50 protein-coding genes and 2 riboswitches (2 of these 52 running past the window's edge) are annotated in these 57,671 nt (G+C 35.5%); of the genes, 20 read left to right on the top strand and 30 right to left on the bottom strand.

Annotated elements, in window-relative coordinates; all coding sequences use genetic code 11:
- Together BUB25_RS10015 and BUB25_RS10010 are read right to left on the bottom strand one after the other, a co-directional pair.
- Nucleotides 1–587 carry the 5' portion of a prephenate dehydratase gene (locus BUB25_RS10015; RefSeq protein ID WP_072943741.1) on the bottom strand. 241 nt of this gene lie to the left of the window's left edge, so 587 of the gene's 828 nt are visible here — the first part of the coding sequence; its start codon is at nt 585–587; its stop codon lies off the left edge, out of view.
- Between the two features lie 386 nt (nt 588–973).
- On the bottom strand, nt 974–1,897 hold the full coding sequence (locus tag BUB25_RS10010) for a M20/M25/M40 family metallo-hydrolase (protein WP_072943727.1): 924 nt from the start codon (nt 1,895–1,897) through the stop codon (nt 974–976).
- A gap of 160 nt (nt 1,898–2,057) precedes the next feature.
- On the opposite strand from BUB25_RS10010, the gene gldA reads away from it, so the two are divergent.
- Nucleotides 2,058–2,957: a gliding motility-associated ABC transporter ATP-binding subunit GldA gene (gene gldA / locus BUB25_RS10005; protein ID WP_072943724.1), complete on the top strand. Its 900-nt coding sequence runs from the start codon at nt 2,058–2,060 to the stop codon at nt 2,955–2,957.
- 98 nt (nt 2,958–3,055) lie between these two features.
- Here gldA and BUB25_RS10000 read toward each other — a convergent pair whose 3' ends face one another.
- The 20 genes from BUB25_RS10000 to BUB25_RS09905 all read right to left on the bottom strand — a co-directional run bounded on the left by BUB25_RS10000 (nt 3,056) and on the right by BUB25_RS09905 (nt 26,301).
- Nucleotides 3,056–3,541, bottom strand: a complete 486-nt coding sequence (locus BUB25_RS10000) for a hypothetical protein (protein WP_072943722.1) — start codon at nt 3,539–3,541, stop codon at nt 3,056–3,058.
- A 108-nt stretch (nt 3,542–3,649) separates the two neighbouring features.
- On the bottom strand, nt 3,650–4,606 hold the full coding sequence (gene metF / locus BUB25_RS09995; protein WP_072943720.1) for a methylenetetrahydrofolate reductase [NAD(P)H]: 957 nt from the start codon (nt 4,604–4,606) through the stop codon (nt 3,650–3,652).
- A 79-nt stretch (nt 4,607–4,685) separates the two neighbouring features.
- Complete coding sequence (gene metH, locus BUB25_RS09990; protein ID WP_072943718.1) at nt 4,686–7,367, bottom strand: methionine synthase; 2,682 nt, start codon at nt 7,365–7,367, stop codon at nt 4,686–4,688.
- Between the two features lie 183 nt (nt 7,368–7,550).
- A complete protein-coding gene (locus tag BUB25_RS09985) occupies nt 7,551–7,997 on the bottom strand; it encodes a hypothetical protein (protein WP_072943715.1) in 447 nt (148 codons plus the stop codon).
- A gap of 18 nt (nt 7,998–8,015) precedes the next feature.
- A complete protein-coding gene (locus tag BUB25_RS09980) occupies nt 8,016–9,017 on the bottom strand; it encodes a homocysteine S-methyltransferase family protein (protein ID WP_072943713.1) in 1,002 nt (333 codons plus the stop codon).
- A gap of 226 nt (nt 9,018–9,243) precedes the next feature.
- Nucleotides 9,244–9,365: riboswitch (SAM riboswitch) on the bottom strand.
- A 92-nt stretch (nt 9,366–9,457) separates the two neighbouring features.
- Nucleotides 9,458–10,510 (bottom strand): NAD(P)/FAD-dependent oxidoreductase, encoded by a 1,053-nt coding sequence (locus BUB25_RS09975; RefSeq protein ID WP_072943711.1) that lies wholly within the window; start codon nt 10,508–10,510, stop codon nt 9,458–9,460.
- A 177-nt stretch (nt 10,511–10,687) separates the two neighbouring features.
- Nucleotides 10,688–11,263, bottom strand: a complete 576-nt coding sequence (locus BUB25_RS09970; RefSeq protein ID WP_072943708.1) for a precorrin-2 dehydrogenase/sirohydrochlorin ferrochelatase family protein — start codon at nt 11,261–11,263, stop codon at nt 10,688–10,690.
- The gene (cobA, locus tag BUB25_RS09965; protein ID WP_072943706.1) at nt 11,250–12,041 is read right to left on the bottom strand and encodes a uroporphyrinogen-III C-methyltransferase; all 792 of its coding nucleotides are present in this window, start codon (nt 12,039–12,041) and stop codon (nt 11,250–11,252) included. The genes BUB25_RS09970 and cobA overlap by 14 nt, the downstream gene beginning before the upstream one ends.
- Nucleotides 12,031–14,124 carry a HEPN domain-containing protein gene (locus tag BUB25_RS09960; protein ID WP_072943703.1) on the bottom strand — a complete coding sequence of 698 codons (2,094 nt, stop codon included), beginning with the start codon at nt 14,122–14,124 and terminating at the stop codon, nt 12,031–12,033. The genes cobA and BUB25_RS09960 overlap by 11 nt, the downstream gene beginning before the upstream one ends.
- A gap of 30 nt (nt 14,125–14,154) precedes the next feature.
- On the bottom strand, nt 14,155–15,399 hold the full coding sequence (locus BUB25_RS09955) for a sulfate adenylyltransferase subunit 1 (protein ID WP_072943701.1): 1,245 nt from the start codon (nt 15,397–15,399) through the stop codon (nt 14,155–14,157).
- A 96-nt stretch (nt 15,400–15,495) separates the two neighbouring features.
- Nucleotides 15,496–16,395 (bottom strand): sulfate adenylyltransferase subunit CysD, encoded by a 900-nt coding sequence (gene cysD, locus BUB25_RS09950; RefSeq protein WP_072943699.1) that lies wholly within the window; start codon nt 16,393–16,395, stop codon nt 15,496–15,498.
- A gap of 83 nt (nt 16,396–16,478) precedes the next feature.
- The gene (locus tag BUB25_RS09945; RefSeq protein ID WP_072943698.1) at nt 16,479–17,180 is read right to left on the bottom strand and encodes a phosphoadenylyl-sulfate reductase; all 702 of its coding nucleotides are present in this window, start codon (nt 17,178–17,180) and stop codon (nt 16,479–16,481) included.
- Between the two features lie 14 nt (nt 17,181–17,194).
- On the bottom strand, nt 17,195–18,097 hold the full coding sequence (locus BUB25_RS09940; RefSeq protein ID WP_072943696.1) for a sulfite exporter TauE/SafE family protein: 903 nt from the start codon (nt 18,095–18,097) through the stop codon (nt 17,195–17,197).
- A gap of 108 nt (nt 18,098–18,205) precedes the next feature.
- On the bottom strand, nt 18,206–18,616 hold the full coding sequence (locus BUB25_RS09935) for an RrF2 family transcriptional regulator (RefSeq protein WP_072943694.1): 411 nt from the start codon (nt 18,614–18,616) through the stop codon (nt 18,206–18,208).
- Between the two features lie 133 nt (nt 18,617–18,749).
- Nucleotides 18,750–19,922 (bottom strand): trans-sulfuration enzyme family protein, encoded by a 1,173-nt coding sequence (locus BUB25_RS09930; RefSeq protein WP_072943691.1) that lies wholly within the window; start codon nt 19,920–19,922, stop codon nt 18,750–18,752.
- Nucleotides 19,923–19,945: 23 nt separating this feature from the next.
- Nucleotides 19,946–20,380: an OsmC family protein gene (locus BUB25_RS09925; RefSeq protein ID WP_072943689.1), complete on the bottom strand. Its 435-nt coding sequence runs from the start codon at nt 20,378–20,380 to the stop codon at nt 19,946–19,948.
- Between the two features lie 78 nt (nt 20,381–20,458).
- The gene (gene thrA / locus BUB25_RS09920) at nt 20,459–22,873 is read right to left on the bottom strand and encodes a bifunctional aspartate kinase/homoserine dehydrogenase I (RefSeq protein WP_072943687.1); all 2,415 of its coding nucleotides are present in this window, start codon (nt 22,871–22,873) and stop codon (nt 20,459–20,461) included.
- Between the two features lie 4 nt (nt 22,874–22,877).
- Complete coding sequence (locus tag BUB25_RS09915) at nt 22,878–23,858, bottom strand: alpha/beta fold hydrolase (RefSeq protein ID WP_244533819.1); 981 nt, start codon at nt 23,856–23,858, stop codon at nt 22,878–22,880.
- An 80-nt stretch (nt 23,859–23,938) separates the two neighbouring features.
- Nucleotides 23,939–24,045: riboswitch (SAM riboswitch) on the bottom strand.
- A gap of 177 nt (nt 24,046–24,222) precedes the next feature.
- The gene (locus tag BUB25_RS09910) at nt 24,223–24,426 is read right to left on the bottom strand and encodes a hypothetical protein (protein ID WP_072943683.1); all 204 of its coding nucleotides are present in this window, start codon (nt 24,424–24,426) and stop codon (nt 24,223–24,225) included.
- Nucleotides 24,427–25,026: 600 nt separating this feature from the next.
- Nucleotides 25,027–26,301 carry an O-acetylhomoserine aminocarboxypropyltransferase/cysteine synthase family protein gene (locus BUB25_RS09905; protein WP_072943680.1) on the bottom strand — a complete coding sequence of 425 codons (1,275 nt, stop codon included), beginning with the start codon at nt 26,299–26,301 and terminating at the stop codon, nt 25,027–25,029.
- Between the two features lie 540 nt (nt 26,302–26,841).
- Between BUB25_RS09905 and metK the strand changes: the two genes are divergently transcribed.
- Together metK and BUB25_RS09895 are read left to right on the top strand one after the other, a co-directional pair.
- Nucleotides 26,842–28,092: a methionine adenosyltransferase gene (gene metK, locus BUB25_RS09900; protein WP_072943677.1), complete on the top strand. Its 1,251-nt coding sequence runs from the start codon at nt 26,842–26,844 to the stop codon at nt 28,090–28,092.
- A 187-nt stretch (nt 28,093–28,279) separates the two neighbouring features.
- Nucleotides 28,280–28,894, top strand: coding sequence for a deoxynucleoside kinase (locus BUB25_RS09895; protein WP_072943675.1), 615 nt, complete (start codon nt 28,280–28,282; stop codon nt 28,892–28,894).
- Nucleotides 28,895–28,993: 99 nt separating this feature from the next.
- Here the strand turns inward: BUB25_RS09895 and BUB25_RS09890 are convergent, their stop codons facing one another.
- The 5 genes from BUB25_RS09890 to BUB25_RS09870 all read right to left on the bottom strand — a co-directional run bounded on the left by BUB25_RS09890 (nt 28,994) and on the right by BUB25_RS09870 (nt 36,409).
- The gene (locus BUB25_RS09890) at nt 28,994–31,456 is read right to left on the bottom strand and encodes a sodium-translocating pyrophosphatase (RefSeq protein WP_072943673.1); all 2,463 of its coding nucleotides are present in this window, start codon (nt 31,454–31,456) and stop codon (nt 28,994–28,996) included.
- Between the two features lie 108 nt (nt 31,457–31,564).
- Nucleotides 31,565–32,095 (bottom strand): inorganic diphosphatase, encoded by a 531-nt coding sequence (locus BUB25_RS09885; RefSeq protein ID WP_072943671.1) that lies wholly within the window; start codon nt 32,093–32,095, stop codon nt 31,565–31,567.
- Nucleotides 32,096–32,207: 112 nt separating this feature from the next.
- On the bottom strand, nt 32,208–32,810 hold the full coding sequence (locus BUB25_RS09880; protein WP_072943839.1) for a DNA-3-methyladenine glycosylase family protein: 603 nt from the start codon (nt 32,808–32,810) through the stop codon (nt 32,208–32,210).
- A gap of 58 nt (nt 32,811–32,868) precedes the next feature.
- Nucleotides 32,869–35,355 (bottom strand): DUF5686 and carboxypeptidase-like regulatory domain-containing protein, encoded by a 2,487-nt coding sequence (locus BUB25_RS09875; protein WP_072943668.1) that lies wholly within the window; start codon nt 35,353–35,355, stop codon nt 32,869–32,871.
- A gap of 76 nt (nt 35,356–35,431) precedes the next feature.
- A complete protein-coding gene (locus BUB25_RS09870; RefSeq protein WP_072943666.1) occupies nt 35,432–36,409 on the bottom strand; it encodes a pyruvate dehydrogenase complex E1 component subunit beta in 978 nt (325 codons plus the stop codon).
- A gap of 275 nt (nt 36,410–36,684) precedes the next feature.
- On the opposite strand from BUB25_RS09870, the gene BUB25_RS09865 reads away from it, so the two are divergent.
- The 8 genes from BUB25_RS09865 (at nt 36,685) to porT (ending at nt 43,160) form a co-directional block, all read left to right on the top strand.
- A complete protein-coding gene (locus BUB25_RS09865; protein ID WP_072943662.1) occupies nt 36,685–37,431 on the top strand; it encodes an electron transfer flavoprotein subunit beta/FixA family protein in 747 nt (248 codons plus the stop codon).
- Nucleotides 37,432–37,514: 83 nt separating this feature from the next.
- The gene (locus tag BUB25_RS09860; RefSeq protein ID WP_072943660.1) at nt 37,515–38,483 is read left to right on the top strand and encodes an electron transfer flavoprotein subunit alpha/FixB family protein; all 969 of its coding nucleotides are present in this window, start codon (nt 37,515–37,517) and stop codon (nt 38,481–38,483) included.
- Between the two features lie 115 nt (nt 38,484–38,598).
- Nucleotides 38,599–39,228 carry a bifunctional nuclease domain-containing protein gene (locus tag BUB25_RS09855; RefSeq protein ID WP_072943658.1) on the top strand — a complete coding sequence of 210 codons (630 nt, stop codon included), beginning with the start codon at nt 38,599–38,601 and terminating at the stop codon, nt 39,226–39,228.
- Nucleotides 39,229–39,297: 69 nt separating this feature from the next.
- A complete protein-coding gene (locus BUB25_RS09850) occupies nt 39,298–40,122 on the top strand; it encodes a thymidylate synthase (protein ID WP_072943656.1) in 825 nt (274 codons plus the stop codon).
- 182 nt (nt 40,123–40,304) lie between these two features.
- Nucleotides 40,305–40,652, top strand: coding sequence for a 2TM domain-containing protein (locus BUB25_RS09845; RefSeq protein ID WP_072943652.1), 348 nt, complete (start codon nt 40,305–40,307; stop codon nt 40,650–40,652).
- On the top strand, nt 40,649–41,131 hold the full coding sequence (locus tag BUB25_RS09840; protein WP_072943650.1) for a dihydrofolate reductase: 483 nt from the start codon (nt 40,649–40,651) through the stop codon (nt 41,129–41,131). The genes BUB25_RS09845 and BUB25_RS09840 overlap by 4 nt, the downstream gene beginning before the upstream one ends.
- A 593-nt stretch (nt 41,132–41,724) precedes the next feature.
- On the top strand, nt 41,725–42,459 hold the full coding sequence (gene ubiE / locus BUB25_RS09830) for a bifunctional demethylmenaquinone methyltransferase/2-methoxy-6-polyprenyl-1,4-benzoquinol methylase UbiE (RefSeq protein ID WP_072943645.1): 735 nt from the start codon (nt 41,725–41,727) through the stop codon (nt 42,457–42,459).
- Entirely contained in the window at nt 42,456–43,160 is a 705-nt protein-coding gene (porT, locus tag BUB25_RS09825) for a type IX secretion/gliding motility protein PorT/SprT (RefSeq protein ID WP_072943642.1), read from the top strand. The genes ubiE and porT overlap by 4 nt, the downstream gene beginning before the upstream one ends.
- A gap of 55 nt (nt 43,161–43,215) precedes the next feature.
- Here porT and BUB25_RS09820 read toward each other — a convergent pair whose 3' ends face one another.
- Nucleotides 43,216–43,941, bottom strand: a complete 726-nt coding sequence (locus BUB25_RS09820) for a TrmH family RNA methyltransferase (RefSeq protein WP_072943630.1) — start codon at nt 43,939–43,941, stop codon at nt 43,216–43,218.
- Between the two features lie 37 nt (nt 43,942–43,978).
- Between BUB25_RS09820 and tamL the strand changes: the two genes are divergently transcribed.
- The 3 genes from tamL to accD all read left to right on the top strand — a co-directional run bounded on the left by tamL (nt 43,979) and on the right by accD (nt 48,597).
- Nucleotides 43,979–46,534: a translocation and assembly module lipoprotein TamL gene (gene tamL / locus BUB25_RS09815; RefSeq protein ID WP_072943627.1), complete on the top strand. Its 2,556-nt coding sequence runs from the start codon at nt 43,979–43,981 to the stop codon at nt 46,532–46,534.
- 67 nt (nt 46,535–46,601) lie between these two features.
- Nucleotides 46,602–47,669, top strand: a complete 1,068-nt coding sequence (fbaA, locus tag BUB25_RS09810; protein ID WP_072943624.1) for a class II fructose-bisphosphate aldolase — start codon at nt 46,602–46,604, stop codon at nt 47,667–47,669.
- A gap of 73 nt (nt 47,670–47,742) precedes the next feature.
- Complete coding sequence (accD, locus tag BUB25_RS09805) at nt 47,743–48,597, top strand: acetyl-CoA carboxylase, carboxyltransferase subunit beta (protein WP_072943621.1); 855 nt, start codon at nt 47,743–47,745, stop codon at nt 48,595–48,597.
- Between the two features lie 59 nt (nt 48,598–48,656).
- Here the strand turns inward: accD and BUB25_RS09800 are convergent, their stop codons facing one another.
- Both BUB25_RS09800 and BUB25_RS09795 read right to left on the bottom strand, forming a co-directional pair.
- Complete coding sequence (locus BUB25_RS09800; protein ID WP_072943619.1) at nt 48,657–49,703, bottom strand: NAD(P)-dependent alcohol dehydrogenase; 1,047 nt, start codon at nt 49,701–49,703, stop codon at nt 48,657–48,659.
- Between the two features lie 113 nt (nt 49,704–49,816).
- A complete protein-coding gene (locus tag BUB25_RS09795; protein WP_072943616.1) occupies nt 49,817–51,067 on the bottom strand; it encodes an ABC transporter permease in 1,251 nt (416 codons plus the stop codon).
- A 197-nt stretch (nt 51,068–51,264) separates the two neighbouring features.
- On the opposite strand from BUB25_RS09795, the gene purH reads away from it, so the two are divergent.
- The 6 genes from purH to rodA form a co-directional block, all read left to right on the top strand.
- Entirely contained in the window at nt 51,265–52,791 is a 1,527-nt protein-coding gene (purH, locus tag BUB25_RS09790) for a bifunctional phosphoribosylaminoimidazolecarboxamide formyltransferase/IMP cyclohydrolase (RefSeq protein WP_072943614.1), read from the top strand.
- A gap of 54 nt (nt 52,792–52,845) precedes the next feature.
- Nucleotides 52,846–53,874, top strand: a complete 1,029-nt coding sequence (locus tag BUB25_RS09785; protein WP_072943612.1) for a rod shape-determining protein — start codon at nt 52,846–52,848, stop codon at nt 53,872–53,874.
- Nucleotides 53,875–53,980: 106 nt separating this feature from the next.
- Nucleotides 53,981–54,805 (top strand): rod shape-determining protein MreC, encoded by an 825-nt coding sequence (gene mreC, locus BUB25_RS09780; protein ID WP_072943610.1) that lies wholly within the window; start codon nt 53,981–53,983, stop codon nt 54,803–54,805.
- Complete coding sequence (locus tag BUB25_RS09775) at nt 54,798–55,304, top strand: rod shape-determining protein MreD (protein WP_072943607.1); 507 nt, start codon at nt 54,798–54,800, stop codon at nt 55,302–55,304. The genes mreC and BUB25_RS09775 overlap by 8 nt, the downstream gene beginning before the upstream one ends.
- Nucleotides 55,301–57,232, top strand: a complete 1,932-nt coding sequence (gene mrdA / locus BUB25_RS09770; RefSeq protein ID WP_072943605.1) for a penicillin-binding protein 2 — start codon at nt 55,301–55,303, stop codon at nt 57,230–57,232. The genes BUB25_RS09775 and mrdA overlap by 4 nt, the downstream gene beginning before the upstream one ends.
- A gap of 16 nt (nt 57,233–57,248) precedes the next feature.
- On the top strand, nt 57,249–57,671 hold the 5' end (the start) of the coding sequence (gene rodA, locus BUB25_RS09765; protein ID WP_072943603.1) for a rod shape-determining protein RodA. 813 nt of this gene lie beyond the right edge of the window; only the first 423 of its 1,236 coding nucleotides appear in the window; the start codon lies at nt 57,249–57,251; its stop codon lies beyond the right edge, outside the window.

Here is a 57,671-nt window from a genome sequence, read left to right as displayed (position 1 = left end):
ATAGAAGCTCTTCTAATTTCATTTTCCGGTACAAACGAATTTTCCTTTTTTATAATAACAAAACGCGTCATGTTATTTTTAATGGTTTGGATTTCCGGAGCCAAAATCTCTAAATCATACATTTCAGCAGCCGTTTTACTGGCAATTGCAGCAATTCCTTTTAGTTGTTTTTCCTGAATTCTTCGAGCCGTTTCAGCTGTATCTTTATCTTCAACTAATTTTATATTTGGATACTGTTTCAAGAAATCCATACATTGCAAAATAGCCATAGGATGCGAATGTACTTCCTGAATATCTTCTATTTTCTGACCTTTTAAGGCCATCAAATTTTGGTGAATTCTCAAATAATGCTCTCCTATTATGTGTAAATTATTTTTGTCAATCAAAGCATAATTTGGAATAATTGGTCCCGCAATAGAATTTTCTATCGCCATAACCGCCTGATCTGATTTGCCTGAAAGTAAGCTATCTACCAACTCCTCAAAAGACAAACATTCGTCTACTATTACATTTTGATCGTAATATTCTTGTGCCACCTGATGATGAAAAGATCCTTTTATTCCTTGTATTGCAACTTTATTATTCATTTTGTAAAAAATTAGGCAAAAAAAAATCCCGATTTGCATCGGGATTGTATATTTATAATTATCAATTTAATTTTTGAATTAAATAACCATACGACAATCCCTACCCTGTTCCCAGAAGAAATAATAAGAATTGCTAAAATAAAATCGGTTATCTAACATTTTGTTTTGTGTTTTTTGCATTAAATTCTATGCGAATGTATAAATTATTTCCAGCTCACCAAAAAAAAATTTGCATTTTATCAAACAAAAAAAGAATTCTCGATAAAACTAGTTTTAAATTATACAATCATTAAAAATTTACTGATAAAATATCATATAATCAGGGGCTTAATAAGGACTTTCAGAACTAAAAAATAATTCTTCTTCTTTTACAACGACAATTTTTTCTATTTTTTTACTCTTGAAGGAGTATCTTGCCCGCTAATGATAGTTTGCGAACTGATGGCAATTGCCGTTATAATTTCGGTCATATTATCCAGGTCTAAAGTCGATACCTCATCGCTCAATTTATGATAATTAGCCTCTACATCCATTTTGGAAGTTGAAATAGTATGTGCAGGAACTCCTTGAGCAGCCAATCGTGCGTTATCTGAACGATAAAAAAGTTGCTCTTTTGGATACGGATCAGCATAAAAATTAAAATCAGTAGCTTCTAAATTTTTCTGTAAAATAGTTCCAAAATCAGTTTTCTCAAATCCAGTTATGTAGGCTGAATTTTTGCCCCATTTACTTTCTGTTCCAATCATTTCGATATTAAACATGGCGACCACTTTTGCGGGATCCATCTTTTCTGAGAAAAATTTAGAGCCAAAACCGCCTATTTCTTCTGCTGTAAAAGCTACAAAAATAATAGTTCTCTCGTTTTGGTTCAACTCTTTGAAGTATTTTGCCAAGGCAATTACAGCCGTTGTTCCCGAAGCATCATCATTGGCTCCATTATAAATTCTATCCGCTCCTTCTTTTACCATTCCCAAATGATCATAATGTGCCGAAAAAATGACATACTCATCCGGTTTGGATTTACCGGGCAATATTCCAATTACATTATTGGCCGGCTTCCCTTTTACATCAAATTCCTGGCGATAATTAGTCAAATTACCAAAATAGGAAAGATCAATATTCTTAAATTCCTTTTCAATAAAAGCAGAGGCCAACTCAATTCCAGGCGTGAAAGTGGCTCTTCCTTCCATTCCATCCGAAGCAAGTTCGGTTTCGATCCTCACAACCTCACGGTTATCAATCATTAATTTTTCCTGAGCTTGAACTAAAAGTCCAAGAAAAAGAAATAATAAAATACTTTTGTTCTTCATAATCTCTATAGTTTAGTTTATTGGTTACAAAATAAATAAAAACAATCGCTTAGAATTACTTCCTATTTTGACTATTTATTTTAGAAATTCCTTAATTGGCAAACAAAGAAACAACAAATCAATCCTTTTTCTGTTTACTTTTGCAACAAATAATTCACCCATGTCAATAGAAGTAAATAGCATATCCAAAAGTTATGGCAGCCAACGTGCCTTAGATAGTATTTCATTTTCCGTAAATAAAGGAGAAATTGTTGGTTTCTTGGGTCCAAATGGAGCCGGAAAGTCTACTCTAATGAAAATATTGACCACTTATATCCATGCCGACGAAGGTAAAGCTGTGGTTAATGGACATGATGTGAATTCAGAACCGAAAGCGGTTCAGCTTTCCATTGGCTATTTGCCGGAACACAATCCGCTGTATCTGGATTTATACGTAAGGGAATATTTGGCCTTTAATGCCGATGTTTATAAAGTACCCAAGTCCCGAATCGAAGAAGTAATCGAGCTCACCGGCTTAACGAGTGAAAGCCACAAAAAAATAGGCCAATTATCCAAAGGTTATCGCCAGCGTGTGGGACTTGCCAATGCTTTATTGCACAATCCCGATGTTTTGATTCTGGATGAACCTACAACCGGATTAGATCCAAATCAATTGATAGAAATACGCAATGTGATTAAAAATGCCGGTAAAGACAAAACTGTTTTTCTTTCTACGCATATCATGCAGGAAGTCGAAGCGATTTGCGACCGCGTAATCATTATCAATAATGGCAGAATAGTAGCCGATAAAAAACTCGACAAACTAATCTCTGCCGACAAAGAACAAGTAATTGAAGTAGAATTTGACTATAAAATTGAAGAGCAGGCTATAGCCAAAATAGAAAATCTTACTTCTTATAAAAACACCCACGACATGATTTGGGAATTAACTTTCCTGGCTGACAAAGACATGCGTCCTGTAGTATTTGATTTTGCTAATGCCAATGGATTAAAAACCCTTCAGCTGAATCAAAAAAATAAAAATCTGGAAGCGGTTTTTAGAGAAATCACAAAAAAATAGTTTCCAGAAATTCAATTTCACATCAAAAAGAAAAGCTCATTTACATTCCATATAATTGGAGTAAATGAGCTTTTTTATTTTAGTTTAAAACTATCTTATTAGCTTTTTGGCAAAGGAGCACCCACGGCTATATCACATCGATGTCCATCTTTGCCGTGCGGCGGATTCATGCCTTCCGGAGTTTCGGTATCAGCTGTGCTTGTAGACAATAAAGCCGGTACGGGCTGTTGTACATTAATCTGTTGTGAAACCTGACCCGTTGTAGCTGCGGCAGCCGGACTTGCGGCAGTTGGCGTTGCAGCTTTGGAATTCAATGGCGCTCCAACAGGGATGTCACATCGATGTCCTGGTTGACCATGAGCCGGATTCATTCCCTTAGCTACAGAAACTGGAGCTGTTGCAGTCGTAGTACTTACACCTTGCTGATTAGCGGTTGTTGTTGCAACTTGATTGTCAACCGGTGTCACATTCTGATAAAAGGGCACCACATTTGTCGAACTATTATTAACCTCTTTTTTGCTTTCCTCTTTACAAGAAGTCAATGCAATAAAAGAAGCAAAAATGAAGTAAAAATTAGATCTCATAGCTACATTTATTTTTTATTGAATTCAAATATAAGCCTTTAAAATACCTATCCAAAATAAAATTTATATTTAATGCAATCGATCCTTTGGCAACAACCTACTATTTTCTTAAAAAACCCTAGAAGCTATTTGGCGGATATTCTCTGATTTCCCCATAGAATAATAATGCAAAACAGGAACTCCGGCAGCCTTTAACTCCAGCGACTGCTGAATTGCCCATTCTATACCCACTTGTCTGATTTCAGTATTATTCTTGCATTGGTCTACCGCATGAATTAAATCTTCAGGTAAATCAATGCGAAAAATTTGTGGCAATATCTGCAAATGCCTTTGTACTGCTAGAGGTTTTATTCCCGGAATAATAGGAACTGTGATGCCCATTTCTCTGGCTTTGGCAACAAACTGAAAATACTTCTCGTTGTCAAAAAACATTTGAGTTACCACATAATCCGCTCCCGCATCGACTTTCTCTTTCAGCCTTTTCAAGTCGGAAAGCAAAGATGGTGATTCCAAATGTTTCTCGGGATAACCCGCAACACCAATACAAAAATCAGCCTTGTTATCTACATGCATTACATCGTGCAAATATTTCCCATCATTCAACTTGTTAATTTGTTGAACCAAATCAATAGCAAAGTTATTCCCGCCTTCTTTAGCAACGAAAGATTGCTCATCTTTCATCGCATCACCGCGCAATGCCATAACATTATTAATCCCTAAATAATGACAATCTACCAATAAATACTCGGTTTCTTCTTTTGTAAAACCACCACAAAGTACATGAGGAACAGTGTCTACATTGTACTTATGTTTTATCGAAGCACAAATTCCCAAGGTTCCAGGACGCATTCTGGTTAATTTTTTATCTAATAATCCATTGCCTTTTTCAACATAAATATACTCTTCACGCGAAGTAGTCACATCAATAAATGGTGGCTTGAACTCCATCAAAGGATCAATATTATCGTATAATTCCTGAATGCTTTTTCCTTTTTGTGGCGGAATAATTTCGAAAGAAAATAAGGTCTCTCCCTTGGCATTTTCTATATGTTCTGTTACTTTCATTATAAAGTCTTAAAGTTTGAAAGTCGAAGGTCGAAAGTCATGTCCTTTTGACTTTATGACTTTTGACTTTACGACTAATTTAGTCTGCAATATTTGGATTTAACCATTTCATGGCCTTATCTGTAGAAATACTTCTACGTTTGGCGTAATCAATCACTTGGTCTTCTTTAATTTTTCCAAGTCCGAAATACTTACTCTCTGGGTTTCCAAAATAATATCCAGAAACTGACGAAGCCGGCCACATCGCCATACTTTCAGTCAAGGTTACTCCAATTTCTTGTTCAACATTTAATAATTTCCAAATCGTTGGTTTTTCTAAATGATCCGGACAAGCTGGATATCCCGGCGCGGGACGAATCCCTTTATAGGTTTCGGAAATTAAATCCTCGGTGCTCAAAACCTCATCGGCGGCATAACCCCAAATTTCTTTTCTTATTCTTTCATGCAAATATTCAGCGAAAGCTTCTGCAAATCGATCTGCCAATGCTTTGACCATAATCGAATTATAATCGTCTAAATCCTTCTCAAATTCTGCAGCCCATTCGTCAACCCCAAAACCGGTAGTGACACAGAATGCGCCCATATAATCGGTTTTACCGCTGTCTTTTGGCGCAATAAAATCAGACAAAGCGATATTTGGCGCTCCTTTCGTTTTTTGTGATTGCTGACGCAAAGTCAAGAATTTTTCCAATACTTTTCCGTTTTCATCTGTCAATTCAATATCATCATCGTTGACTTGATTCGCCGGAAAAATCCCATAAATTCCTTTGGCTGAAAGTTTCTTTTCTCTCAAAATCACTTCCAACATTTCCTGCGCATCGGCAAAAACAGAGGTTGCTTGTTCGCCAACAACTTCATCAGTTAAAATAGCAGGATATTTCCCAAATAATTCCCAAGTTCTGAAAAATGGCGTCCAATCGATATAAGGAACCAAAGTTTCCAAATCGACTTCAATTACTTTTGTACCAATAAAATTAGGTTTGATTGGACTGTAATTTTCCCAATCCAATTGCAATTTATTCTTTCTTGCCTGTTCAATAGTCAAGAAATTTTTATCTCGTGAACGATTCAAAAAGGTCTCTCTAAAGGCATCATATTCTTCACGGATGGAAGCCGCATATATTTTTTTATCCCCATTCAATAAGCTACCTGCTACCGTTACGGCTCTAGAAGCATCATTTACGTGAATTACAGTCGATTTATATTGTGGGGCTATTTTTACGGCAGTATGCGCTCGTGAAGTCGTTGCTCCACCTATCATTACAGGAATCTGTATGTTTCTTTTGTCTAACTCCTTGGCTAAATAAACCATTTCATCAAGCGAAGGAGTAATCAATCCGCTTAAACCAATGATATCAACGTTGTGTTCTATAGCCGCTGCAATAATTTTCTCAGGTGCCACCATAACACCTAAATCTACAATCTCATAATTATTACAAGCCAAAACTACTGACACAATATTTTTTCCAATGTCGTGTACATCCCCTTTTACGGTTGCCATCAGGATTTTACCGTTGCCTTGTTTATCTCCTACTTGCTTACTTGCTTCGATAAAAGGCAATAGATAAGCCACCGCTTTTTTCATTACTCGGGCTGATTTTACCACCTGAGGCAAGAACATTTTTCCGGAACCAAATAAATCTCCCACAACATTCATTCCCGCCATCAAATTGATTTCGATAACTTCAATTGGTTTTGTTGCCGCCAATCGAGCTTCTTCGACATCAATTTCTATAAACGCATCGATTCCTTTTACCAAGGAATGCGTAATTCTTTCCTGAACTGTTCCCGAACGCCATTCTTGGATCGCTTTTTCATTGTTTTTGCTATCTCCTTTTACATTTTCGGCAAAGTCCAATAACCTTTCGGTTGCATCATCGCGTCTATTCAGGATTACATCTTCAACGTGTTCCAATAAATCTTTCGGAATTTCGTCATAAATAGAAAGCATTTCCGGATTCACGATTCCCATCGTCATCCCATTTTGGATCGCGTGATATAAGAATACCGAGTGCATTGCTTCACGTACCGTATCATTCCCTCTAAAAGAAAACGAAACATTACTTACCCCACCACTAATATGCGCGTGTGGCAGATTTTCTCGAACCCATTTAGTTCCTCTAAAGAAATCCAATGCATTAAGACGGTGTTCTTCCATTCCTGTTGCTACCGGAAATATATTCAAATCGAAGATGATGTCTTGTGGTGGAAAACCAACTTTGTTGACCAAAATATCATAAGAACGCTGGCAAATTTCCACTCGACGTTCATAATTATCGGCCTGACCTACCTCATCAAATGCCATGATAATGGCAGCGGCTCCGTAGCGTTTGATTAATTTGGCATGATGAATAAATTGCTCTTCTCCCTCTTTTAAAGAAATAGAATTTACCACACATTTCCCTTGCGCCACTTTTAAACCCGCTTCGATAATATGCCATTTAGAGCTGTCAATCATAATGGGCACACGAGAAATATCCGGCTCAGCAGCAATCAGGTTCAGGAATTTTGTCATGGCATATTCGCCATCGAGCATTCCTTCGTCCATATTAATGTCGATGATTTGTGCGCCTCCTTCTACTTGCTCTTTAGCAATGCTAAGTGCTTCTTCGTATTTTTCTTCCTTTATTAATCGAAGGAATTTTCTAGAGCCTGTTACATTGGTTCTCTCACCAACATTTACAAATACGCTATCTGGCGTAATGATTAAAGGCTCTAATCCTGATAATACAAGGTTTCTTCTCTTTTCTGCTTGTGCCATTTTTTTATTTTTTTATTTACAACAACGGAATAAATTCCGTTGCTACAAAATGGGTCGTTCCTATGGAACTCTCATGTTGCTAGCGCGAGCATCCCGCTCGTGCGTATTTATTTTTTTTAATATTTTACCCGCCGTTGTTTGTTGACTCGAGTGGGACACTCACGCTAACTGGTAGCTACAAAATTATTTCCATTTTGACTTTTCTATATATTTACAGCTCACACCAGCATCATATATATAATATTTCGATTTAGTAAAACCGGCTTTAACAAGAGTAATTGAATCTGGTTTTAATTCTTCATTTAAAATAATATAGTTTGCTCTTGGGTTCTTTAAATCATATTTAACTTTGTAATATTTTTTTAGAATTAAATTATTGTTCCCAGTTACTTTCATCGATGATAAAATTTTTCCATCCTTATAAAAATAATATTTTATATAAGTAGACTTAGGAAAATGCTTATACCTTGTTGCAAACCCAATCGTTTCTCCTTTAAATGTTTTTCTATAATCATCGTATTTATGATCGTCCCAATATCTAAGAAGTAATAAAAAAAGTACCGCTGCACAAAATATAATAATAGCCCAAGGATTAGTTTTGCTTTTTTCCGGCTTGCTTTCTTCTATCATCTAACTAATATCAAAATTTTACATCACTGCCGTTGAAACTCTCGGTTTATAATCCTTTGCGATATCAGCAATCAACTTGATATGCTCAGGGGTTGTTCCGCAACAACCGCCTATGATATTTACTAAATTATCGTCTAAATATTCTTTGATAAAAGCCTGCATTTGCTCAGGAGTTTCATCGTATTCACCAAAGGCGTTTGGCAATCCTGCATTAGGATGTGCCGAAACGTTGAAAGAAGTATTTTGTGATAAAGTCTGTAAATACGGTTTCAATAAATCAGCACCAAGGGCACAATTAAATCCTACACTCAACAAGGGAATATGTGAAACCGAAATCAAAAATGCTTCTACCGTTTGACCTGAGAGTGTTCTTCCGGAAGCATCGGTAATTGTTCCTGAAACCATAATAGGAATATCGATATTGCGCTCGTCTTTTACTTCTTCGATGGCAAAAAGCGCTGCTTTGGCATTTAAAGTATCAAAAATAGTTTCCACCAATAATAAATCAGCACCACCATCCATTAAGGCTTCGACCTGTTGCTTGTAAGCGATGCGCAAATCATCAAAGGTTACTGCTCTATATCCAGGATCGTTTACGTCCGGCGACATACTCGCTGTACGGTTTGTTGGTCCTATCGAACCCGCTACAAAACGAGGTTTGTCAGGATTTTTAGCTGTCCATTCATCGGCTACTTCACGGGCTAATTTTGCTGATTCGTAGTTCAATTCATAAACCAAATCTTCCAAATGGTAGTCGGCCATTCCTATGGTAGTTCCAGAGAAAGTATTGGTTTCAACAATATCGGCTCCAGCTTCAAAATAGGCAGCATGAACTGCTTTTATGGCTTGTGGTTGGGTTAACGACAACAAATCGTTGTTTCCTTTTAGAGAATGCGGAAAGTCTTTGAAACGCTCGCCACGAAAATCTTCTTCGGAGAAATTATAGCGTTGCAACATGGTTCCCATGGCTCCATCGAGTATGAGTATGTTTTTTTTAATTGCTTCTTGAATTGATGCCATTTCTTATTTTTTATAAATTAAAATGTTCACTATAACCCCTCTTTAGCCCTGATGGAAGCGACATCCTTTTATTCTGGTGTTCAGAATAAAAGATATAGCGCACAGCAGGAAGGATGTCGGCCGAAAAAAGGCCAAACATTCGCTCTTCTTACTGTTGAAAATCAGTAAGCTAAATATCGGTAAGGTTGTCAAGAAAAGTTTTGAGAAATACTGTAGAAGTATTCTTGTGTTATCTATCTTTAATTTCTGAAATAAATTCAGAATAAAGTAGAATGTAGCACCTTCTTTAAAAGATAAAGGGTTGCTAAGGTTTCATTGGGTCTTTCCCTCCGCCTTTCGTGATAACTTTCAATAAATATAGGAACGGTGCAAAACTAAGAAATAGCGTTACTACTTGCAAGTAATAACGCTATATTTTTTAACTAGTTTGTACTAAGTTGTTAAACTATGGCTTTAACGACTGCTTTTGGAGCTTCTTTACGAGTTCCATCAAATCCATCAACACCAGAAACGGTAGTATATTTCATCACATATTTTTTACCTGGATTGATAATCTGGTAGGCTGCCTGACACATTAATGTCGCTTCATGAAAACCACACAGAATTAATTTTAATTTTCCTGGGTAGGTATTCACGTCACCAATGGCAAAAATCCCAGGAATATTGGTTTGATAATCCAACGCATTATTTACTTTGATGGCATTCTTTTCTATTTCCAATCCCCAGTCTCCGATAGGACCTAATTTTGGTGTCAATCCAAAAAGAGGAATGAAATAATCTGTAGGGATGGTTCTTTGCGCTCCGTTTTCTTCGACTACAACCGATTCTAAATGTTCCGCACCATTTAGGCCAACGACTTCTCCCGGCGTAATCATTTTTATTTTACCTGATGTTTTCAATTCCTGAACTTTTTCAACAGAGTCCAAAGCTCCTCTAAATTCGTTTCTTCTGTGAATCAAAGTTACCTCAGAAGCTACATTAGACAAGAAAATACTCCAGTCCAAGGCAGAATCTCCTCCGCCGGCAATTACCACTCTTTTATCTCTGAATTTTTCAGGATTTTTGATAAAGTATTTTATCCCTTTGTCTTCATAAAACTCAATGTCCTCGATAAGTGGTTTTCTTGGCTCAAAACTTCCTAATCCGCCGGCAATGGCCACAACCGGAGCGTGAAATTTTTTGCCTTTATTTGAAGTCACAATAAAACTTCCGTCCTCTTGTTTCTCTATGGTTTCAGCACGTTCTCCAAGTGTAAATCCAGGTTCAAACTGCTTGATTTGTTCCATCAAATTATCAACTAAATCACCCGCTAAAACTTCTGGAAAACCCGGTATGTCGTAGATTGGTTTTTTAGGATATAACTCTGATAATTGTCCGCCTGCTTGTGGCAATGCATCTAATATATGACATTTTAATTTTAATAATCCTGCTTCAAAAACGGCAAATAAACCAGTTGGCCCGGCTCCTATTATAAGGATATCTGTTTTAATCATTTCTTTTATTAATTAGTCCCCTATTCCCGAAAAGGGGAAATTACAGGGAAATGTTATTTCTATTTTATCTATTCTATAATTTGTATGCAAATTAACGATCGATTTTTATTGAATTAAATGACAATTATCATTCGATCATTCTCTTTATTCTATTGTCTTTATTCTAAAATCTGAAGATTACTTCTTCAAGGCTTGGGTAATCTCGTTCATCTTTTGAACTTTCTCTTCAAAATTTCCCTTCAAAGTTTTGCGATATTCGTTCAAGTTTTCGACCATTTTATTGATGTCTTCGGGAATTACTTCTTCAAAAAACTCTCGTAATCTCTTGGCCGTTGTAGGCGATTTGCCGTTGGTTGAAATCGCAATTTTCACATTCCCTTTGGTTACAATTCCGCCCAAATAATAGTCACATAAATCGGGTGTGTCGGCAATATTACAAATCAAATATCTTTTTCTGGACAGATCATAAATCCTTTTATTCACTTTTAAATCATCCGTACAAGCAATAACCAGATGTCGTTTCTTCAACATTTTTTTCTTGAACTTTGCCTCAGTCAATATCACCGAAGGGTGTTTTGAAACCAATTCTACTAATTCCGGCAAAAACTTTGGCGCAACCACCTCAACATTGGCATTGGGACTGGATTTCAATAAGAAAGTCAGTTTTTCCAAGCCTACATTCCCTCCGCCTACAATGAGTACGCTGAGTTGGTGTACTTTTAAAAATATGGGATACAACTCATTCCTTTCCATACGCCAGTACCTTATGGTTTGATTTTAACTCTTTATAAAAATCAATTCTTTTCTTACTGTCTCCAACTACTTCTCCAATAACGATAATTGCCGGAGAACTTAAATTTTTCTCTGCTACCACTTTTTGGATGTTATTAATAGTTCCAATTCCTACTTTCTCTTCCGGTGTTGTTCCGTTTTGAATGATCGCCACAGGTACATCTCCTTTGGATTCGTTTTGGAATAAAGCCACAATTTGGTCCAGTTTACTCATCCCCATCAGGATTACCACTGTTGCCGTAGACTGAGCCGCCAAAGCGACATCTGTAGACAATTTTCTAGCAGAAGTGGTTCCCGTAATTACCCAAAAACTCTCCGAAATCCCTCTTTTGGTCAATGAAATCCCCTGCGATGCCGGAACAGCTATCGACGAAGAAATTCCAGGAACTACAAATGTAGGAATTCCAAAACTTTCTACGAATTCTATTTCTTCACTTCCTCTTCCAAAAATAAACGGATCTCCACCTTTCAATCGAACGACATGCCCATAAGTAAGGGCATTGTCTACGATCAATTGGTTTATTTCATCTTGTGTATACGCATGACAGCCTTTTCGCTTTCCAACAAAAATTTTCAATGCCTTCTTAGGAGCAAAAGATAATAATTCATCATTAGCCAAAGCGTCATACAAAACCACATTAGCTTCTGCCAATGCTTTTGCCCCTTTGATGGTAAGCAAATCCGGATCTCCCGGACCAGCACCTACTAAAGTAACTTGAGGTTCTATTTTATTTTTCATCTTTTAGGTCTTTGGCTCTGAATGCTTCTATGGTATCAAAAAAAGCGATGGCTTCTTGAATATACTTGGCAGCGAATTCCTGAGAGGGTTCGTTTTTATTAATTTGGAATACTAAATCCTTTAATGTGGATTCTAATGGAATTTTATTGGTTGCTACAAAAACCGTATCAAACAAATCGATGATTCCTGCTTGATGGTTTGTTTTTTGGTTTTCGGAAAGCAATAAAGCTTTGGCACCATTTACAAAACCAGCATAGGCATGATAAATTGCATCAGACCATTTTTTATCTTCGAAGGCTTCCTGCGCAAAAGTCAATTTATCTTTGGCTTCCAATAATAAGGTGGCGACCAAATCAATTACAACACCCGCACATTCTCCTACTCCAACTGCTTTTACATAGTTATCGGCATTTCCCCAATCGACAAAATCAGCTTCGGTAAGATTGGTCACATCGGCCAGAGGTTTCAAAAACTCATAGAAATATTTCTCGCCTTTGGCATCGTAATAATCCAAAAAGGATTGTCCGTTTGCATTTGCTTCGAAATCATTTAAGATAAAACGCAAAGCGTCCGGTCCTCTGCGGCTTGGAATTTTGATTACTTTATCTGAAAATCGGCCTGAACCGTTTCCTAAATTTCCGCCACCCAACAATACTTGAAGTGCTGGAGCAACCAATTTTCCGGCATTGATAGACATACCCTGAAAACCTATTTCGGCCATATTATGCTGACCGCAGGCATTCATACAACCACTGATTTTAATCGTGATTTCTTTATTATTGCTATATTTCGGATATTCTGTTTCTAAAACTCTTTCCAATTCCTCGGCAATTCCGGTGCTGCTTGCAATTCCTAAGTTACAAGTATCTGTTCCCGGACAAGCCGTAATGTCAGCAATAGTGTTATAACCCAAAGTGACAAAATCTAATTTGGCCAATTCCTGGTAGAAAAACTCCAAATTTTCTTCTTTCACATTGCGAATCAAAATGTCTTGTCTAAGTGTAAAACGCAATTCATTTGCCGCATAGTTTTTTATCAAATCGGCTAATAATCTTGCTTTATCCGTATAGAAATCGCCTAATAAAACTTTAATTCCAATCGCTACATAACCGGCTTGTTTTTGAGCCAAAACATTTGATTTTTTCCATGCTTCAAATGCCACTCTATCTTCGATTGTTACTTTTGGAGCTACCAATAAAGGTTCTGGAATTGCTACTTCAAAAGCTGTAGTATCTATTTCAACTGTTTGGTGAGACAAGGCTTTTTTCTCTTCATCAACCAATTTTAAAAATTCATCACGCCCAATATCTTTGATTAAGAATTTCATACGTGCTTTCAACCTTTTGGCTCTTTCGCCATAGCGGTCAAATATTCTCAAAACGCCTTCGGTAGTTGGAATAATTTGGTTTGCCGGAATAAATTCAGAAAGCAACTCAGCATGACTGGGTTGAGAACCTAATCCTCCGCCAAGCATTACTTTAAACCCTCTTTCGCCATTTACAATTTTTGGAATAAAACCTAAATCGTGTAAATAACTCAGCGCCGTATCTTTATCCGAAGAAGAAAATGATATTTTGAATTTACGCCCCATTTCCTGACAAACCGGATTTCTCAGGAAAAACTGAAACATCGCATGCGCATAAGGAGAAACATCAAATGGCTCGTCTACGTCAATACCCGCAGTTTCACTGGCGGTAATATTTCGTACCGTGTTACCACAAGCTTCTCTTAAGGTAATATCGTCTTTCTCTAAATTAGCCCATAATTCTGGCGTTCTGTCCAGACTTACATAGTGAATCTGGATATCCTGACGCGTCGTGATATGCAGTCGTCCGGTAGAATATTCATCAGAAACCTTAGTAATTCGGTGCAATTGCTCGCTGGTCACTTTACCAAAAGGCAACTTGATACGAATCATCTGTACCCCTTCCTGGCGCTGACCGTAAACTCCTCTAGCCAAACGCAGGCTTCGGAAGCGCTCGTCATCGATTTTTCCGTCACGGAATAAAGCAATTTTTCTTTCTAAATCGATGATGTCTTTTTCAACAATCGGGTTTTCTATTTCGGTTCTAAAACTTTGCATCTGTAGTTCGTTTTTTGGCAAAAATTAGTTTTATTTTATAAAACCAACTCCTGCAGTTGTATTGGTTGCGGCATCAATTAAAATAAAAGCTCCGTTAGATTTGTTGTCATTGTAAGCGTCAAAATAAATGGCTTTGCTCAATTTAATGCTGACTTCGCCAATTTCATTAATGGCTAACTGAGTGGCCGGTGTTGTACCCGAATAATCCGTAGCGATTACATTTTTCACACTGTCAATTTTGGCCAAAACTCTATTAGTATTGTGTTGCACAAAATATTTGGCACCTGCGACTAATTTTTTGCTGTCCATCCAACAAACTGTTGTTGTAATGTCTTTTTCAATTCTTGGAAGCTCATTAGATTTTACAATCATATCGCCACGAGTCACATTAATATCATTCTCCAATTCGATAGTTATCGAAGATCCTGCGGTAGCTTCATCAAATTGCTTGTCAAAAAAGTGAATATTGGTCACTGTAGATTCCGTCAACGAAGGAAGAACCGTTACCGCATCGCCCACTTTGATATTGTTCCCGTATAATTTTCCGGCATATCCTCTAAAATCGTGATATTCTTCCGTTTTTGGTCTAATCACCGTTTGAACAGGAAAACGTGCAATTCCATTTTCATAAATATCATTTGGCTCTAAAGATTCCAAATGTTCCAAGACCGTTTGTCCGGTATACCAAGGCATATTCTCCGATCTGTCAGCTACATTCCCACCGTTAATTGCACTTAGCGGAATATAACTCACGTTTTGTTCTTTGAAAGCACTTTTTGCATTTAAAGCTTGAAAATCAGCTTTGATTTTATTGTATACTTCTTCCGAATAATCAACCAAATCCATTTTGTTTACAGCAACAATAACATCTTTTACTCTCAATAAATTATTGATAAAAAAGTGACGGTACGTTTGCTCAATCACTCCTTTACGAGCATCAATCAAAATAATTGAAACCTGCGAAGTCGAAGCTCCAGTTACCATGTTACGAGTATATTCTACGTGACCTGGAGTATCGGCAATGATGTAACTTTTCTTAGCTGTCGAAAAATAAATATGTGCCACATCAATTGTAATTCCTTGTTCTCTCTCAGCAACCAAACCATCGGTAGCCAATGAGAAATCCAAGTAATCGTATCCTTTTTGCTTGCTGCTTTTTTCTATCGCTTCAATCTTATCTGTAGTCAACGATTTGGTATCGTATAATAATCTTCCGATTAATGTGCTCTTTCCGTCATCTACACTTCCTGCTGTTGCTATTTTTAAAACTTCCATTATATATCTTTGTTTCAGGTTTAAAGTTTCAAGTTTTAAAAACTCCTTACCTTAAATCTTTTAATTTTTAAATCCTTAAATCTTTCAATTGGCATTCTAAAAGTACCCTTGTTGTTTTCTTTTTTCCATCGCGGCTTCAGAACGTTTGTCATCGATTCTGGCTCCTCTCTCAGAGATAGTCGAAGATCTAATTTCACCAACCACTTCTGATATTGTAGCTGCATAAGAATCTACAGCAGCAGTACAACTCATATCTCCGACGGTTCTAAAACGAACAATTCGCTCTTCAATTTCTTCGTTTTCTTCTTGGTAAACAAAAGGAGAATGTGACCAAATCATTCCGTCTCTCAAAAAAACTTTGCGTTTGTGTGAAAAATAAATCGATGGAATTTCGATTTGCTCTTCTTCTATATAACTCCAAACATCCAATTCTGTCCAGTTCGAAATTGGAAAAACACGAACGTTTTGTCCATTTTCAATTTTTCCGTTCAATAAATCAAACAATTCCGGTCTTTGATTTTTTTCGTCCCATTGACCAAAATCATCACGCACTGAGAAAATACGTTCTTTGGCTCTGGCTTTTTCTTCATCTCTACGCGCACCACCAATACAAGCATCAAATTTGAACTCTTCAATAGCATCCAAAAGTGTAGTGGTTTGCAAGCTATTTCTACTAGAATATTTACCCGTTTCTTCTACTACTTTTCCTTCATCAATAGCGTCCTGAACATTACGAACAATTAATTCGAGTCCCAATTCTTTAACCAATCGATCTCTAAATTCAATAGTCTCCGGAAAATTATGTCCTGTATCCACATGTAAAAGTGGAAACGGAATTTTGGCAGGAAAAAATGCTTTTTGTGCCAAACGCACTAATGTAATCGAATCTTTTCCACCAGAGAAAAGTAAAACCGGCTTGTCAAATTGAGAAATAACTTCTCTAAATATGTATATCGCTTCGCTTTCTAAAGCGTTTGTTTTTAATATTGAACTCATTGTATTTTATTTAAAGATTTAAATGATTGAAAAAATTTAAAGATTTCAACAATCATTTATAATTTATAATTCATAATTTAAAATTACTTCTGGTGTAAACCACATTCTTTATGGCTCGCTTCCCATGACCATCTTCCCGCTCTAATATCCTCGCCTTCAACAATAGCTCTGGTGCAAGGTGCACATCCAATACTTACAAATCCTTTTTTGTGTAATGCATTTTGCGGCACATTATTTTTCTCTAAATAATCTTCCACTTCTTTCAAGGACCACTTTAACAATGGATTGAATTTGATTATTTCGAACTTGGCATCGTATTCAAAAAGATCTAAATCATTTCTGTTTTCAGACTGTTCCGCTCTTAAACCGGTAATCCAAATCGAGTTCCCTTTTAAAGCTTTGGTCAAGGGAGCTACTTTCCTAATAAAACAACATTCCTTTCTATTTTCCACCGATTCATAAAAACTGTTTGGTCCTTTAGTATTTAATAATTCTTCGACCGCTGCAGCTTCCGGGAAATAGGTTTTAATGTCTATTTTATACTTTTTGATTGTCTTATGAAAAACATCATAGGTTTCTTGAAACATTCGACCTGTATCTAAAGTAAAAATATTGATTGGCAACTCATTCTTTGTGATAAGCGCGGTAATCACTTGGTCTTCCTGCCCAAAAGAAGTCGAAAAAACTACTTTATCTTTATATTCATTTGCCAAAAAAGAAAAAATTTCCTCGATGGTAAAGTCTTTTGTTTTTTCTAATAAAGTATTGGTTATTGCTATGCTCATAGTTTCGTTTCTCTTTATAATAATTTAGACAGTGTTTTTAAACTCAAAACAATAATTAAAATCCCTACCAAAATCATCATAGGTTTTCTCTTTATTTTATTGACCAAAAGCGCCGCAATTGGTGCTGCAATTACTCCTCCTAAAATTAATCCTATAATTACCTGCCATCCGTGAATTCCTCCAAAAAGCATGAAGGTAATTCCGCTGGCAAAAGAAACTGCAAACTCCGCTGCATTCACTGAACCAATAGTATAGCGAGGATTTCTTCCTCTACCTAACAATGTTGAAGTTACAATTGGCCCCCATCCGCCTCCACCTATAGCATCCATAAATCCTCCAAAAGAAGCCAAAATATTGAGACGCTTGGTTTTCTTTTTCAAAATATTCTTTTGCATTGACTTCCTGATGATCAAACAAGCCAAAACAATCATATAAACCGCAATAAAGGGTTTTATTACATCACCATCAATCACATCCGAAAGCAAATAAGCTCCAGTAATTGATCCCAAAACACCTGGAATTACCAAATGCTTCACTAATTTTTTATTAATATTTCCAAAATGGTGATGCGAAATTGCCGATGCCCCAGTAGTAAACATTTCGGCTACATGCACTCCGGTACTGCTGATAACTGGAGGAATTCCATAAGCCAATAAGAAAGAAGTTGACGTCGCTCCGTATCCCATTCCCAAAGTACCATCAACTAATTGTGCAAAAACACCAATTGCAAAAAATACCAAAAACTCTTGATTAAAACCCGAAACAAAACCGTCCCATGTAAACTCAGCATGATGGCTATAAACCAAAGTACAGATTAAGCCAATCAACAAAACTATAGGCACAACAACCCATAAGCGTTCTTTGAAAGTAACTTCCTGTTTTACTGTAATACTATCTCCATTTAATTCTGAATTCATCTTCAATTATTTTTTATTAAATCTATTATCCCATCGACTTAGTAGATTAAAAAGCAAAAGTAATACTTTAAATTAAATTTCAAACTTTTTTTTTAAATAATTTGTAGATTAAAAAGCAATATCTGCGAGCGTATTATTCTCCAGTATCATCAAGGTATTGTCTCGTACTTCGGTCATTAGCTTTCGAACGGCGCAAGTAGCTTCATCTGTACAGTCCTCACACTTTTCATAAAAGTTATGACTAGCGCAAGGCAACAAGGCAATTGGCCCTTCCAGTATTCGGTAGACATGGGCCATATTAATTTCTTTGGGATCTTTTATTAAATAATAACCTCCACCTTTACCTTTCTTGGCCCCCAGAAAGCCTGAATGACGCAATAATAATAAGATGCTTTCTAAAAATTTAATCGAAATATTTTCACTTTTTGCAATTTCTGCAATTTGTACCGGCGTATTATCTTCTTGGCGTGCCAAAAAAGTCAATGCCTTTATTCCGTATTTTGTTTTTTTAGAAAGCATCTTTTAAGATTTATGATTTTAGAATGAGGATTTTAGCTTTTAGATTTCAAAAAAAATCACGCTTTGTTTTCTTACAATTTTTAGTAACAAGACCAAATCTACAATCAAAAATCGTCAATCCCAAATCTAAAATTTATGATAGCGCTTGCTCTAAATCAGCAATTACATCTTTTACGGTTTCCAATCCTACTGAAACTCGCACTAAACCATCTGAAATACTTACCGCTAACCTTTCTTCAACAGATAACTTACTATGTGTTGTAGAGGCTGGATGCGTCACAATTGTTCTGGTATCGCCTAAATTAGCCGAAAGCGAACACAATTGAATTTTATTCAAAAAAGCTCTTCCTGCTTCGATTCCCCCTTTGATTTCAAAAGCAACAATATTTCCTCCCAAACGCATTTGCTTTTTGGCGATTTCGTATTGTGGATGTGATTTCAAAAATGGATATTTTACGCTGTTTACATTCGGATGATTTTCTAAAAACTCGGCAACTTTAAGTGCATTTTCACAATGTTTTTCGACACGAACCGCCAATGTTTCCAAGCTTTTAGACAAAATCCAAGCATTGAATGGGGACAAAGCAGGTCCAGTATTTCTGGAGAACAAATAAATTTTTCTAATTAAATCTTCGCTACCCACGGTCACACCGCCTAAAACCCTTCCTTGACCGTCTATCAATTTAGTCGCTGAATGCACCACTAAATGCGCTCCAAATTGTATTGGATTCTGAATATAAGGCGTTGCAAAACAATTGTCAATAATCAATATCAAATTGTGTTTTTTGGCAATATCTCCCAACAATTGCAAATCAATAATATCAACCGCAGGATTTGTTGGTGATTCTGCATAAAGAATCTTAGTGTTGGGTTTGATAAAACCTTCGATTGTTTCCGGTTTATTGATATCAAAATAAGAAGTTTCGATATTCCATTTTGGAAAATAAGTGTGGAACAAAGCATGGGTTGAACCAAAAACACTACTCGCAGAAACAATATGATCACCCGCATTCAACAAAGCTGCAAAAGTAGAATAAACCGCAGCCATTCCAGTTGCAAATGCATAACCGGCTTCGGCACCTTCCATTTTGCAGATTTTCTCTACAAACTCGGTCGTGTTTGGGTTACTAAAACGGCTGTAAATATTTCGTTCTTTCTCTTCTGTAAAAGAAGCACGCATGTCTTCAGCATCTTCAAACACAAAACTGGATGATAAATACAACGGAACTGAATGCTCCAGATATTGCGATCTTTCTAATTGGGTGCGTATGGCTTGGGTTTCAAAACCAAAATCTGATTCGCTCATTTTTATTTTATTTTTTTTATTTATTATTTTTTTGCCAATTCAACTCCATTCAAAACTACCTTATAATGTATGGTTGCCGTAGGCTCCAATGTTTTGGAAACTGAACAGTATTTTTCAAAAGAAAGTTGAGCTGATCTAGCCGCTTTTTCTTCATTAATGTTCCCTTCCAAATGAAATACCACATGAATATCCTTGAATGGTTTTGCCTCGCCCACTTGCACTCTTTCACCATCTACCTCAGCCTTAAAAGAAGTAATTTCCTGACGTTGTTTCTTTAGAATCGAAATCATATCAATCGCACTACAACCGGCCACGCCCATCAATACTAACTCCATCGGGCTTGGCCCTTGATCATCGCCTCCAAATTCCGGTCGGCTATCTACATTTACTAAATGTCCACGTTCGTTTTTTAATTCGAAATGGAAGTTGTCGTTTACTCTGTTTAATGTTATTTTCATAATACTATTTATTTATAGAACGCGGATTTTAATTTTATTTTAATGAATACTTGAAACTGATCACTGAACACTTAAAATTTATCCCTTATCTGACAATCTCAAAATATCTCCAAAAACTCCTCTCGCCGTTACTGCTGATCCGGCTCCTGCACCTTGAATCACAATTGGACGGTCTCCATAGGATTCGGTGTAAATTTCGAAGAAAGAATCCGATCCTTTCAAACCTCCCAAAGCAGTATCCGAAGGTACTGAAACTAATTTTACTTCAAGAATTCCTTTGTCGTTTTGTAAGTCTCCGGATAATTCGCCAATGTATCTCAGAACATGATTAGGCTGTTGTTCTTTTTTAATTTTGTTATAAATCGGATCAAACTCAGTCAATTTATTTAAAAAATCAGAAACATCTCCTTCGCGCAAATGCTCCGGAATCAGGTTTTGAATTTCAATTTCTTCAAATTCATTTTGCAAATCCAATTCTCTTGCCAAAATCAATAATTTACGCCCCACATCATTCCCACATAAATCTTCCCTTGGATCCGGTTCCGTATATCCATTATCAATTGCCTCTTTCAATATTTCACTAAAAGGAGCATCCTTGGCAGAGAAATTATTGAATAAATAACTCAATGTTCCTGAAAACACGCCTTTGATTTTAGTGATGTTTTCGCCTGAAAGATGCAATAATTTTATCGTATCAATTAATGGTAATCCGGCACCCACATTTGTCTCATACAAATAATTTTTCTGATTGTCAGCCAATGCTTTTCTCAGCTCTTTATAAAAACCATAACTCAATGTATTGGCCACTTTATTCGAAGAAATTAAATCAAAACTACTTTCAACCAATGGAATATAATTTTCTACAAATGCTGCGCTGGCCGTATTGTCTATTGCAATTAAATTCTCCAGATGATGCTCATTTGCATAAGCAATCACATCATCAATTGTATAAGAGAATCCGTTATTTTGTATTTCGTTTTTCCAATTTGGAGACACTCCATTTTTATTCAAAAGAATATTTTTTGAATTCGCAATCGCAAAAACATTCAATTTAATATCCTTTCTTTTCTCGATTGCTTCCGCCGATTCCAGGATTTGATTAATTAGCGTTCCACCGACTAATCCATGTCCAAAAATGGCAATATTGATTTTCTTTGAAACCCCGAAAATCTCTCCGTGAATAACGTTCAACGCTTTGTTCAATTGGTGTTTATAAACAACCAAACTCACATTCTTGCCCGTCACCGTATTATTGAAAAGTATTGGAACAATTTTATTCTTAATCAAAGCTGTATAAGGCTTGTGAAACGTGCTTAAATCCTGCCCTATAATTGAAATTACCGAAACATTATCGGTTACCGTAATTTTATTGACATCCTTAGAATAAAAATCATTTTCAAATTCTTTTTCGAGTTCAATCATCGCTTTAGTAGCTTTATCAGCGGCAACCACTAATCCGATTCCTCTTTCGGATGATCCTTGCGATATAATACTTACGCTAATATCATTATCTCCCATCACCCTGAAAATTCGGGCATCAACGCCCGTTTTCCCTAACAATCCGCGTCCTTCTAGATTTACCAGAGCCACATTCTCTAATACCGAAAGTGTTTTGATTCCTTCTTTGTTAGAATTAGAAGTGATTAGCGTTCCTTTATTTTCGTGATTGAAAGTATTCAAAATACGAAGCGGAATATTTTTTTCCAATAAAGGAATAATCGTTTTGGCATGTAATATTGTCGCACCAAAATTGGCCAACTCATTAGCTTCATTAAAAGTCAAATGGTCAATTTTCTTGGCATCCAAAACCAAATCCGGATTGGCAGTGTAAATTCCATCCACATGGGTATAATTCTGAAGTTCTTCGGCATCCAAATAATTTGCCAACAAAGAAGCTGTGTAATTACTACCATTTCTTCCTAAAGTTGTCGTATCATTATTATTATTTGAACCAATAAAACCCGTGACAATATTCACTGTTGTCCCATTGTTTTCCTTAAAGTGTTGGATCACATTTTTCTTCGAAAGTTGCTCTAAAGGTTGAGCATCTCCAAATTTAGAATCTGTTTTCAGCAAAACTCTAGAGTCTGTGAAATGTGCCTTTATACCTTTTGAAACTAAGATTGCGGTCAATAATTTTGCCGAAATTAATTCTCCCTTAGAAAGAACCTGATCTTTTATTTTAGTGCTATAATCTCCAATCAGGCTAATTCCTTCAAAAAGTTTTTCCAATTGTTGAAATTCTTCTGATAAATCAACTTCTTGATAATCTCCATTTTGATATTTTTTAAACTCTTCAAATAATGGTTTGTAATCCCCGTTTTTAGAAGCCACTTTTAAAATCTCTTCTAATTCGTCAGTTGCGTTACCGCGAGCCGATACTACGACTGCAATTTGCTCTCCTTGATTTACTTTATCGACTATTATAGAAACAACTTTACTGATCCCTTCACCATTTGACAGTGATTTTCCTCCAAATTTTAATATTTTCATTTTACTATATTTTATTATTGCCCTTAAAAATATCGGCAAGCAAATTATTTAATTGTTCGTATTCAATCAAAAAGGCGTCGTGCCCGTGTACTGATTTAATTTCCTGATAAGAAACCTTGACATGGAGTTTTTTTAATTCCTGATAAGTTTCTTTATTTTCTTTAGCTGTAAAAAACAAATCTGAATCGATCCCGATGATGTGAATCTCCGCTTCAATTTTGGAAGCCAAAACTTCAAATGACTCACTATTTCTGGTAATATCTATGGTTTTAAGCAACTGGTTCATCATTTTATAAGATGACAATTGAAATCTTTTTTGCAGCTTTTGTCCATGATGAAGCAACCAACTTTCGACATTAAAAATGGCCAATTCTTCGTTTCTGGTTCTTTGGAATTTTTGCTTAAAAGATTCCGGAGTGCGATAACACAACATGGCATGGGCTCTGGCATCTTCGATAGGTCTTGACGAATTATTGAGTATTTGCTCCTGCAAAAAACAATTGGCTATCAACCAATCTGTTGATTTCCAATCTGTAGCGATAGGAATCAAATGCTGGGTGATTTTAGGTTCTAAAGCAAGCATTTCCCAAGCAATTCCGCCTCCCACTGAGCCACCTATTAATGCATACAATTGGTCAATTTCTAAAAACTGAATCCCTTGAATAAATAACTGAGCAATATCTCTGGTCTTAAAATCTGTATAATTGTCTATTGTAGTTTTATCATAGCCATTCCCCGGTATGTTAAAAGCAATTACAGTATATTTATTAGTATCAATGGTTTTATTGTCCCCAATTAAATCATTCCACCAGCCATCTATCCCCACAACTCGGGAATTTCCGGTTAAAGCATGATTGACCAGAACGACAGGAGCTGTATGCAAAGCCGGTCCAAAAACTTCAAAAGTTAAGTTTAAGACAGGACAAACAACGCCACTTTCGGTGGTGAAATTTTTTATGGTAATAGGATTGAGTTTATTTTCCAATTTCAAATCTTTTTAAAATTTTGATCTGTGTCTGGAAATATTAGAAAGAAAAAGCTAGAAATAAACTAGGAGAATTCTTGTTGTTATCTTTCCACTTTAGTGTGGTAGAATGCAGCACCTTCTTCGATTTCTCGAAGGGTTGCTAAGGCTTCATTGGGTCTAATCCCTCTGCCTTTCTTTATAACATTTCAGTACGTTTGTGAACTTATAGGTGCAAATTAACTACATTTTTTGTTAATATACAAACTTAACTGCTTAGATTTTATTCTAAAATAGAGGTAACACAAAAACGCAAGGCAACACTGAACAATACTGTCCAGAAATTACTTGCGGTTAAGTTCCTATCAAAAAAAGGGGGACCCCGTTATATGAAAAGGGTATCATTCTCTTTTGAATACATTAAAACCTGTAATAAATTAGACTGTTTTTTAAAGCCTTTTTCATCCGTTGTATCCATTCCAACTCTTGAATTAACTAAGTCGTTATTTGATAAATTAATTTTATTTCTATTTGGCCATAAATTCCTGAAGAAATTAAATCTTTCTCTAAATGTGTTTTTTGTGCTCATCTTGTTAGTTGTTTAGGTTCCTATTTTATTTTTAATGTTACTCTTTGTTGATGTTTTTAAATTGTTTGTCTCCTGAAATAAAAAAACCCTTTTGGACAAAATACCAAAAGGGTTAAAGTAATATATACTTACACTTTTGGGAATCAATATTCCTTTGCAAAAAACTTTGCAGTTAGCGATTTAATGTTTTTAATAATGTATTTATTCATTCTTCGTTTATTTGAAACTGTATAAATCAAAAGAGCCTACCAAATACTATTTGGTAGGCTCTTGCTATAGCTATATTAATTAAAAGCAATGACTACCCGGCAGATTGTTCCGAAATATTTTTAATCTTTTTACAAATCTTGAAATTCATTTTCTGTTTTTTTTTCGACTTAACAAATATGGCAATTTTCTGTTAGTTTTCCAAATGATTTAGGACATTTTAACGTTCTTTTATTAGAAAAAATACTTTTTACTCATCTAATTAACAGACCTATAACAAATGCTTAACATCTAGACCAACAAATCCTAAATTGGACTTTTAATTTCAAGTCTTATTTTACAAGAAACGGTTCCTGACATCACTTCAATTATTTAAAATCGATTCGGCTTTTACTATAAACTCTCAAATACGGTTTTCAAATCTGCTTTTAAATCCTCGATATCTTCCAGCCCCACTGATAAACGAATCAAATCTTGACTAACACCAGAAGCAATTTGTTGATCTGCGGATAATTGCTGATGCGTTGTACTGGCAGGATGTATAATTAAGGATTTCGTGTCTCCAATATTAGCCAAAAGTGAAAACAACTTAGTTTCATCAGCCACTTTCTTGGCAGCTTCAAAACCGCCTTTTAAACCAAAAGTCAGCAAACCGTTTTGTCCTTTTGGCAAATAGGTTTGTGCCAAATCATAATATTTACTCGATTTCAATCCCGGATAATTTACCCAAGCCACCGCTTCTTGATTTTCTAACCATTGGGCCAAAGCCAAACCGTTCTCGCTGTGTTTCTGAACACGAAGCGGTAAAGTTTCTAAACCTTGGATAATTTGAAATGCATTAAAAGGACTCAAAGCAGCTCCATAATCACGTAAACCCTCAATTCTCACTCTAGCAATAAAGGCCGCAGCTCCTAAAGCTTCATGATAAACCAAACCATGATAACCTGCATTAGGCTCCGTAAACTCGGGGAAACGACCACTACTCCAGTCAAAAGTTCCCGCATCAATAATAGCGCCTCCTAGTGAAGTTCCGTTTCCGGCGATATATTTTGTCAAAGAATGAATAACAATATTCGCTCCGTGTTCAATAGGATTTAATAGATAAGGCGACGCAACCGTGTTATCTACAATAAAAGGTACTTTCAATGCTTTTGCCTCTATAGAAATTGCTTTCAAGTCCAATACATCTAACTTAGGATTCCCTAAAGATTCAGCAAAAAATACCTTTGTGTTATCCTGAGCGGCTTTAGTAAAATTAGCCGGATCTGAAGGATCTACAAAAGTGGTTGTGATTCCTAATCTCGGCAAAGTAACGCTTAGCAAATTATAAGTTCCACCATACAAGCTATTAGAAGCTACAATATGATCGCCAGTTCTCAGCAAAACAAGTAAGGCAGTAGTTATAGCTGCTGTTCCCGAAGCGGTAACTACCGCACCAATTCCTCCCTCTAAAGCCGCCAAACGTTGCTCCAGAATATCATTGGTTGGATTATTTAATCTCGTATAAATATAACCTGCCTCTGCTAGGCCAAATAAATTAGCTGCGTGCTCTGAATTATTAAAAACATAAGAAGATGTCTGATAGATAGGTACTGCTCTTGTTCCTCCGTGCTGTGTAACATCATGCCCCGCATGTAAAGCTTTGGTTGCAAAATTTTGTGTGCTCATTGTTTTTTAGTGTTATTTAGTTAATAGTTCATTTTATAAAATGGGATTTTGAATCTAATCCAAAAAAAAAGCCCCCCAATGAATCGGGAGGCTTTGCTGAATCTTATTTATTTTAGTTTAAGCAATAGAATACCCGCAGGAATTTTCCTGAAACATCATGGCCATCATACACTTTATAACTCTCATTTTTTTTGTATTTGAAATCCAAAATTGCAAACTAAATTCCAAATAAACAAATGATCATAAGATAATTAACATTTTTCAAGCTATTTGTTGTTTTTAGCCAAAAAGCAGTTATTTTCAGCTTCTTAATTTTTTAATTTAAAAAACAGTTAAGTTTAATTTGCAATTCAAAATGGTTTCATACATTTGCACCCGAATACAAGAGGAAAAATTTGAACTGATTGCAACCTCTTCATAATGAAACAAATTCATTATGAATACTGAAGATTTTTCAGTAGAAAAAATGCTAAAGCAGAAACTCTTCTTTAGCATTTTTTAGCAACTTTTTTCCTCGATTAATTTTAAACAATAATTATTATGGCCTATTTATTTACGTCAGAATCTGTGAGTGAGGGACATCCAGACAAAATTGCAGATCAAATTTCGGACGCATTAATTGACAATTTTTTAGCATTTGATCCGGAATCAAAAGTGGCTTGCGAGACTCTGGTTACTACTGGACAGGTAATATTGGCTGGAGAAGTAAAATCGAATACTTATTTAGACGTACAACAAATCGCTCGTGAAGTAATCAAAAAAATTGGTTATACCAAAAGTGAATATATGTTTGAAGCTAATTCTTGTGGAATACTTTCTGCTATTCACGAGCAATCAGCCGATATAAATCAAGGTGTTGACAGGCCTAATCCTGAAGAGCAAGGTGCTGGTGACCAAGGAATGATGTTTGGTTACGCCACTAATGAAACCGAAAATTACATGCCTTTGGCACTTGATTTATCTCATAAATTATTACAGGAATTAGCGATTTTAAGACGCGAAAACAAGGAAATCACTTATTTACGCCCTGACGCTAAGTCTCAGGTAACTTTAGAATACAGCGACGACAACAAACCAACGCGTATTGATGCGATTGTAATTTCAACCCAACACGATGATTTTGATGAAGAAGCTGCAATGCTTGCAAAAATCAAAAAGGACATTATCGACATTTTGATTCCAAGAATCATTGCCAAAAATCCTAACCAAGCGCATTTATTCAATGATAAAATCCAATACCACATCAACCCAACGGGTAAATTTGTAATTGGAGGACCACACGGAGATACTGGTTTGACAGGAAGAAAAATTATTGTAGACACCTATGGCGGAAAAGGAGCCCATGGTGGTGGTGCTTTCTCAGGAAAAGACCCTTCTAAAGTGGATAGAAGTGCGGCTTATGCTACACGTCATATCGCTAAAAACTTAGTTGCTGCTGGAATTGCTGATGAAATTTTGGTTCAGGTTTCTTACGCCATTGGTGTTGCAAAACCTATGGGGATCTTTATTGACACTTATGGAACATCAAAAGTAAACTTAACCAATGGAGAAATTGCCAAAAAAGTAGAAGCTATCTTTGATATGCGTCCTTACTTTATTGAGCAACGACTAAAACTAAGAAATCCAATCTATAGCGAAACTGCTGCTTACGGACACATGGGACGTACACCAGAAACGGTTACCAAAACATTCTCGGCTCCTGGAGGTTTGACTAAAACAATTGATGTTGAGTTATTCACTTGGGAAAAATTAGATTTTGTTGACCAAGTTAAAGCCGCTTTTGGATTGTAAACTATAATCCATATATCCTATTCACAACAAATAACCCGGCACCATCGCTGGGTTATTGCTTTTACAAATTATTCCATTAAGAAAATTAAAATTTCAAAAAAACGTTTGTAAAATTCCACTTCTAAGCCCAAATTTTATCTATTTTTACAATTGAAGAAATTATGAATTATAAAATCACAACAGTGTAATGCACATAGCAGTAGCAGGAAATATAGGTTCAGGTAAAACAACTTTAACGCGTTTATTAGCAAAACACTTCAAATGGGAACCTCATTTTGAAGACGTAGTGGACAACCCTTATTTAGATGATTTCTATCACCAAATGGAACGTTGGTCATTTAATTTACAAATCTATTTCTTGAATAGTCGTTTTCGTCAGGTGATTCAAATTCGCGAAAGCGGTAAGAAAATCATTCAGGACAGAACTATTTATGAAGATGCGCATATTTTCGCTCCTAATCTTTACTCAATGGGTTTAATGACCAATCGTGATTTTCAGAATTATTCTTCCCTTTTTGAACTGATGGAATCAACAGTTAAAGCACCTGATTTATTAATCTATTTAAGAAGTTCTATCCCGAATCTTGTTGGACAAATTCACAAACGAGGACGCGAGTATGAATCTTCGATTTCAATTGATTACTTGAGTCGTCTTAACGAACGTTACGAAGCTTGGATTCACACTTACGATAGAGGAAAATTGCTTATTATTGATGTAGACAACATCAACTTTGTTGATAAACCTGAAGATTTAGGAAACATCATCAATAGAATAGATGCCGAGATAAACGGATTGTTTTAATCTTTTCCAAAAGAGATAAAGCCAAAACTAGATTAAAATTATTTTATAAAACAAAAAAAATGCCTCAGAAAATGAGGCATTTTTTAGTATAAATAAACATTATTTCAAAGCATCAATTTTTGCCTGAACCTCAGCGTCTGTTCCCTCAAAAACTTGAACCTCTGATTTTCCATTTGTGCTTGTTTTGATGGTCGCCTTCACTTTGCCGTTGACATTTATTTTTTCTATAGAAATCTCCTTAGAAATCGTTTCAGCAGGCATTGCAGCTGCATTCATATGCACACATGACTTATTAGTACAGCCTTTGGCTACACATTCTTCTTCAGACATAGACGTACAGACTCCAGTTGCAATGCAGCAAGAGGCTTTATCAGAAATAGTATGGCTTCCGTTTCCTAAAATTGGCGCGATCACTAATCCAATCAAACAAGTCAATTTTATTAAAATATTCATCGATGGCCCTGAAGTATCCTTGAATGGATCACCAACGGTATCGCCTGTAACAGCAGCTTTATGCGCATCCGACCCTTTATAAGTCATTTCGCCGTTAATCATAACACCTGCTTCAAATGATTTCTTGGCATTATCCCAAGCACCTCCGGCATTGTTTTGAAAAACAGCCCAAAGCACTCCCGAAACAGTAACTCCTGCCATATAACCTCCTAACATTTCGGCAATCAATTGATTGTTATCACCATAAACTAATTTTCCCAAAAGCACAATCGCAATTGGGAAACCAATGGTCAATATTCCCGGCAACATCATTTCTCGCAAGGCTGCTTTAGTCGAGATTTCCACACATTTTCCGTATTCCGGTTTTCCGGTTCCTTCCATAATTCCCGGAATTTCCCTGAATTGGCGACGTACTTCATACACCATATCCATCGCTGCTTTCCCTACTGAATTCATAGCCAAAGCAGAAAAAACAACAGGAATCATTCCTCCCACAAATAACATTGCCAGAACTGGTGCTTTAAAAATATTGATTCCGTCAATTCCTGTAAAAGTTACATAGGCTGCAAATAAAGCCAATGAAGTCAATGCAGCCGAAGCTATAGCAAATCCTTTTCCGGTTGCTGCTGTGGTATTCCCTACTGAATCCAAAATATCGGTTCTTGTTCTAACTTCTTTAGGCAATTCACTCATTTCAGCAATTCCACCCGCATTATCAGAAATTGGTCCGAAAGCATCAATAGCCAATTGCATTGCTGTTGTTGCCATCATTGCCGAAGCCGCTAAAGCCACACCATAAAATCCTGCAAATGCATAAGAGGTCCAAATTGCAGCGGCAAACAATAAAACTGTTGGAAAAGTCGAAATCATTCCTGTCGCCAAACCTGCGATAACATTAGTTCCTGCTCCAGTACTCGATTTTTGGACAATTGCCATAACTGGTTTTGTACCTAAACCTGTATAATATTCAGTAACTGATGATATTACTCCACCCACAACTAAACCTACGATGGTGGCATAAAAAACTCTCATCGATGAAATCTCTTGGCTTCCTTCTCCGAAAAACTCCATTTTCATTGTTGAAGGCAACATATACTGTACTAAGAAGAAACAAGCAATTGCCGTTAAAACTATAGAAACCCAATTGCCTATATTTAATGCCTTTTGAACCTGTGCTTCTTTTGCATTTTCGTCAGTAATCTTTACCAGCATCGTTCCTATGATTGAAAATAAAATTCCAAAACCGGCAATAGCCATCGGTAATAAAATAGGACCAATTCCGCCAAAGGCATCTTGAATATTTCCTCCCATATCTTTAATAACATAATTCCCCAAGACCATAGCAGCCAAGACTGTCGCCACATAAGATCCAAACAAATCGGCTCCCATTCCGGCCACATCACCAACATTATCACCAACATTATCAGCAATAGTAGCTGGATTACGAGGATCATCCTCCGGAATTCCGGCCTCAACTTTCCCTACTAAATCGGCACCAACATCGGCGGCTTTTGTATAAATTCCTCCACCAACGCGCGCAAACAAGGCAATAGATTCCGCTCCAAGAGAAAAACCAGCTAATGTTTCCAATACGATAGTCATGTCTTCGGTAGAAGTCCAAGTTCCATTCATAAAAAAATGGAAGAAGAAAATAAAGAAAGAAGTCAACCCCAAAACGGCCAAACCGGCAACTCCTAATCCCATCACCGTACCTCCACCAAAAGAGACTTTTAATGCCTGTGGCAAACTCGTACGGGCAGCCTGGGTTGTTCTAACATTGGTTTTGGTTGCTATCTTCATCCCCATATTTCCGGCAAGTGCCGAGAAAAAGGCTCCAAAAATAAAAGCAATCACTATCAATAGATGTGTTTTAACTCCTTCAATAAATGTAATCCCTGCTAAAACCATACTGGCTAAAAGTACAAAAACGGCTAACAATCTATATTCGGCCTTTAGGAAAGCAAGCGCCCCTTCATAGATGTAATCTGAAATCTCTTTCATCTTTCCATCACCGGCATCTTGTTTTAAAACCCAAGTTCGTTTAACCCACATAAAAAGAAGCCCTACAATTGCCATGACTATTGGCAAATAAATCATCATTGTATTCATAAATTCGTTTTGGTTTTTGGTTAATAATCAATAGTATAGAAAACGAATTTAAACAAAAAAAGCAATATTCTTACAGAATATTGCTTTTTTTAAGATATTTTAAAAAGATTATTTAATGCTAAATAAACCTTCTGGTCTGTTTTCTATTTGCTCGAAACGCTCCGTACATGCTTTCAAAATTGCATAGGCTTCGTCTCTATCTCCCCAACCACCTACATCGACAGTTTTGTTTTCAAGATCTTTATATACTTGGAAGAAATGTTCGATTTCTTTCAATAAATGCGGATTCATATCAGATAGATTTTCCAATTTATTCCAGATTGGATCAGAAACCGGTACACAGATTACTTTTTCATCTGGTCCTTTATCATCTGCCATATGGAAAACTCCAATAGGTTTTACTTCCATTACACATCCAGGAAAAGTAGGTTCATTCACTAAAACCAATACATCCAAAGGATCTCCATCTAAGGCAAGAGTTTCCGGGATAAATCCGTAATCAGCCGGATACATCATTGAAGAGAATAACATTCTATCGAAACGCATTCTTTTAATTTCAAAATCGTATTCGTATTTATTTCTACTCCCTCTTGGGATTTCGATTAATACATCGAAAGTTTTTAATTTGTCTGCAGTCATTTTATCGTATGTCTTAAATTCTATTTATGCGAGTGCAAAAGTAGTTTAAAAACCCATTCACCACAAGAATAATCCGTCATAAAACACAAGAAAACAAAAGCTTCGGTATTTATTAGTACGAAATCGTTCTCCCTCTTTTTTTTAGATAATAATGCCACAAAAGGAAAGCAGCAGTCGAGCGATAAGGACTCCAGCTTTGGACATACACTTCCATGGCTTCTTTCTCGTGAATATCAAATAATTCTTTGATGGTATTACTTATGGCAATGTCTCCCAACGGAAGCAAATCGGGATCTTGAAGGCAAAACATCAAATAAATATCAATGGTCCAGTTGCCAATTCCTTTTATCCTGATGAGTTCTTCTCTAACCTGTTGAGCTGATTTATTAGCCAAACTTGCTAAATCGATCTCTTTATCCACAACCGCCACGGCCAATGCTTTAATATAAGATGTTTTCTGTCGGCTTACGCCAAGAGCCCTAAATTCTTCGTCGGATAAATCCAAAATCGGCAGTGGTTCCACTGTTTTGATTCTTGCTTTCAACTTTAAAAAAGTAGCCTTGGCAGAATCAATGGAAACTTGCTGTTCCAGAATTAATAAAACTAAAGTTTCAAAACCTTGGGATCTTTTGGGAATTTCAGGCAAACCATATTTTTCAATTATCAGCTGGAAAGCGGCTTCCTTTTGGGAAAGATATTGGATAATTTCTTGCATAATTTTTCTTTTAGCCCAGATGGACACGAGCGAAGCGAACTGACGAAGTAAATAGCTCCTAAAAATAAAACCCAAAAGACCCTTTTATAGAAAAGCGCTGCGTATCTGGCGTGTTTAAATAATTCCCTCTCCAAGCAAAATCAATTCGCAAGACCTTGAAAATATTGCCAATTCCTGCGCTGTATTCCCAATACACATCTTCGGGTGCGTTGTAGATCAAGCCAGATGCATTAATCGCTCTATTAGCATCAGATATGGTTCCGTAAACTGCCTTTACTCCTATAATTTCTCGCCAATTGAGTTTTCTCATAAATGGAATTCTTGACAACAAACGTCCTCCGAAATTATGATCCCACTGTAGCATCGCATATTGGTCGGTTACAAACTCGTAAAAATTAAGATTGCTAAAAGTGTTCTCAATTGTAAAATAAGTCTGATTTCCCGGAATAACATTCATTAAGCCCAAAGGAATTGTACCAAAGGTTTTACCTACTTCCATGATAACATTAGAACGTCCCAAAGGCCCAATAATTATGGGTTGTTTATAATACAATTGTATTTTTTCATATTTAAAATCACTATCCAATAAACCTTTGAATCCATGACTGTAATTAATATAAAATCGACTAAAAGGACTGTCTACATTATTTCGCTCTACGCCATATCCGATGGTTTTTCTGTTAGGAGTATATTCAACCTGAAAATTAATTTCTGATTGTTTCACATCGCTTTTGGTCGTTGTGTAGGTGTTATCAGTGTAATAATCCAAACTGAATGTATTCGAGGCTGATTCTAAAGTTCGATACGAAAATCCGGTTTGAAAAGTCAAGTTCTTGATTGGCTCAATTTCAACGCCCAAATTACTCAGATTAATATTGGTCAGTTTTCCATTACTTCCTGTAGAGAAGAGCGACGAAGAAGCAAAACTTCTACCCAGAACATCATTTGTAGTGGTGAGACTTGCGCCTATTTGTTCTATATCACGCCTGTTCCCTCCTGAAATTATAATCCTATTTTTTTTGTCGATCATCCATTTTCCTGAAAGTCCGTATTTGAATTTGTCATCGCCAAATCCATAAGCGGTATATCCTTGCAATCTCCAAGGATCATTTGGACCAAAATAAGTTCTTCCTCCTACTCTGATTCGTATTGCCTCGACTTCATTGTAGCCGAAAGTAGAAAAAATAGGGCCATAATCGAAATGTCCGAATTGAACATAACCGCTCCCTAAAATAGAAACTAAATTGTATAAATTCTGGAATTTCTTGACGGTCTGTAGCGTATCCAGCATTTTATAAACCCCTTTTTCATCTTTATTTAGATTTTCAAAACGGTTTTCATCCCAGTATTCTTCTGACTTATTATAGACTTCATTATCGATATAATTGACTTCCTCCTTATAAAAAGAAGCCGGTTTTTCGATATTGAATTTATGATTTTGATACAAAGAAGTCCGTTTTCCATAAACGCCTTTAGACTCTTCTTTTTTATTCAAAGCAAAATCAGACATCATATAATCACGAGTCAACAGAAAAACAGAATCGTTTTGAACTTCAAATTCTTGTTCTATATATATGTCTTTTACCCAGTTAATATTGGCACTTTTAGTCACGGCCATATTAATTTTCTTAATAGCAAATGTGGTATCGTTGACCCAAAAATCGCCTTTAAAAGTTAACTCGTTTTTACGTCTTGGATAAAACAGAATATTATAGCACCATTTTTTATCAATATAAGCACTATCCCTTAGGACATAATTATAAACGTCTATCCCCGTTTTTGACAACGGACTCGTGAAACTTTTGTCAAAAAAAGTTAAGTGATTGTTGTAAATATCGTAATCTGAATACAAATCTTTTACAAAAGATAAAATTTGTTGATTATCACTGAATCCCGAGTTTTTATTGGCCTTTAGCTTCTCCTTTACTTTTTTCAACTTATTATTTCCATAAACATCCGATAAAGATTCGTTTATAAAAATAGGCAAATACGTTTTCCCGGTAACACTCGAAGTATCAATATGTTTGAATACAAATTCCATTCCTTTGAAAAGCTTCTTCTTCATAAAAGCACTATCAATACTATTCATATCAAACTCTACTTTCTCATACTTTTCCATCTGGTATTGATCAAACTGATACAATCCGTTTTTGCGTTTTCTTTCCCAAATTTTTCGAAGAATATCCAGCGCAGGATTGTTCTTTTTAGACGTTTTACCTGTAAAAATAACAACTTCATTTAAAGATTCCGCTTCGTTCAATCGGATTCTTAAATTATAGTTGACGGCTTTTTCCAAAGCAATTTCCCGGTCTGAAAAACCAACCGAAGTGATCACTATAGCAGTATATGTTTTTTTGGATTCGAGATAAAAATGACCATCTTCATTAGCAACTATACCTTCGTTAGAATCCTTAAATACCACATTGGCAAAAGGAACCGGCTGATTCAATTTATCCACAATAACACCACTGACTTTTGTTTGCCCAAAAAGGTTGCCCCCGATTGTCCATAAAAAAAACAGACTCAATAATAGACTCTTATTCATAATTCATAATTAAAAAAAAAAGCTTCATCAAACTAACGTAAGATGAAGCCTTAATAGTGTTGGCAAATGTATATAATTATTTATACATTACTTTTTTTACCGCTTTTATTACGTCAGCTGCGTTTGGCAACCATTCTTTCAACAATACTGGTGAATATGGTGCTGGTGTATCAGCAGTGGTAATTCTTTGTATTGGAGCGTCAAGAAAATCAAAAGCGCGTTCTTGAACAATATAGGTAATCTCTGAAGCAACACTTGCAAAAGGCCAAGCCTCTTCAAGAATCACTAATCTGTTTGTCTTTTTAACTGAGGTTAAAATCGTTTCGTGATCCATAGGACGAACGGTTCTTAAGTCGATAATTTCACATGAAATTCCTTCTTTAGCCAATTCATCAGCCGCAATATGAGCCTCTTTTATAATCTTACCAAAAGATACGATGGTTACATCTGTTCCTTCACGTTTGATATCAGCAACTCCAAGTGGAATGATGTATTCGCCATCTGGCACTTCTCCTTTATCACCATACATTTGCTCTGATTCCATGAAAATAACCGGATCATTATCACGAATAGCTGCTTTCAAAAGTCCTTTTGCATCATAAACAGTAGAAGGAACTACTACTTTAAGACCTGGCGTATTAGCAAACCAGTTTTCCAAAGCCTGAGAGTGCGTTGCTCCTAATTGTCCTGCCGAAGCCGTTGGCCCACGAAAAACGATAGGCACATTAAATTGTCCTCCCGACATCTGACGCATCTTTGCAGCGTTATTTATAATCTGGTCGATACCAACCAAACAGAAGTTGAAAGTCATATATTCTACAATCGGTCTACAACCATTCATTGCTGATCCTACCGCAATACCGGTAAAACCAAGCTCTGCAATTGGAGTATCAATTACTCTTTTTTCACCAAACTCGGCAAGCATCCCTTTAGACGCTTTGTAAGCACCATTATATTCAGCAACTTCTTCACCCATTAAATATATGGACTCATCATGGCGCATTTCTTCACTCATCGCTTCGCAAATGGCCTCTCTAAATTGTATCGTTCTCATATTTGATTATTGTATCTGTATAATTTTCGAAAAGCAAAAATAAATATTTTAAATCACTTAAAGCATAAATTAGGTTAAAATAATCAGGAGCCACATTCAAGTCTGTACTATATCTCACTGTCAGTAAAGATACCACTAGAAGCTTATCAGCACTATGAAAGTCACGAAAACGTAATAGTTTTATAAAAAATATTATGCATGCATAGTAAATTATTGAAATTAATATTATATTTTTGTGTCAGCATTTTAAGAAAATCAAAAAAAAAAATAAACCTATGAAAATATTAGTTTGCATCAGTCATGTTCCTGATACTACTTCAAAAATTAATTTTACCAATGGTGATTCTGAATTCGATACCAACGGTGTACAATATGTGATAAATCCTAATGACGAATTTGGTTTGACTCGTGCTATTTGGTTCCAAGAACAACAAGGAGCAACTGTAACTGTTGTTAATGTTGGAGGACCTGAAACAGAGCCTACCTTAAGAAAAGCATTGGCCATTGGAGCAAATGAAGCCATTCGCGTCAACGCAAATCCAGCTGACGGTTTTTTCGTGGCAAAACAACTTGCCGAAGTAATAAAAAACGGAAGTTATGATCTGGTAATCGCCGGAAAAGAATCATTAGACTATAATGGAGGAATGGTTCCTGGAATGATTGCCGGAATCCTGGGTTATAATTTCTTAAATTCATGTACCGCTATCACCGTAGAAGGAACAGCGGTAAAAGCCGTTCGTGAGATTGACGGTGGTAAAGAAACTGTTGCTACCACATTGCCATTAATTATTGGTGGTCAAAAAGGATTAGTTGAAGAAAAAGATTTGCGTATCCCTAACATGAGAGGAATCATGACCGCAAGAACTAAGGTATTGACGGTAGTAGAACCAGTTGAAACTTCGATAAATACAAAAGCGGTAAAATTTGAAAAACCAGCACCTAAATCGGCAGTAAAATTAATTTCTCCAGATAATTTAGATGAATTAATCAACTTATTACACAACGAAGCAAAAGTAATATAATTTTAAATTATGAAGTTTAAATTGTGAATTCACGTTCTCAAATACATTTAAAATTTATAATTCAACATTTAAAATAAAAAATCATGTCAATATTAATATATGCAGAATATGCTGAAGGAAAATTCAAGAAAGTAGCTTTTGAATTGGCTTCCTATGCAAAAAAAGTAGCAGAAACACTAGGCACAACCGTAACAGCCGTAACAATTAATGCGGGAGACGTTTCAGAACTATCAAAATACGGTGTTGATAAAGTGCTGAAAGTAACCAACGATAAATTATCCGGATTTACAGCCAAAGCCTATGCCGATGTTATTAAACAAGCAGCTCAAAAAGAAAACGCTAAATTAGTTCTACTTTCTTCATCGACTGATAGTATTTACCTTTCTTCTCTTGTAGCTGTAGCTCTAGAAGCCGGTTATGCCTCAAACGTGGTGGGATTACCCGTAAGCACTTCCCCGTTTCAAGTAAAAAGAAATGCTTTTTCAAACAAAGCTTTCAATATTACCGAAATCAACACTGATATTAAAATCCTTGGCCTTGCCAAAAACTCTTATGGTGTTTTTGAAAACGCTTCCACATTAACCCAAGAAGATTTTAATCCAACGATTGGAGAAAATGATTTTGGTGTAAAAGTAGAATCTGTTGAAAAAGTATCTGGAAAAGTATCTATCGCAGATGCTGATATCGTAGTATCCGGAGGACGTGGATTAAAAGGTCCAGAAAATTGGGGAATGATCGAAGAATTAGCCTCAGTACTTGGCGCGGCAACTGCCTGTTCTAAACCGGTATCTGATCTTGGCTGGAGACCACATTCTGAGCACGTGGGACAAACAGGAAAACCTGTTGCCACTAATCTATACATTGCCATTGGAATCTCTGGTGCCATCCAGCATATTGCAGGAATCAGTTCATCAAAAGTAAAAGTGGTTATTAATAGCGATCCAGAAGCTCCTTTCTTTAAGGTAGCCGATTATGGAATTGTAGGAGATGCTTTTGAAATTGTACCAAAATTGATTGAGAAATTTAAAGCCTTCAAAGCACAACACTCATAATTCAATAAAACTATTGAAATTGCTGCCTAAAAAAAAGATATTTGTATCTTTGCTTTTAGGCAGCAATTTTTTTTAATCCAATTTAAGTACAAAGTACTTTAGCATATCAACAACTATGAGCTTAGTTAAACTATCCATAAAAGGAATTTCATACAGTCAAACCCAAAACGGAGCTTATGCCTTGATTTTAAATGAAGTTGACGGTGAAAGAAAATTACCTATAGTTATAGGCGCCTTTGAGGCACAATCGATAGCGATAGCCTTAGAAAAAGAAATTAAACCTCCGCGTCCCCTGACTCATGATCTATTTAAAAATTTTGCTGAACGGTTTGACATAACCATCAAGCAAGTCATTATCCACAAGCTTGTTGATGGCGTTTTCTATTCCAGTATTATTTGCGAAAGAGATAAAATCGAAGAAATAATAGATGCCAGAACATCAGATGCAATCGCATTGGCTTTGCGTTTCAACGCTCCTATTTTTACTTACAAAAACATCTTAGATAAAGCAGGTATCTTTTTAAAGGCGAACCCGCAAGACACTGATAAAGGCTCTCAGGAAATTGACGACATCTTGTCTAACCCTGAAACTTTTGGCAATGAAGAAGACAACAGTCAGCCTTCCAGAGCTTACATCAAAAACAGCCTACAGGAACTAAATGAATTACTCGAACAGGCGATTCAAATAGAAGACTATGAGAAAGCTGCCAAAATTAGAGACGAAATTTCAAGAAGAGAATCTTAATACTTATTTCTTAATTTGGTTATTTAATGACCAATCAAAACATTCTCGAATTAGCAAATAAAAATTTTAATGAAGCAATATTTAGATTTAGTGCAACACGTTTTGGAAAATGGTTGCCAAAAAGGAGATCGAACTGGAACCGGAACAAAAAGTGTTTTTGGTCATCAAATGCGCTTTGATTTAAGCGAAGGTTTTCCAATGGTTACCACTAAAAAACTTCACTTCAAATCTATTGTTTACGAATTACTTTGGTTTTTAAAAGGAGATACAAATATAAAATATCTTCAAGAAAATGGGGTAAAAATATGGGATGCCTGGGCCGATGAAAATGGCGATTTGGGTCCTGTATACGGACATCAATGGCGCAACTGGAACAGCGAAGAAATTGATCAAATATCCGACTTAATTCAGGAATTAAAAACCAACCCAAACAGCCGCAGAATGCTTGTTTCAGCTTGGAATCCATCGGTGCTTCCTGACAACAGCAAATCATTTGGAGAGAACGTAGCCAACAATAAAGCTGCCTTACCTCCCTGTCACGCCTTTTTTCAATTTTATGTTGCTGACGGAAAATTATCCTGTCAATTATACCAGCGTAGTGCCGATATATTTCTGGGAGTTCCATTCAACATTGCCTCTTACGCACTGTTAACCATGATGATTGCTCAAGTTTGTGATCTTGAAGCAGGTGAATTTATCCACACTTTTGGTGACGCACACATTTACAACAATCATATTGAACAACTTGAATTACAACTATCAAGAGAGCCTAAATCACTACCGAAAATGATTTTAAATCCAAAGATCAAAAATATTTTCGACTTTAATTTCGAAGATTTTACACTCGAAGGATATGAACCTCATGCCCTCATAAAAGGCAGTGTTGCGGTATAAGCAACAAATACTATTTTAAAATCAGTAAATAAATTAGCTGCAATCTTAATCCTACAAAATAGGCCTTTCCAGCAACACACAAATAACCTAAACCTCAAACAGATCGCTATAAAAATAATCCAGATCTCAAATAGCAACTTTTATAAATTAAATTTTATCTTTATAAAATAAAATTTAGACTAATGGAAAGAGACCAACACGAATTATACGAAACCGCCAGAAGAAGAATAAGACAAAAAAAAAGACTTTATTACCACTTCGTTTTATTGACACTTGGTAGTTTATTTCTCTTTATATCAACCAAAATTTTCAATACAACCATAAATACAAGTTGGTATATCTGGATAATTACTTTGTGGGTTTTTATTTTTATTTTACATTTTATAAAAGTTTTTATCACGGATCGTTTCATGAATAAGAACTGGGAAAGAGACCAAATAGATCGTCTAGTTGCTTTGCAGCAGAAAAAAATAGCCGAATTACAGTCAAAAACAGCCGAGGACTTACCTAATAAACTTGAAACGGAATGATTATAATGATTGCGGCAGTAGCCGAAAACAATGCACTTGGAAAAAACAACGAATTAGTTTGGCACCTGCCCAATGACTTTAAGAGATTTAAAAATCTGACTTCGGGGCATCACATCATTATGGGCCGAAAAACTTTTGAAAGCTTCCCTAAACCATTACCTAACAGAACCCATATTGTAATAAGTCGTCAGGAAAACTACAAGCCCGAAGGTTGTATTGTGGCAAACAGCATTGAAGAAGCAATAAAAATATGTCCTGAAAATGAAATATCTTATATCATTGGAGGAGGAGAAATATACGAATTGGGAATGATTCACTCTGATAAAATAGAACTTACTCTGGTGCATCACAGTTTTGAAGCAGATGCTTTTTTTCCGGAAATCAACATGGATGATTGGAAAATAATTCATTCTGAATTTCAAGCTAAAGATGAAAAACATCTTTTTGACTACACCTACCAGACTTACATTAGAAAATAAAAAACACCTCATTACGAGGTGTTTTTTTTATCAATGACTAGGAAAAAAAGATTTATGCCTGGAACAAGATCTGATAAGATAACATAAAAATCACAAACGTTAACAATACTCCTGAAATACAAGTGATAACATTTGATGTTTTATGAGAATACATCTCAAAAAAGCCTTTAATACCAAATACCACGAAGGTACTAAAGACAAAAAAAATAAAAATTTCCAAAAACAAATTTAATCCTAAGAACGTATGTTGCGCTAAAAGTACACTACCGTTTTTTAAAACGGCACCATCAAAACAGCTCACAAGAACAAGTGACAAAATTAGCGCAAGAAGCAGCCACTTGATTTGAATCATTAATTCCCTGTTAATCATTGAAAATAAAATGTTGTCATTTATATTTTGTAAAATTCGGCATTAATATCCTTGCTTACAATACCCACTTTTAGTGATATTTAGAATAAATTTGACCTAGCGTTCATTTAAATTTTGATCAAAAAAAAGAAAGACTATATATTTAGCCTATTATTTCTCACTATTTAAAAAACTAGAATACAGTTCAAAATAGATTGTATTATATTTGTGAAAATTTAAAAAAATGTCAAAAAACATAACTCCATATAAAGATTCCTCCTTAGGCAAAAAAGAACAAGTCGCAAAAATGTTTGACACCATCTCTGGAAATTACGATAACTTGAATCGTGTCATCTCATTTGGGATAGATGTAAAGTGGCGCAAAAAGGTTTTAGGAATTGTAGCTAAGTCCAATCCTGAGACCATTCTTGATATTGCAACAGGAACGGGAGATTTAGCTATTTTAATGGCCAATACAAATGCTAAAAAGATTATTGGTCTGGATATCTCAGCCGGTATGCTCGAAGTAGGCGTAAAAAAAATTGCAGATAAAAACTTATCCAATACTATCGAAATGGTTTTGGGAGACTCTGAAAACATTCCCTTTGACGACAATTATTTTGATGCTATAACGGTTGCTTTTGGAGTTCGAAACTTTGAAAATCTCGAAAAAGGACTAGCTGAAATTTTGAGAGTTCTAAAACCAAACGGAACATTTGTAATTTTGGAAACTTCGGTTCCAGACAAAACTCCGTACAAACAAGGCTATAATTTTTACAGTAAAAACATCCTTCCCATTATTGGAAAATTGTTTTCAAAAGACAATGTGGCTTATGGTTATCTATCTGAATCAGCGGCAGCTTTTCCTTATGGTGAAGCTCTAAACAATATTTTAAGGAAAATTGGGTTTATAGATGTTGTGGCGTTGCCGCAAACATTTGGCGTTGCCACCATTTATTCTGCATCAAAAAAAATATGAAAAAAATTGCCGTCATAGTTTTACTTGCCTTATCCCTTGAAGGATACTCGCAAGGTCAAAATAGAATATTCGGAAAAGATCCGATCATCAATTTGGAAAACTTCCAAAAGCAAAGACTCTATTTTGGGTTTTATTTGGGCTTTAACTCTTTTGATTTCAAAATAGACTACAAAACAGACGGTCCAGACATACTAGTAAAAAAAACAACAGGATTTAACGTAGGACTAGTGAGCGATTTAAAACTGCAAGAATACATAAACTTACGTTTTGAACCGGGTTTGTATTACACTAAAAGAGAACTGAATTTTCCGGGTTTTACGAGAGAAATAGACGCCTTAAGAGAAGTGAACAGTACTTATATCCATTTCCCTTTACTGTTAAAATTTTCATCTCTCAGAACCGGAAACGTCAGACCTTATTTATTGGGCGGGGTATCTACTACTTTGAATTTATCCAGTAATTCGAAATCAAAAGATGATAACTCTGCTCAAAAATTCAGAGTACAACCTTGGACTAAAAACTATGAAATAGGATTTGGAATAGACATTTTCTCTGAATACTTCATATTTTCCCCTTCTATAAGAGGGGTTTTTGGACTTTCGGATGAGCTAATACGTGACAATGATCCTAACAGTCCTTGGACCAGTAATATTGAATCAATGAAAAACAGGGCTGTTTTTATTAATTTTACATTCCATTAAAATTAAGATTCTTTTGTGCTTTTCAGCCAACAACTCTGATTAGTTAATACTTGAATTATCCTCTTCTAAACTCACTAAGAATAATAGCCGTAGCGGTAGCCACATTTAAACTTTCTGTTTTTTGAATATCACCAAAACGCGGAATTGTAAGTCTGTTATTGATGCTCTTTTCTAGCTCCTGAGAAATTCCATTAGCCTCATTGCCCATAATAACTATTCCTTCTTCTGGTAAATCTGTTTTATAAATATTCTCTCCATCCATAAAAGTGCCAAAAACAGCTAATTTACTTTGAGAAATAAACACATTCAAATCTATATAATTGACATTAACCCTAGCAATAGATCCCATAGTGGCTTGCACCACTTTTGGATTGTATATATCAACCGCATCTTTAGAACACAGCAATTGCTTTATCCCAAACCAATCACATAATCGTAATATGGTTCCTAAATTTCCGGGATCGCGAACCGAGTCTAAAGCAAGGATCAATCCTGATTCGATGATTTTTTTCTCTGCAGGGATTTTAAAAACCGCCAAACAAGTATTAGGTGTAGCCAAAGCGCTAATTTTCTTTAAATCGGCTTCACTAATCAAAGTTCTTTTTGAAGCCTCAACCTCTTCAAAATCATTTTGAATAGTATACAAATGCTCGAGTTCAAAATTTGATTGCAATAATTCTTGAATTACTTTTACACCTTCGGCAAAAAACAATTGATTAGCAACTCTATACTTTTTTTGTTGTAAACTCGATATAAGTTTTATTTGGTTTTTACTAACCATAAAAATATGTACTTTTGAATTAAATATTTTAGAACACTTGAAAAAAATTTCAACAAAAATATCATTATTTATTCTAATAGGGATAATTATATCTGCCTGTAACGCTGAAAAAAGAGTTCCAGAGGGAAAACAACTCCTTATAAAAAATCAAATTACAGTAAACGAGAAAAATACCAAAGATGAAAACACCTTTAATCAGTTGTACCAAAAACCAAACGGTACTTTATTAGGGAATCGTTTTCGTTTGAACTTATACAATTTAGCTAACCTTAATCCTGACTCAACCTATCAGGCTAAATTTACCAATAATCCAAAAAAATACGAGAGAAAAGTAAAATGGTTGTCTGCTAAACAAGTAGACCGTCTTGGAAAATCTTTTTGGTACAAAGGAATTAATGATTTCCTGAAGAAAACCGGAGAACCACCCGTAATAATTGACTCCTCTAAAACAGAAAAATCGCTATTGCGTCTGAAATACCATTATTTTAACAAAGGTTTTTTTAATGTAAAAACTGCGTATAAACTGGACAGCGTAGCTCCTAAAAGAGGAAAATTAAAATATACCATAACTACAGGTGAAGGTTATTTATTGGATTCCATAAAAACGACTATTTCGACACCGGCATTAGACTCTTTGTATGAGTCGCACAAATCACATACTTTCCTTAAATCAGGCAAACAATATCAGACAGTAGATTTTGAAGATGAGAAAAACCGCATTTCAACACTCTTTAGAAATAATGGCGTTTATTATTTCCAGCCCACTTATGTTACCTATGACATAGATACAATTAACAAGAAAAATGCAGCCAATGTAAATTTAATTATAAACGATTATTCTTATATCGAAAAAGATTCGACAAGGACAGAACCTTTTAAAATGTATAAAATAAGTGATGTAAATATTTATACTGATTATTCAGCAAATAGCGATAGTTCCATAATTAAAGACAGTACTTCTTACAAGAATTTCAATTTGTACAGTCATGAAAAATTAAAATACAAGCCTCGTGCTATAACGGACGCCATTTTTATAACTAAAGGAGGTCTTTTTGCCGATAACAAAACGATACTTACGACCCGTTATTTGAACAATTTAAAAATCTTTAGCTACCCCAGCATACAATATGAAGTAGATAAAAGAGATTCTACAGCTAATTCACTGATTGCAAAAATATATTTAACCCCAAGAAAAAAATATAGTTTTGGCGCCTCGGTAGATCTAACTCACTCCAATATCCAGGATTTTGGTATTTCGTTTAGCCCTTCACTTTCGATAAGAAATGTATTTAACAGAGCTGAAACTTTAGAAATTTCGGCTAGAGGAAATGTGGGTTCCTCTAAAGATTTAGCAAATCCAAAAAACCAGTTATTAAATGTCTCCGAATATGGTGTCGACTTAAAATTAAATTTCCCGAGAATCCTCATACCTTTCTCTACCGAAAAAATAATCCCAAAAAGTATGATTCCTTCCACGCTCATAGCGGTGGGATTTGCAAGACAGACAAACATTGGTCTAGACAAAGAAAATTTTACCGGATTATTTTCTTACAACTGGACTCCAAAGAAAAACAATACCGCTCGTTTTGACTTATTCAACATACAATTTGTTCGAAACCTAAATCCTAAAAACTATTTCAATGTGTATGGTTCTTCTTATAATGCCTTAAATAACATTGGTAAAATATACAATACAAAACCGGAATATTTCGACAATCCAGACGACAAGAATTTAATAATTGAAGAAGGTACAAAAGGATTTACGAATGACGTACTAACAGGCGGTATCACCTTGCCCGAAAAAGATTATGCCACCATAAAAAGTATCGAAGAAAGAAGAATGAGACTTATAGAAAATGACTTTATTCTAGCCACCAGTTTCACTTTTTCCAAAACGACAAAAACAGATTTACTTGACAATACCTTTTATCTTTTTAAAACCAAAATTGAATCTGCAGGCACCCTTTTATCTCTGATTTCCAATGCCACAAAAAAAACTGTAAATGAAAAAGGAAATTATGATATTCTCAATTTAGAATATTCTGAATACCTAAAAACCGAATTCGATTATATCAAGCACTGGGATTTATCTAGGGAAAAAGTACTTGCAGTGAGAAGCTTTTTCGGGATTGCAGTACCTTTTGGAAACTCGGACAACATTCCTTTTTCAAGAAGTTATTTTTCTGGAGGTTCAAATGATAACAGAGCTTGGCAACCTTATAGTTTAGGTCCCGGAAGTAGTGGCGCCACAAATGACTTTAATGAAGCCAACCTGAAAATTGCCGTGAGCGGAGAGTTTAGATTTAAAGTTTTAGGCCAATTAAAAGGGGCTTTCTTTGCAGATGCAGGAAACATCTGGAATGTTTTTGACAATGTAGAAGATGAAAAATCTACTTTCACAGGACTTAAGAGTCTAAAAGACCTGGCGCTGGGCACTGGATTTGGTCTTCGCTATGATTTAAGCTTTTTTGTTGTCCGTTTCGATTTAGGTTTTAAAACCTATAATCCAGCCAATGAAGAGGGCAAAAAATGGTTTCATGAATACAATTTTGGACACTCTGTTTTAAATTTTGGAATTAATTACCCTTTCTAATGCTAATTAATTCTTATTTTTGCAGACTTAAACTAAAAACTAGAGAAACCAACTAAAAAAAATTACAATGGCACATAACATCAAATCAGGCGTAGCTACAGGAGATCAAGTACAAGAAATATTCAATTATGCAAAGGAAAAAGGCTTTGCTCTTCCTGCAGTAAATGTTACTGGTTCAAACTCAATAAATGGTGTTCTTGAGACTGCAGCAAAATTAAATGCTCCTGTTATTATTCAATTTTCTAACGGAGGTGCACAATTTAATGCTGGGAAAGGGCTTTCAAATGCAAATGAAAAAGCAGCAATCTTAGGTGGAATAGCTGGTGCAAAACACATCCACACCCTTGCTGAAGCTTATGGAGCTACAGTAATTTTGCATACTGATCACTGCGCTAAAAAATTATTGCCTTGGATTGACGGATTATTGGACGCTTCAGAAGAGCATTTTGCAGCAACTGGAAAACCATTATTCAGTTCTCACATGATTGACTTATCTGAAGAACCAATCGAAGAAAATATCGAAATCTGCAAAGGTTACCTAGAGAGAATGAGCAAAATGGGAATGACATTAGAAATCGAACTTGGAATCACAGGTGGAGAAGAAGACGGTGTTGACAACTCTGATGTTGACAGCTCTAAATTATATACTCAACCAGAAGAAGTGGCTTATGCTTACGAGGAATTATCTAAAATAAGCCCTAAATTTACAATTGCAGCTGCTTTTGGAAATGTACACGGAGTTTACAAACCAGGTAATGTAAAATTGACTCCAAAAATTTTGAAAAACTCTCAAGATTTTGTTCAAAACAAATTCAACACTGGACACAATCCAGTAGATTTTGTTTTCCACGGAGGATCTGGATCAACATTAGAAGAAATCAGAGAAGGAATCAGCTATGGTGTAGTTAAAATGAACATTGATACTGATTTACAATTTGCTTTTACAGAAGGGTCTCGTGACTATATGACTAAAAACATTGAATATTTGAGAACTCAAATTGGTAACCCTGAAGGTGCTGATGTTCCTAATAAAAAATATTACGATCCAAGAAGATGGTTGCGTGAAAGCGAAGTAACTTTCAACACGAGATTAGAGCAAGCATTTGCTGACTTAAATAATGTGAATACACTATAAAATTACGATATAAGAATTATGACATGCGATTTTAAATCGTATATCGTATATCGTAAATCTTAAATTAATAAATATGGCTTGGTTTAAAAGAAAAGAAAAAGGAATTACAACGGCTACCGAAGACAAAATGGATGTCCCAAAAGGACTTTGGTACAAGTCACCTACCGGAAAAATCATTGATGCCGAAGAGCTGGAACGCAATTTATTTGTAAGTCCGGAAGATGGTTTTCACGTTAGAATTGGTAGTGCTACCTATTTTGAAATTTTATTTGACGACAATAAATTTGTTGAATTAGATAAAAACTTAACTTCCAAAGACCCTTTACACTTTGTTGACACAAAGAAATATGCTGATCGTCTTAAAGATGTAATGGAAAAAACCAAACTAAAGGACGCTGTACGTACAGCTGTTGGAAAATCAAAAGGCAAAGATTTAGTGATTTGCTGTATGGATTTTGCCTTTATTGGCGGTTCCATGGGAGCTGTTGTAGGTGAAAAAATAGCAAGAGGAATTGATCATTCGATCAAGAACAACATTCCTTTTTTGATGATTTCTAAATCAGGTGGAGCCCGTATGATGGAAGCAGCTTATTCATTGATGCAATTAGCTAAAACATCTGTAAAACTTGCCCAACTTGCCGAAGCAAAAATTCCTTATATTTCGCTATGTACGGATCCTACAACCGGAGGAACAACAGCTTCCTACGCCATGTTAGGAGACATCAACATTGCCGAACCTGGTGCCTTAATTGGATTTGCAGGACCTCGAGTTGTAAAAGACACTACCGGTAAAGATTTACCAGAAGGTTTTCAAACTTCTGAGTTCTTATTGGAGCATGGTTTCTTAGATTTTATTACACCAAGAAAAGAATTGAAAGACAAAATCAATCTTTATATTGATTTGATTCAGAACAATGAAATCAGATAAATAAAAAAATCCCGAATTAAATTCGGGATTTTTTTTGCTTAAAAAGTACAGCGTTACTTTTACTTCAAACTCGCCATATCGATCACAAAACGATACTTAACATCACTTTTGTTCATTCGCTCATAAGCTTCATTAATATAAGACATATCAATCACTTCAACATCTGAAGTTATATTGTGTTCGGCGCAATAATCTAACATCTCCTGAGTTTCAGCAATTCCACCTATTAGGCTACCCATAATCTTTCTGCGCTTCAAGATTAATGTAATGGCAGGTATTTCGGCAGGTGCTGTAGGAACTCCTACAATTATCATGGTTCCATTTGTATTTAATAAATTCAAATAGGCATTATAATCATGTTTTGCCGAAACGGTATTTAAAATAAAATCAAACTTATTTGCTAGAGAGTCCATTGTTGCGGCATCAGATGTTAGAGCAAAATGATGCGCTCCTAATTTTTTTGCATCAGCTTCTTTAGAAGGCGAATGGCTTAACATTGTCACTTCTGCACCAAAAGAAACTGCAAATTTCACGGCCATATGACCCAATCCTCCTAAACCTAATACACCTACTTTATGTCCTTTTCCTACCTTCAAATAGCGTAATGGAGAATAAGTTGTAATACCTGCGCAAAGCAAAGGAGCCACAGCCGAAAGTTCTAACTTATCCGAAATATGCAAAGTATAATCTTCATCAACGGTAATACTGGTTGAATATCCGCCATAAGTAGGTATTTTAGTTCCTCTTTCATAGCTATTATAAGTACCTGTCATGCCTTCTTCACAAAACTGTTCTTCTCCTGACTTACAACTAGGACAAGTTCTACATGAATCTACAAAACAACCCACGCCCGCTAATTCTCCAATCTTGAATTTAGTCACTTCGCTCCCAACGGCTGTAATCCTTCCTACAATTTCATGACCCGGTACTAATGGATAAATCGCAGGTCCCCAATCTCCTTTAGCAGTATGAATATCAGAATGACAAACACCACTATAAAGTATCTCTATCTGAACTTGTTTAGCGCCAAGTTCTTTTCTATCAAATGAATACGGCCTCAATGGGGTTTCTGCATCGTAGGCCGCATAAGCTTTAATTGTTGTCATATTGTAAATTTTAGATGAGGGTTAAAAGTACAAAAAAACAAAGCCCAAAAACACGAACAATACAATAAATCGACTTAAAAAAACTTATGAGAATCACTTTTCTTTCTAAAACATTACATCCCTGTTCTAATTGCTTCTACAGGATCTAATTTGGAAGCTGTTATCGCTGGAACAATTCCGGATATAAGTCCAATTAGAGCAGCCAGACCAGTTCCTAGAACAACATTTCCCATTCCCAGAACGAATTCGAAGTCCAAAACTTTTGTGAGTACTACAGAAATAATCCAGACTAAAACCAGTCCTATAATCCCACCAATCACAGAAAGGATGACCGCTTCAAATAAAAACTGAAATAAAATAAATCTGTTTTTAGCGCCTAAAGATTTTTGTATTCCTATTAAATTTGTGCGTTCCTTTACCGAAACAAACATGATATTAGCAATTCCAAAACCGCCAACCAGCAGTGAGAATCCACTAATTATCCAGCCGACAAAATTCATTTGACCAATAATTCCGTCAATTAGATCCGTAAATCCTGAAAGAACATTAATAAAAAAATTATTGTCTTCATCAGCTTTCATCCCTCTAATGGTTCTCAATTTTTGCACAACTTCAGCTTTATAAGCATCCATATCGATTCCTTTTTGCGGCTTAATCAATATCACGGGCGTCATAGAACTGTTATTATCCCCATACATGCGTCTCAAAAAATTAACCGGTAAAAAAACCGAAGTATCATTATCATCGCCAAACAAACCCGCGCCCTGCTTCTTTAAAACTCCAATAACCGTAAAACGCTGTCCATATAATCGAATATTTTTTCCGATGGGCTCACTTTCTTCAAATAAATTTTTAGCGATTTCATAGCCCAAAACAATAACAGCAGTCCCTGAATTAGATTCGGATTCATTGTAAAATCTTCCTTTTTCAAACTCAAGCCCTTGAATATCTATAAACTCATAAGAAACCGGAACCACATTTACATCACTGACTGTTTTTGATTCGTATTTAATGCTCTCGCGTTTCACAAAAAACTGATAAGCGATTTGTTCCGTATTATTTAAAGATGCTTTCAAAGAAGTATATTCATCATATTTCACATCAGGAAACTGCTCTCTTTTCCATTGCGGAATTTCTGACGGACCAAAAGAAAAACGCATTAAATAAATGGTGTTTTTATCTAAGCTACTCAAATCTTTAGTGATTTTTCTATCCAAAGAATCTACTGCTGCAAGAACCGCAATAATCGAAAAAATTCCAATGGTCACTCCCAGCAAAGAAAGCAAAGTTCGTAACTTATTGTTGCGCAAAGCATTCATAGCAAAAGTGAAACTTTCTTTCAATAATCGAAGATAAACTAGCATAATATCATTTTTGTGTTACAGTAAAATTCTATAAATATTATTCAAAAACCTAGAAAAACAAATGCTCATTGTAGCCCCATCTTTACATTTTACCGTCAATAGTAAATTAATGGAATAATTTCGAAATTATCTCATTTTCAAATAGTCTAATTTTCACATTAAAAAACTATTTTTGCACTTTATAATTATAACTACACATGAACACAACAAAAACAATTCAATCTGCATTAATTTCAGTTTTTTCGAAAGAAGGTCTTGAACCAATTGTAAGACTCTTAAACAGTCAAAATGTTACACTTTATTCTACAGGAGGAACTGAAGATTTTATAAAAAACTTAGGAATTCCCGTAGTTCCTGTTGAAGACGTTACTTCTTACCCATCCATTTTAGGAGGAAGAGTTAAGACTTTACACCCAAAAGTTTTTGGTGGAATTTTAAATCGTCAAGATAACGAAAGTGACGTGCAGCAAATGGAGGAATTTAACATCCCTCAAATTGACTTGGTGATTGTTGATTTATATCCTTTTGAAAAAACCGTTGCTTCAGGAGCGAGCGAAGCGGATATCATTGAAAAAATAGATATTGGTGGAATTTCTTTGATTCGCGCTGCCGCAAAAAATTTCAAAGACACCGTAATTGTTGCCTCTGTTGATGAATATAGCACACTTTTGGATTTGATTACAACTCAAAACGGAGCAACTACTCTTGCTGACAGAAAACTATTGGCTACAAAAGCATTTCATGTTTCTTCTCACTACGACACTGCTATTTTTAATTATTTCAACACTGATGAAACTTTTTATAAAGAAAGCATCGCCAATGGTCAAGTCTTGAGATACGGTGAAAATCCACATCAGAAAGGATTCTTCTTTGGTGATTTTGACGCCATGTTCCAAAAATTACACGGAAAAGAATTGTCTTACAATAACTTATTAGACGTAGACGCTGCCGTAAATTTAATTTATGAATTCAAAACTGACGGACCTACTTTTGCTATCCTAAAACACAATAATGCTTGCGGTTTAGCTACAAGAACAACCATCAGCGAAGCGTATAACGCTGCATTGGCCTGCGATCCTACATCTGCTTTTGGCGGTGTATTAATTTCTAATACAAAAATTGACGTGGCAACAGCTACGGAAATTAACAAATTATTCTGTGAAGTAGTTATCGCTCCAGAGTATGATACTGAAGCCATTAGCATTTTACAAGAGAAGAAAAACCGAATTATACTAGTTCAAAATGAGGTTGAATTGCCTAACAAACAAGTTAGAACTTGCCTAAACGGGCTTTTAATTCAAGAAAGAAACAACATCACTGACAATAAAGACGACTTAAGAACCGTTACCATAACAGCTCCTACAGCGCAGGAAATCGAAGATTTAATATTTGCTTCTAAAATTTGTAAAAACACCAAATCGAATACGATTGTTTTTGCAAAAAACGGAACTCTTATTTCATCAGGAACTGGACAAACTTCACGAGTTGACGCTTTATTACAAGCAATTGAAAAAGCAAAAACATTTGGTTTTGACTTAAAAGGTGCCTCAATGGCGAGTGATGCCTTTTTCCCTTTTCCAGATTGTGTCGCTCTTGCAAAAGAAGCCGGCATAACGGCTGTTATCCAGCCTGGAGGATCTATAAAAGACGAATTAAGCATTGACTATTGCAACGAAAATAATCTTGCAATGGTATTTACTGGAACACGTCATTTCAAACATTAATTTGTTTAACTTTGCAAGCTATTATTTATTATAACTTTTAACCCTAAATAATTTATGGGATTTTTTGATTTCATGACCGAGGATATTGCGATAGACCTTGGTACCGCTAATACTTTAATCATACATAATGACAAAGTAGTTATTGACAGTCCATCGATTGTTGCCCGTGACAGGATCTCTGGTAAAATCATCGCTGTTGGTAAAGAAGCCAACCTGATGCAAGGTAAAACACATGAAAACATTAAGACAATAAGACCTTTGAAAGATGGTGTAATTGCTGATTTTGATGCTTCAGAAAAAATGATCAGTATGTTTATAAAAAGCATACCGGCATTAAAAAAGAAAATGTTCACTCCGGCCTTAAGAATGGTGGTTTGTATCCCTTCTGGAATTACTGAAGTTGAGATGAGAGCCGTTAAGGAATCTTGTGAAAGAGTAAATGGTAAAGAAGTATATCTAATACACGAACCTATGGCTGCGGCCATAGGTATCGGCATCGATATTATGCAACCAAAAGGAAACATGATTGTAGACATAGGTGGTGGTACAACCGAAATTGCTGTTATAGCATTAGGCGGAATTGTATGCGACAAATCAGTAAAAATTGCTGGAGATGTATTTACAAATGACATCGTGTATTATATGCGTACTCAACATAATCTTTTTGTTGGAGAAAGTACTGCTGAAAAAATAAAAATACAAATTGGAGCAGCAATTGAAGACTTAGAAACTCCTCCAGAAGACATGTCAGTACAAGGAAGAGATTTACTTACCGGTAAACCAAAACAAGTAGACGTTTCTTATAGAGAGATTGCTAAGGCTTTAGACAAATCCATCCAAAGAATTGAAGATGCAGTTATGGAAACTTTATCTCAAACACCTCCTGAATTAGCAGCTGATATCTACAACACCGGTATCTATCTTGCAGGTGGAGGATCCATGTTAAGAGGATTAGACAAAAGAATTTCTCAAAAAACAGATTTACCTGTTTACATAGCCGAAGACCCATTGAGAGCTGTAGTTAGAGGAACAGGAATGGCTCTTAAAAATATTTCGAAATTCAAAAGCATCTTAATAAAATAAGATGTTTATAAATTGATACCTGAGTATCAATTCATAATACAAACTTAAAAGTTCAAAGTAATCAGACACTTAAGCTCATACTGAAACAAAATAATCAAATAAGAGAATGCAGCAAATATTTAATTTTATATTCAAAAACAGTAACAGACTACTGTTTTTGCTGTTATTATGCGTTTCGCTTTTGCTTACCATACAATCTCATTCCTTTCACAAAAGCAGGATCATAAGCTCCGCCAATTTTTTAAGTGGCGGTGTCTATGAGAGAATAAACAATATAAGCGAGTATCTGAATTTAAAAACCGAGAACGAAGCATTAGCCCTTGAAAACGCAAGGCTAAAAAGTATTGTATTCAATACTAAAGATACACTCGCCTTACAAAAATTCGAAAAAATCAAAGGTGTTGACCCAAAAGACATTGTTGTATCTAAAGTCATTCATAACTCATACAACGTTCATGAAAATTTCATTACCTTAAACTCTGGCTCTTTACAAGGTATAAAACCTGACATGGGAGTAATTAATAGTCTTGGAATCATTGGAATTGTTGACAAAACTTCTCCAAAATATTCAACCGTTGTAAGTATCTTGAATGTAAAATCCCAAATAAATGCCAAAATTAAGAAATCAAATCATTTTGGTTCTTTGATTTGGAATGGAAAAAGCACCGGTTTTGTTCAATTAGTAGACGTACCTAGATTAGCTTCGGTTAGAAAAGGAGACACCATAGTAACTGGCGGTCAATCTGTTATTTTTCCTGAGAATATTAATATAGGAACAATCCATAAAGTATATATTGATAATAAAACCAACTATTATACATTAGACATAAAACTCTTTAATGACATGACTAATCTAGGTCATGTTTACATCATAAAAAGTGAAGATCGAGAAGAGCTTAATAACTTAGAAAAAAGAACCAAAGATGAATAGCACTTTATTAACCAATATTTTGAGGTTCGTTTTGTTGTTGGCCGTCCAAATTCTTATATTCAATAACATGACTTTTTTGGGATTTATCATCCCATTGCCTTATCTTTTGTTCATTATCTTATTTCCAGTAAACGGCAATAAATCAGGATTGCTGGTTGCCAGTTTTCTACTTGGCATAATTATGGATGTGTTTTCAAACTCAGGAGGGATTCATGCTACTGCTTGTTTAACTTTAGCTTATTTACGCCCCTCTCTTTTTAAATTTGCATTTGGAGTGAGTTACGAATATCAAACCATAAAACTAAACGATGTTTTAACCCCGGAACGATTTTCTTTTATTTCGTTAGCGGTACTTATTCATCATTTTACACTATTCCTATTAGAAGCCTTTCAAATAAGCTTCTTTTTAGACTTATTAATAAGAACCCTTTTAAGTGCCGTATTCACCATTATTAGTTGTATTATCATAATATACCTTATTAAGCCCAACAAAAAATGAGAAAACTTCTGCTGCCTTCTTTAATCATTGTTGCAGCATCATTGCTAGTAATCCGAATATTTTATTTGCAAGTGATCAACGACACTTTCAAACTAAAATCAGAAAATAATGCCATTAAAATCAAGTATGATTATCCCGAAAGAGGTTATATCTACGATAGAAATGGGAAATTATTAGTGGCTAATCAGGCATCCTATGACATCATGGTAATTCCTAGAGAATTAAAAAACATAGACACGCTGGAATTCTGCCAATTACTGAATATCACAAAAGAAGATTTCATTAAAAAAATTGCCAAGGCTAAAATTTATAGCCCACGCTTACCTTCCGTTTTTTTACCTCAATTAAACAAGAGCGAATTTGCCGCTTTCCAAGAAAAAATCAGAAAATTTGAAGGCTTTTATTTTCAAAAACGTTCCTTACGTGATTATGAAGTCGATTTTGGAGCCAATATCTTTGGATTCATCACCCAAGTCAACGAACAATTGATCGCAAAAAACCCCTATTACAAAAGTGGCGACTTGATAGGACAACAAGGTGTTGAACAATACTATGAAGAAATTTTGCGTGGTATAAAAGGGGTAAAATATTTCCAGAAAGACAAATACAATCGAGAAATTGGGTCCTATAAAAATGGAAAATACGATACTATTGCCGTACAGGGAGAAGACATCAATCTTACTCTTGACGCAGAACTTCAAAAATATGGAGAGCAATTAATGATTAATAAAAGAGGAGGAATCGTTGCTATTGAACCAAAAACCGGGGAGATTTTAGCCTTGGTTACTGCCCCATCTTATGATCCTGGCATCTTGGTAGGTAGACAAAGATCGAAAAATTACACGATGCTTTATCATGATTCCATTGCAAAACCACTATACGACAGAGGCCTTTTGGCTGAGTATCCTCCTGGCTCACCATTTAAAATACTAACAGGTCTTATTGGTTTGCAAGAAGGCGTCGTAGATGAACAAACTTCGTTTATGTGTAATCATGGTTTTAGTTACGCACGAGGACGATTTATGAAGTGTCATGATTCAGGACCGCATCAATTGCACAATGGAATATACCACTCTTGCAACACTTATTTTGCACAAGTTTACATGCGAACCATTAACAAATACAAAAAACCAGCCTATGCAGTTGACGTATGGAGCGATCATGTAAAAAGCTTTGGTCTTGGACAATTTATGGGCTATGACTTACCTACTGGGAAAAGAGGAAATGTGCCAACATCTAAAACCTATAAGAGAATCTATCCAAACGGCGGATGGAGAAGTACTACTATCGTTTCTAATTCTATAGGTCAAGGTGAGGTTTTAATGACCCCTATCCAACTGGCAAACATGATGGCTACAGTGGCCAATGAAGGTCATTACTTTACTCCTCATATTATCAAAAAAATAAAAGGAGAGAATATCGACCCTAAATTCAAGGTAAAACACGAAACTACGATAGATAAAAAATATTTCAAACCCATGATAAGTGGTTTGTTTGATGTATACAATCAAGGAACAGCCAGAAGTTTAAGGGTGGAAGGGATTGACATCTGTGGTAAAACAGGAACCGCTGAAAATTTTGCTAAAATTGGAGGCAAAAGAGTACAACTGGAAGATCATTCCATTTTCGTTGCTTTTGCACCAAAAGACAACCCTAAGATTGCCATTGCTGTTTTAGTAGAAAACGGTGGATTTGGAGCCACAATAGCAGGACCAATAGCCAGTTTAATGATTGAAAAATATCTTCGAAAAACCATCACAAGAACCGATTTAGAAAAAAGAATTCTAGAACGAAGTCTTCAAGATCGTTATGCAAAGCTAGGCGGACTTTCGGATGTGGTGAAATTGCAATTGAAAAAACAAGATTCAATTTTAAAAAGTAAAAAAATAGCCCCAGCAATAAAAAAAGATACTACTAAACAAAATTAATAAGAGTTCATTTCAAATGAAAAACCAAAGTATAAAGAAAAATCTGGACTGGACCTGTGTCATTATCTATTGCTTATTAGTGATTATGGGCTGGTTGAATATATATTCTTCATCATTGTCTTCTATAGAGGACACTTATCAAAAACAGCTTATCTTTATCCTACTGACAATTCCATTAATTTTCATTGTACTTGCTATAGATGGAAAATTTTATGAAAAATATGCGAGTATCATTTTTGGCATTTCCTTATTGTCTTTGGTCGGCTTATTTCTATTTGGAAAAACTATCGCTGGTCAAAGATGCTGGTACGCTATTGGCAGCTTTACTCTTCAACCATCTGAATTTGCAAAAGCAGCAACTTCATTAGCTTTAGCCAAATATTTGAGTGATTCTCAAATAAACTTAAAAGACATCAACCGACAAATACAGGCTCTTGCA

It is taken from the genome of Flavobacterium granuli (assembly GCF_900129705.1).
GTDB lineage: Bacteria > Bacteroidota > Bacteroidia > Flavobacteriales > Flavobacteriaceae > Flavobacterium > Flavobacterium granuli.
The sequence above is the reverse complement of the archived record's forward strand: the minus strand, read 5'-3'. Positions and strand labels throughout refer to the sequence as shown.

Excerpts from the sequence above, each read along its gene's own strand:
- BUB25_RS10010 (WP_072943727.1), bottom strand. The coding sequence starts at position 1,897 with ATGAAGAACAAAAGTATTTTATTATTTCTTTTTCTTGGACTTTTAGTT.
- gldA (WP_072943724.1), top strand. The coding sequence starts at position 2,058 with ATGTCAATAGAAGTAAATAGCATATCCAAAAGTTATGGCAGCCAACGT.
- BUB25_RS10000 (WP_072943722.1), bottom strand. The coding sequence starts at position 3,541 with ATGAGATCTAATTTTTACTTCATTTTTGCTTCTTTTATTGCATTGACT.
- metF (WP_072943720.1), bottom strand. The coding sequence starts at position 4,606 with ATGAAAGTAACAGAACATATAGAAAATGCCAAGGGAGAGACCTTATTT.
- metH (WP_072943718.1), bottom strand. The coding sequence starts at position 7,367 with ATGGCACAAGCAGAAAAGAGAAGAAACCTTGTATTATCAGGATTAGAG.
- BUB25_RS09985 (WP_072943715.1), bottom strand. The coding sequence starts at position 7,997 with ATGATAGAAGAAAGCAAGCCGGAAAAAAGCAAAACTAATCCTTGGGCT.
- BUB25_RS09980 (WP_072943713.1), bottom strand. The coding sequence starts at position 9,017 with ATGGCATCAATTCAAGAAGCAATTAAAAAAAACATACTCATACTCGAT.
- BUB25_RS09975 (WP_072943711.1), bottom strand. The coding sequence starts at position 10,510 with ATGATTAAAACAGATATCCTTATAATAGGAGCCGGGCCAACTGGTTTA.
- BUB25_RS09970 (WP_072943708.1), bottom strand. The coding sequence starts at position 11,263 with ATGGAAAGGAATGAGTTGTATCCCATATTTTTAAAAGTACACCAACTC.
- cobA (WP_072943706.1), bottom strand. The coding sequence starts at position 12,041 with ATGAAAAATAAAATAGAACCTCAAGTTACTTTAGTAGGTGCTGGTCCG.
- BUB25_RS09960 (WP_072943703.1), bottom strand. The coding sequence starts at position 14,124 with ATGCAAAGTTTTAGAACCGAAATAGAAAACCCGATTGTTGAAAAAGAC.
- BUB25_RS09955 (WP_072943701.1), bottom strand. The coding sequence starts at position 15,399 with ATGGAAGTTTTAAAAATAGCAACAGCAGGAAGTGTAGATGACGGAAAG.
- cysD (WP_072943699.1), bottom strand. The coding sequence starts at position 16,395 with ATGAGTTCAATATTAAAAACAAACGCTTTAGAAAGCGAAGCGATATAC.
- BUB25_RS09945 (WP_072943698.1), bottom strand. The coding sequence starts at position 17,180 with ATGAGCATAGCAATAACCAATACTTTATTAGAAAAAACAAAAGACTTT.
- BUB25_RS09940 (WP_072943696.1), bottom strand. The coding sequence starts at position 18,097 with ATGAATTCAGAATTAAATGGAGATAGTATTACAGTAAAACAGGAAGTT.
- BUB25_RS09935 (WP_072943694.1), bottom strand. The coding sequence starts at position 18,616 with ATGCTTTCTAAAAAAACAAAATACGGAATAAAGGCATTGACTTTTTTG.
- BUB25_RS09930 (WP_072943691.1), bottom strand. The coding sequence starts at position 19,922 with ATGAGCGAATCAGATTTTGGTTTTGAAACCCAAGCCATACGCACCCAA.
- BUB25_RS09925 (WP_072943689.1), bottom strand. The coding sequence starts at position 20,380 with ATGAAAATAACATTAAACAGAGTAAACGACAACTTCCATTTCGAATTA.
- thrA (WP_072943687.1), bottom strand. The coding sequence starts at position 22,873 with ATGAAAATATTAAAATTTGGAGGAAAATCACTGTCAAATGGTGAAGGG.
- BUB25_RS09910 (WP_072943683.1), bottom strand. The coding sequence starts at position 24,426 with ATGAGCACAAAAAACACATTTAGAGAAAGATTTAATTTCTTCAGGAAT.
- BUB25_RS09905 (WP_072943680.1), bottom strand. The coding sequence starts at position 26,301 with ATGAGCACACAAAATTTTGCAACCAAAGCTTTACATGCGGGGCATGAT.
- metK (WP_072943677.1), top strand. The coding sequence starts at position 26,842 with ATGGCCTATTTATTTACGTCAGAATCTGTGAGTGAGGGACATCCAGAC.
- BUB25_RS09895 (WP_072943675.1), top strand. The coding sequence starts at position 28,280 with ATGCACATAGCAGTAGCAGGAAATATAGGTTCAGGTAAAACAACTTTA.
- BUB25_RS09890 (WP_072943673.1), bottom strand. The coding sequence starts at position 31,456 with ATGAATACAATGATGATTTATTTGCCAATAGTCATGGCAATTGTAGGG.
- BUB25_RS09885 (WP_072943671.1), bottom strand. The coding sequence starts at position 32,095 with ATGACTGCAGACAAATTAAAAACTTTCGATGTATTAATCGAAATCCCA.
- BUB25_RS09880 (WP_072943839.1), bottom strand. The coding sequence starts at position 32,810 with ATGCAAGAAATTATCCAATATCTTTCCCAAAAGGAAGCCGCTTTCCAG.
- BUB25_RS09875 (WP_072943668.1), bottom strand. The coding sequence starts at position 35,355 with ATGAATAAGAGTCTATTATTGAGTCTGTTTTTTTTATGGACAATCGGG.
- BUB25_RS09870 (WP_072943666.1), bottom strand. The coding sequence starts at position 36,409 with ATGAGAACGATACAATTTAGAGAGGCCATTTGCGAAGCGATGAGTGAA.
- BUB25_RS09865 (WP_072943662.1), top strand. The coding sequence starts at position 36,685 with ATGAAAATATTAGTTTGCATCAGTCATGTTCCTGATACTACTTCAAAA.
- BUB25_RS09860 (WP_072943660.1), top strand. The coding sequence starts at position 37,515 with ATGTCAATATTAATATATGCAGAATATGCTGAAGGAAAATTCAAGAAA.
- BUB25_RS09855 (WP_072943658.1), top strand. The coding sequence starts at position 38,599 with ATGAGCTTAGTTAAACTATCCATAAAAGGAATTTCATACAGTCAAACC.
- BUB25_RS09850 (WP_072943656.1), top strand. The coding sequence starts at position 39,298 with ATGAAGCAATATTTAGATTTAGTGCAACACGTTTTGGAAAATGGTTGC.
- BUB25_RS09845 (WP_072943652.1), top strand. The coding sequence starts at position 40,305 with ATGGAAAGAGACCAACACGAATTATACGAAACCGCCAGAAGAAGAATA.
- BUB25_RS09840 (WP_072943650.1), top strand. The coding sequence starts at position 40,649 with ATGATTATAATGATTGCGGCAGTAGCCGAAAACAATGCACTTGGAAAA.
- ubiE (WP_072943645.1), top strand. The coding sequence starts at position 41,725 with ATGTCAAAAAACATAACTCCATATAAAGATTCCTCCTTAGGCAAAAAA.
- porT (WP_072943642.1), top strand. The coding sequence starts at position 42,456 with ATGAAAAAAATTGCCGTCATAGTTTTACTTGCCTTATCCCTTGAAGGA.
- BUB25_RS09820 (WP_072943630.1), bottom strand. The coding sequence starts at position 43,941 with ATGGTTAGTAAAAACCAAATAAAACTTATATCGAGTTTACAACAAAAA.
- fbaA (WP_072943624.1), top strand. The coding sequence starts at position 46,602 with ATGGCACATAACATCAAATCAGGCGTAGCTACAGGAGATCAAGTACAA.
- accD (WP_072943621.1), top strand. The coding sequence starts at position 47,743 with ATGGCTTGGTTTAAAAGAAAAGAAAAAGGAATTACAACGGCTACCGAA.
- BUB25_RS09800 (WP_072943619.1), bottom strand. The coding sequence starts at position 49,703 with ATGACAACAATTAAAGCTTATGCGGCCTACGATGCAGAAACCCCATTG.
- BUB25_RS09795 (WP_072943616.1), bottom strand. The coding sequence starts at position 51,067 with ATGCTAGTTTATCTTCGATTATTGAAAGAAAGTTTCACTTTTGCTATG.
- purH (WP_072943614.1), top strand. The coding sequence starts at position 51,265 with ATGAACACAACAAAAACAATTCAATCTGCATTAATTTCAGTTTTTTCG.
- BUB25_RS09785 (WP_072943612.1), top strand. The coding sequence starts at position 52,846 with ATGGGATTTTTTGATTTCATGACCGAGGATATTGCGATAGACCTTGGT.
- mreC (WP_072943610.1), top strand. The coding sequence starts at position 53,981 with ATGCAGCAAATATTTAATTTTATATTCAAAAACAGTAACAGACTACTG.
- BUB25_RS09775 (WP_072943607.1), top strand. The coding sequence starts at position 54,798 with ATGAATAGCACTTTATTAACCAATATTTTGAGGTTCGTTTTGTTGTTG.
- mrdA (WP_072943605.1), top strand. The coding sequence starts at position 55,301 with ATGAGAAAACTTCTGCTGCCTTCTTTAATCATTGTTGCAGCATCATTG.